General features: G+C 70.0%; 49 protein-coding genes and 1 tRNA gene (1 of these 50 only partly in view). 20 read left to right on the top strand and 30 right to left on the bottom strand.

What is annotated here, in order from left to right; genetic code table 11:
- Positions 1-108: 108 nt before the first annotated feature.
- The gene (locus tag WAT24_RS14240) at positions 109-513 is read left to right on the top strand and encodes a group III truncated hemoglobin (protein ID WP_336808563.1); all 405 of its coding nucleotides are present in this window, start codon (positions 109-111) and stop codon (positions 511-513) included.
- A 183-nt stretch (positions 514-696) separates the two neighbouring features.
- On the opposite strand, the gene tpx is transcribed toward WAT24_RS14240, so the two are convergent.
- On the bottom strand, positions 697-1197 hold the full coding sequence (tpx, locus tag WAT24_RS14235; protein ID WP_336808562.1) for a thiol peroxidase: 501 nt from the start codon (positions 1195-1197) through the stop codon (positions 697-699).
- A gap of 578 nt (positions 1198-1775) precedes the next feature.
- On the opposite strand from tpx, the gene WAT24_RS14230 reads away from it, so the two are divergent.
- Genes WAT24_RS14230 through WAT24_RS14215 form a run of 4 tightly spaced genes read left to right on the top strand, consistent with a single transcriptional unit; the run spans position 1776 to position 5241 of the window.
- On the top strand, positions 1776-4058 hold the full coding sequence (locus WAT24_RS14230; RefSeq protein ID WP_336808561.1) for a nitric-oxide reductase large subunit: 2283 nt from the start codon (positions 1776-1778) through the stop codon (positions 4056-4058).
- A 60-nt stretch (positions 4059-4118) separates the two neighbouring features.
- Positions 4119-4523, top strand: a complete 405-nt coding sequence (locus tag WAT24_RS14225; protein ID WP_336808560.1) for a SirB2 family protein — start codon at positions 4119-4121, stop codon at positions 4521-4523.
- On the top strand, positions 4520-4750 hold the full coding sequence (locus WAT24_RS14220) for a hypothetical protein (protein ID WP_336808559.1): 231 nt from the start codon (positions 4520-4522) through the stop codon (positions 4748-4750). The genes WAT24_RS14225 and WAT24_RS14220 overlap by 4 nt, the downstream gene beginning before the upstream one ends.
- Positions 4714-5241 (top strand): hypothetical protein, encoded by a 528-nt coding sequence (locus WAT24_RS14215; RefSeq protein WP_336808558.1) that lies wholly within the window; start codon positions 4714-4716, stop codon positions 5239-5241. Before WAT24_RS14220 ends, WAT24_RS14215 begins: the two co-directional genes overlap by 37 nt.
- Positions 5242-5365: 124 nt before the next feature.
- On the opposite strand, the gene WAT24_RS14210 is transcribed toward WAT24_RS14215, so the two are convergent.
- From WAT24_RS14210 to WAT24_RS14190, 5 genes are all read right to left on the bottom strand, one after another.
- The gene (locus WAT24_RS14210) at positions 5366-6571 is read right to left on the bottom strand and encodes an alginate export family protein (protein ID WP_336808557.1); all 1206 of its coding nucleotides are present in this window, start codon (positions 6569-6571) and stop codon (positions 5366-5368) included.
- A 574-nt stretch (positions 6572-7145) separates the two neighbouring features.
- A complete protein-coding gene (locus WAT24_RS14205) occupies positions 7146-7730 on the bottom strand; it encodes an SCO family protein (protein ID WP_336808556.1) in 585 nt (194 codons plus the stop codon).
- A gap of 10 nt (positions 7731-7740) precedes the next feature.
- Positions 7741-8490: a formylglycine-generating enzyme family protein gene (locus WAT24_RS14200; protein ID WP_336808555.1), complete on the bottom strand. Its 750-nt coding sequence runs from the start codon at positions 8488-8490 to the stop codon at positions 7741-7743.
- Between the two features lie 3 nt (positions 8491-8493).
- Positions 8494-10023, bottom strand: a complete 1530-nt coding sequence (gene nirK, locus WAT24_RS14195; protein WP_336808553.1) for a copper-containing nitrite reductase — start codon at positions 10021-10023, stop codon at positions 8494-8496.
- A 117-nt stretch (positions 10024-10140) separates the two neighbouring features.
- Complete coding sequence (locus WAT24_RS14190) at positions 10141-11373, bottom strand: NnrS family protein (protein ID WP_336808552.1); 1233 nt, start codon at positions 11371-11373, stop codon at positions 10141-10143.
- Between the two features lie 158 nt (positions 11374-11531).
- On the opposite strand from WAT24_RS14190, the gene WAT24_RS14185 reads away from it, so the two are divergent.
- Positions 11532-11969 carry a universal stress protein gene (locus tag WAT24_RS14185; RefSeq protein WP_336808551.1) on the top strand — a complete coding sequence of 146 codons (438 nt, stop codon included), beginning with the start codon at positions 11532-11534 and terminating at the stop codon, positions 11967-11969.
- 32 nt (positions 11970-12001) lie between these two features.
- On the opposite strand, the gene WAT24_RS14180 is transcribed toward WAT24_RS14185, so the two are convergent.
- On the bottom strand, positions 12002-12451 hold the full coding sequence (locus WAT24_RS14180) for a cytochrome b/b6 domain-containing protein (protein ID WP_336808550.1): 450 nt from the start codon (positions 12449-12451) through the stop codon (positions 12002-12004).
- Positions 12452-12575: 124 nt separating this feature from the next.
- On the opposite strand from WAT24_RS14180, the gene WAT24_RS14175 reads away from it, so the two are divergent.
- Complete coding sequence (locus tag WAT24_RS14175; protein ID WP_336808549.1) at positions 12576-13967, top strand: MBL fold metallo-hydrolase; 1392 nt, start codon at positions 12576-12578, stop codon at positions 13965-13967.
- A 554-nt stretch (positions 13968-14521) separates the two neighbouring features.
- Here the strand turns inward: WAT24_RS14175 and WAT24_RS14170 are convergent.
- From WAT24_RS14170 to hppD, 7 genes are all read right to left on the bottom strand, one after another.
- Positions 14522-15283, bottom strand: coding sequence for a helix-turn-helix domain-containing protein (locus WAT24_RS14170; RefSeq protein WP_336808569.1), 762 nt, complete (start codon positions 15281-15283; stop codon positions 14522-14524).
- A gap of 22 nt (positions 15284-15305) precedes the next feature.
- Positions 15306-16706, bottom strand: a complete 1401-nt coding sequence (hemN, locus tag WAT24_RS14165; protein WP_336808548.1) for an oxygen-independent coproporphyrinogen III oxidase — start codon at positions 16704-16706, stop codon at positions 15306-15308.
- Positions 16707-16794: 88 nt separating this feature from the next.
- Positions 16795-17016 carry a hypothetical protein gene (locus tag WAT24_RS14160; RefSeq protein ID WP_336808547.1) on the bottom strand — a complete coding sequence of 74 codons (222 nt, stop codon included), beginning with the start codon at positions 17014-17016 and terminating at the stop codon, positions 16795-16797.
- A 77-nt stretch (positions 17017-17093) separates the two neighbouring features.
- Complete coding sequence (locus WAT24_RS14155) at positions 17094-18080, bottom strand: fumarylacetoacetate hydrolase family protein (RefSeq protein WP_336808546.1); 987 nt, start codon at positions 18078-18080, stop codon at positions 17094-17096.
- Between the two features lie 21 nt (positions 18081-18101).
- The gene (gene hmgA, locus WAT24_RS14150; RefSeq protein ID WP_336808545.1) at positions 18102-19409 is read right to left on the bottom strand and encodes a homogentisate 1,2-dioxygenase; all 1308 of its coding nucleotides are present in this window, start codon (positions 19407-19409) and stop codon (positions 18102-18104) included.
- A 17-nt stretch (positions 19410-19426) separates the two neighbouring features.
- Positions 19427-19825, bottom strand: a complete 399-nt coding sequence (locus WAT24_RS14145) for an endonuclease domain-containing protein (RefSeq protein WP_336808544.1) — start codon at positions 19823-19825, stop codon at positions 19427-19429.
- Between the two features lie 51 nt (positions 19826-19876).
- Complete coding sequence (gene hppD, locus WAT24_RS14140; RefSeq protein WP_336808543.1) at positions 19877-20971, bottom strand: 4-hydroxyphenylpyruvate dioxygenase; 1095 nt, start codon at positions 20969-20971, stop codon at positions 19877-19879.
- Positions 20972-21154: 183 nt separating this feature from the next.
- On the opposite strand from hppD, the gene WAT24_RS14135 reads away from it, so the two are divergent.
- On the top strand, positions 21155-21619 hold the full coding sequence (locus tag WAT24_RS14135; protein WP_336808568.1) for a MarR family winged helix-turn-helix transcriptional regulator: 465 nt from the start codon (positions 21155-21157) through the stop codon (positions 21617-21619).
- 101 nt (positions 21620-21720) lie between these two features.
- Here WAT24_RS14135 and WAT24_RS14130 read toward each other — a convergent pair whose 3' ends face one another.
- A complete protein-coding gene (locus WAT24_RS14130; protein WP_336808542.1) occupies positions 21721-23229 on the bottom strand; it encodes a peptide MFS transporter in 1509 nt (502 codons plus the stop codon).
- A 156-nt stretch (positions 23230-23385) separates the two neighbouring features.
- The gene (locus tag WAT24_RS14125; RefSeq protein ID WP_336808541.1) at positions 23386-24234 is read right to left on the bottom strand and encodes a tryptophan 2,3-dioxygenase; all 849 of its coding nucleotides are present in this window, start codon (positions 24232-24234) and stop codon (positions 23386-23388) included.
- Between the two features lie 213 nt (positions 24235-24447).
- Here WAT24_RS14125 and pdhA point away from each other — a divergent pair, with 213 nt between their 5' ends.
- The 4 genes from pdhA to WAT24_RS14105 all read left to right on the top strand — a co-directional run bounded on the left by pdhA (position 24448) and on the right by WAT24_RS14105 (position 28616).
- Complete coding sequence (pdhA, locus tag WAT24_RS14120; protein WP_336808540.1) at positions 24448-25533, top strand: pyruvate dehydrogenase (acetyl-transferring) E1 component subunit alpha; 1086 nt, start codon at positions 24448-24450, stop codon at positions 25531-25533.
- Between the two features lie 4 nt (positions 25534-25537).
- Positions 25538-26518: an alpha-ketoacid dehydrogenase subunit beta gene (locus WAT24_RS14115; RefSeq protein WP_336808538.1), complete on the top strand. Its 981-nt coding sequence runs from the start codon at positions 25538-25540 to the stop codon at positions 26516-26518.
- A 186-nt stretch (positions 26519-26704) separates the two neighbouring features.
- On the top strand, positions 26705-28090 hold the full coding sequence (locus WAT24_RS14110) for a dihydrolipoamide acetyltransferase family protein (RefSeq protein ID WP_336808537.1): 1386 nt from the start codon (positions 26705-26707) through the stop codon (positions 28088-28090).
- A 142-nt stretch (positions 28091-28232) separates the two neighbouring features.
- Entirely contained in the window at positions 28233-28616 is a 384-nt protein-coding gene (locus tag WAT24_RS14105) for a VOC family protein (RefSeq protein WP_336808536.1), read from the top strand.
- An 8-nt stretch (positions 28617-28624) separates the two neighbouring features.
- Here WAT24_RS14105 and WAT24_RS14100 read toward each other — a convergent pair whose 3' ends face one another.
- Positions 28625-29167, bottom strand: coding sequence for a DUF2269 family protein (locus WAT24_RS14100; protein ID WP_336808535.1), 543 nt, complete (start codon positions 29165-29167; stop codon positions 28625-28627).
- Between the two features lie 161 nt (positions 29168-29328).
- Here WAT24_RS14100 and WAT24_RS14095 point away from each other — a divergent pair, with 161 nt between their 5' ends.
- Positions 29329-30411: a hypothetical protein gene (locus WAT24_RS14095; RefSeq protein ID WP_336808534.1), complete on the top strand. Its 1083-nt coding sequence runs from the start codon at positions 29329-29331 to the stop codon at positions 30409-30411.
- Here the strand turns inward: WAT24_RS14095 and WAT24_RS14090 are convergent.
- The 7 genes from WAT24_RS14090 to WAT24_RS14060 all read right to left on the bottom strand — a co-directional run bounded on the left by WAT24_RS14090 (position 30387) and on the right by WAT24_RS14060 (position 35771).
- Positions 30387-30734, bottom strand: coding sequence for a hypothetical protein (locus WAT24_RS14090; RefSeq protein ID WP_336808567.1), 348 nt, complete (start codon positions 30732-30734; stop codon positions 30387-30389). The two genes, WAT24_RS14095 and WAT24_RS14090, sit on opposite strands and share 25 nt — an antisense overlap.
- 13 nt (positions 30735-30747) lie before the next feature.
- Positions 30748-32109, bottom strand: a complete 1362-nt coding sequence (locus WAT24_RS14085) for a tryptophan--tRNA ligase (protein WP_336808533.1) — start codon at positions 32107-32109, stop codon at positions 30748-30750.
- Positions 32110-32225: 116 nt separating this feature from the next.
- On the bottom strand, positions 32226-33143 hold the full coding sequence (rocF, locus tag WAT24_RS14080) for an arginase (protein ID WP_336808532.1): 918 nt from the start codon (positions 33141-33143) through the stop codon (positions 32226-32228).
- A 55-nt stretch (positions 33144-33198) separates the two neighbouring features.
- Positions 33199-33274: transfer RNA gene (locus WAT24_RS14075), tRNA-Thr, on the bottom strand.
- 60 nt (positions 33275-33334) lie between these two features.
- Positions 33335-34018, bottom strand: coding sequence for an SPOR domain-containing protein (locus WAT24_RS14070; protein WP_336808531.1), 684 nt, complete (start codon positions 34016-34018; stop codon positions 33335-33337).
- A 26-nt stretch (positions 34019-34044) separates the two neighbouring features.
- Entirely contained in the window at positions 34045-34800 is a 756-nt protein-coding gene (locus WAT24_RS14065; protein ID WP_336808530.1) for a type III pantothenate kinase, read from the bottom strand.
- Positions 34797-35771, bottom strand: a complete 975-nt coding sequence (locus WAT24_RS14060; protein WP_336808529.1) for a biotin--[acetyl-CoA-carboxylase] ligase — start codon at positions 35769-35771, stop codon at positions 34797-34799. Before WAT24_RS14060 ends, WAT24_RS14065 begins: the two co-directional genes overlap by 4 nt.
- Positions 35772-35943: 172 nt before the next feature.
- On the opposite strand from WAT24_RS14060, the gene WAT24_RS14055 reads away from it, so the two are divergent.
- Positions 35944-36243 carry a hypothetical protein gene (locus WAT24_RS14055; RefSeq protein ID WP_336808528.1) on the top strand — a complete coding sequence of 100 codons (300 nt, stop codon included), beginning with the start codon at positions 35944-35946 and terminating at the stop codon, positions 36241-36243.
- Positions 36244-36279: 36 nt separating this feature from the next.
- Here the strand turns inward: WAT24_RS14055 and WAT24_RS14050 are convergent, their stop codons facing one another.
- The 4 genes from WAT24_RS14050 to dusA all read right to left on the bottom strand — a co-directional run bounded on the left by WAT24_RS14050 (position 36280) and on the right by dusA (position 39850).
- Positions 36280-37656, bottom strand: coding sequence for an ATP-binding protein (locus WAT24_RS14050; protein WP_336808527.1), 1377 nt, complete (start codon positions 37654-37656; stop codon positions 36280-36282).
- Positions 37657-37739: 83 nt separating this feature from the next.
- A complete protein-coding gene (locus WAT24_RS14045; protein ID WP_336808526.1) occupies positions 37740-38432 on the bottom strand; it encodes a response regulator transcription factor in 693 nt (230 codons plus the stop codon).
- Positions 38432-38758 carry a PepSY domain-containing protein gene (locus WAT24_RS14040; RefSeq protein WP_336808525.1) on the bottom strand — a complete coding sequence of 109 codons (327 nt, stop codon included), beginning with the start codon at positions 38756-38758 and terminating at the stop codon, positions 38432-38434. The genes WAT24_RS14045 and WAT24_RS14040 overlap by 1 nt, the downstream gene beginning before the upstream one ends.
- A 108-nt stretch (positions 38759-38866) precedes the next feature.
- Positions 38867-39850: a tRNA dihydrouridine(20/20a) synthase DusA gene (gene dusA, locus WAT24_RS14035; protein ID WP_336808524.1), complete on the bottom strand. Its 984-nt coding sequence runs from the start codon at positions 39848-39850 to the stop codon at positions 38867-38869.
- A 154-nt stretch (positions 39851-40004) separates the two neighbouring features.
- On the opposite strand from dusA, the gene WAT24_RS14030 reads away from it, so the two are divergent.
- The 4 genes from WAT24_RS14030 to WAT24_RS14015 all read left to right on the top strand — a co-directional run bounded on the left by WAT24_RS14030 (position 40005) and on the right by WAT24_RS14015 (position 43504).
- Positions 40005-40781: a ferredoxin--NADP reductase gene (locus tag WAT24_RS14030; RefSeq protein WP_336808523.1), complete on the top strand. Its 777-nt coding sequence runs from the start codon at positions 40005-40007 to the stop codon at positions 40779-40781.
- A 144-nt stretch (positions 40782-40925) separates the two neighbouring features.
- A complete protein-coding gene (locus WAT24_RS14025; RefSeq protein ID WP_336808522.1) occupies positions 40926-42032 on the top strand; it encodes a DUF3182 family protein in 1107 nt (368 codons plus the stop codon).
- Positions 42019-42816, top strand: a complete 798-nt coding sequence (locus WAT24_RS14020) for an alpha/beta hydrolase family protein (protein ID WP_336808521.1) — start codon at positions 42019-42021, stop codon at positions 42814-42816. Before WAT24_RS14025 ends, WAT24_RS14020 begins: the two co-directional genes overlap by 14 nt.
- Positions 42817-43006: 190 nt before the next feature.
- A complete protein-coding gene (locus WAT24_RS14015; RefSeq protein ID WP_336808520.1) occupies positions 43007-43504 on the top strand; it encodes a hypothetical protein in 498 nt (165 codons plus the stop codon).
- A gap of 41 nt (positions 43505-43545) precedes the next feature.
- Here WAT24_RS14015 and WAT24_RS14010 read toward each other — a convergent pair whose 3' ends face one another.
- Positions 43546-45132, bottom strand: coding sequence for an MASE1 domain-containing protein (locus tag WAT24_RS14010; protein ID WP_336808519.1), 1587 nt, complete (start codon positions 45130-45132; stop codon positions 43546-43548).
- A 287-nt stretch (positions 45133-45419) separates the two neighbouring features.
- Between WAT24_RS14010 and WAT24_RS14005 the strand changes: the two genes are divergently transcribed.
- Positions 45420-45899 (top strand): DUF456 domain-containing protein, encoded by a 480-nt coding sequence (locus WAT24_RS14005; protein WP_336808518.1) that lies wholly within the window; start codon positions 45420-45422, stop codon positions 45897-45899.
- Between the two features lie 74 nt (positions 45900-45973).
- The gene (locus tag WAT24_RS14000) at positions 45974-47746 is read left to right on the top strand and encodes a DUF885 domain-containing protein (protein WP_336808517.1); all 1773 of its coding nucleotides are present in this window, start codon (positions 45974-45976) and stop codon (positions 47744-47746) included.
- On the opposite strand, the gene WAT24_RS13995 is transcribed toward WAT24_RS14000, so the two are convergent.
- Positions 47721-48048, bottom strand: the 3' portion of a protein-coding gene (locus WAT24_RS13995) for a TfoX/Sxy family protein (RefSeq protein ID WP_336808566.1). 2 nt of this gene lie beyond the right edge of the window; the window shows 328 of its 330 coding nt (coding positions 3-330); only part of the start codon is in view: it crosses the right edge, with 1 base visible at position 48048; the stop codon is at positions 47721-47723. The genes WAT24_RS14000 and WAT24_RS13995 overlap by 26 nt on opposite strands.

The raw sequence follows: 48048 nt of genomic DNA, 5'->3' as shown, positions 1-48048 counted from the left end.
CCCCCCCCCCCCCCCCCCCCCCCCCCCCCCCCCCCCCCCCCCCCCCCCCCCCCCCCCCCCCCCCCCCCCCCCCCCCCCCCCCCCCCCCCCCCCCCCCCCGGTACCGACATGCGCGACACCACCCTCACCGAAACCGCGATCGCCCGCCTGGTCGATCGCTTCTACGACAAGGTCACCGCCGATCCCGTGCTGGGCCCGGTGTTCAACCCGGTCGTGCACGACTGGCCCGAGCACAAGCGCCTGCTCACCCGCTTCTGGTGCTCGGTGGCGCTCGGCGATGCCAGCTACCGCGGCAATCCGATGGCAGTCCATCGCCCGCTGCCGATTCGCGCGGAGCATTTCGACCATTGGCTGGGCCTGTGGCGCGCCACCTGCGTCGAGGTGCTGGACGAGACCGATGCGGCGCGGATGGTCGACTACGCCCAGCGCATCGGCCGCAGCCTGAAGTACGGACTCGGGCTCCATCCGGAAGCACGTGGCATCGGCGTACCGCTGATGTCCGTCAGCCGCTGACGTTTCCGGCATCGCCAGGGGAGTGGACTTGGGCGGTGGAGGCCTCGGGCCTCTTCCCAGCCGGCGGACCGGACCGCCGGACAAAGCCCAGGCCTTCACTTCGGCGCACCACCAACGGCCGAGAAGCAACGACCTCTCCCCCGACCAGTCGGGGGGAGAGGGAGCAGAGCGGCACGCCCGCTCTCAGGCCAGCGCCGCCAGCGCCGCGTCGTAGTCCGGCTCGTGGGTCAGTTCGTCCACCAGCTGCGCGTGCAGCACGCGGTTGTGCTCGTCCAGCACGACCACCGCGCGTGCGGCGAGCCCGGCCAGCGGGCCGGTCGCCAGCGCCACACCGTAGTCGGCGAGGAAGTCGCGGCCGCGCATGGTGGACAGCATCACCACCCGGTCCAGCCCCTCCGCGCCGCAGAAGCGCGCCTGCGCGAACGGCAGGTCGGCCGAGATGCACAGCACCACGGTGTTGGCGAGCTTCGCCGCCAGCTCGTTGAAGCGACGCACCGAGGTGGCGCACACGCCCGTATCGATGCTGGGAAAAATGTTGAGCACCTTGCGCTGCCCGGCGTAGCTGGACAGCGCCACGTCGGCCAGATCCTTGCCGACCAGCGTGAACGCCGGCGCCTGCGCGCCCCTGGTCGGGAAGTCCCCGCGGACCTCGACGGGCTCGCCCTTGAACGTAACCTGCGACATGTAGCTTCTCCTGGTGGGAAAGACCCGCAAGTAGAACACGCTCGCGGCCAGGAAGACGACGCCCGCCGCCCATGAGGCCGCAGTTGCGTCAGTGCCGGTTCAAGGCAAGACTGCGCCCATCCGAGCGCCGCAGGAATCGCTTCCGGCACCTGTCCCGTACGCTCCGGCACACCGTGGTTCAAGCACCCCGGCACGCAACAGTCGCGCTGCCGCAGCCACGCATCCCGCACCCGGTCGGGTGAGCCGACTCCAGGTGCTGCCCCCGCCCACCTCGACGATCAACCGCCGCTCGATGCACAGGAAGTCCACCATGGACGGCCAACCGGATGCCGCCGCCGAAACCGATAGCCGCCCAACTGCCCGCCGCAGGTCGACACCTCGACCATCGGCGATATCCGACTCGCGCACGCTGCCGGCCGGACGTTCGACGTCGACAATCCACTGGCCGACGCTCCCGGTAGGCCGGTCCCACCCCTGCGGCATTCCGGCCCACCCAGATGCTTCCGGCCTGACTTGCATCAAGAGCCGCCACCCGGCCGACCCCGAGCATGCGCACATCCCCAAGGGAGAGATGTGCGATGAGTACCACCCGAAAACTCTGGCTGGGGTTGGCAGCCTTGCTGCTGGCCTCGTTCTCCCTCCTGCTGTGGGTCGGCAAAGAGGTCCACCAGCAGGCGCCACCGCTGCCGACCGCCGTGCTCACCGCCGACGGGCAGACCCTGTACACCCGCGCCGACATCGAACAGGGGCGGCAGGTGTGGCAGAGCATCGGCGGCCAGCAGTTGGGCTCGATCTGGGGCCACGGCGCGCTGGTGGCGCCGGACTGGAGCGCCGACTGGCTGCATCGCGAAGCCACCACGATGCTCGAATTGCTCGCCCGCGACCAGGGCGTGGCCTCGTTCGCCGACCTCGACGCGGACCGGCAGGCCGCCGCAAAGGCGCGCGTGGCCCGCGAGGAGCGGACCAACACCTACGACCCTGCCCGCGGCACGATCACCATGTCGCCGCTGCGTGCGCAGGCGATGGAGCTGGTCGCCCGCCACTACGACAGCCTGTTCAGCAACGACCCGGCCACGCACACGCTGCGCGTGAGCTACGCGATGCGCGAGAACACCGTCGCCGAGCTCGACCACCGCCGCGCGGTCACCGCGTTCTTCTGGTGGACCAGTTGGGCCGCCGCGGCTGAGCGCCCGGGGCACAGCGTGAGCTACACGCAGAACTGGCCGTTCGATCCGCTGGTCGGCAACCGCCCCAGCGGCACCAGCTTCATCTGGTCGGTGTTCAGCGTGCTGTTCCTGATCTTGGGCATCGGCCTGCTCGGCTGGCACCACGCGGTGCAGAGCCACAAGGAAGGCCCCGCGCTGCCACCGGCACGCGACCCGTTGATCGATTTCAAGCCCACGCCTTCGATGAAGGCGACCGCCAAGTATTTCTGGACGGTGATGGGCCTTTTCCTGGTGCAGATCCTGCTCGGCGCCACCACCGCGCACTTCCAGGTGGAGGGCCAGCAGGCCTACGGCTTCGCGCTGGCCAACATCCTGCCCTACAGCCTCACCCGCACCTGGCATACCGAGCTGGCGGTGCTGTGGATCGCCACCGCGTGGCTGGCCACCGGCCTATACATGGCGCCGGTGATCGGCGGGCATGAGCCCAAGTTCCAGCGCCTGGGCGTGAACTTCCTGTGGGTCTGCCTGCTGATCATCGTGGTCGGCTCCTTCGCCGGCCAGTGGTTCGCGGTGATGGACAAGATGGGCCTGAAGTACAACTTCTGGTTCGGCCACCAGGGCTGGGAATACACCGACCTTGGCCGCTTCTGGCAGATCTTCCTGTTCGTCGGCCTGATGCTGTGGCTGTTCCTGGTCGGCCGCGCGCTGATGCCCGCGATCAGGCGCCGCGACGAGACCTCCAACATCGTGGGCCTTTTGTTCCTTTCCACCATCGCGATCGGCTTGCTCTACGGCGCCGGCCTGATGTGGGGCGAGCACACCCACATCGCGATGGTCGAGTACTGGCGCTGGTGGGTGGTGCACCTGTGGGTGGAAGGCTTCTTCGAGGTGTTCGCCACCGCGGTGATCAGCTACCTGTTCGTACGCCTTGGCCTGCTGCGCGTGCACAGCGCCACGGTGAACGTGCTGTTCGCCACCCTCGTGTTCATGGCCGGCGGCGTGCTGGGCACCCTGCACCACCTGTACTTCACCGGCACGACCACGGCCGTGATCGCGCTGGGCGCCAGCTTCTCGGCGCTCGAAGTGGTGCCGCTGGCGCTGATCGGCCTGGAGGCCTACGACAACTGGAAGAAGCAGCACGCCGCGCCGTGGATGGCCCGCTACCGCTGGCCGATCCTGTTCTTCGTGGCGGTGAGCTTCTGGAACCTGGTGGGTGCCGGCCTGTTCGGCTTCCTGGTCAACACCCCGATCGCGCTGTACTACATGCAGGGCCTCAACCTCACCCCGCTGCACGGCCACACCGCGCTGATGGGCGTGTACGGCATGCTCGGCCTGGGGTTGATGCTGTTCTGCCTGCGCGGCATCAGGCCGGCGGCGCAGTGGCGCGAGGGCTGGCTGAAGGGTGCGTTCTGGACGCTCAACATCGGCCTTTCGCTGATGGCGCTGCTGACCCTGCTGCCGCTGGGCATACTGCAGCTGTCCGCCGCGCTGGACAACGGCTACTGGTTCGCCCGCTCCGAGCACTTCATGGACCGTCCGCTGATCCACCTGCTGGTGTGGATGCGCGTGCCGGGCGACACGCTGTTCGCGGTCGGCGCGCTGTTGACCTCGGTGTTCGTCGCCTCGCTGTGGCTGGGCGGCAGACGCCAGCCCAAGGCCGTGCCGCTGCCGCAGGCGGCGCGCGAAACCGCCTGACCCCGAGGGGCGCGCCGCGAGGCGCGCCCCTTGTCCTTGGTCCCGCACGAAAGACCACCCATGATCGAGTTCTACCCCCAGATCAAGGCCGTACACATCTTCTGCGTCCTGCTCAGCGGCGCGCTGTTCGCGCTGCGCGGCACACTGGTGCTGGCCGGCCGCGGTGCCATCGCGCAGTGGCCGCCGGTGCGCTACGTCAGCTACGGCGCGGACACCGCGCTGCTCACCGCCGCGCTGATGCTGCTGACCATCCTGCCCGGCGCGGTCTTCGCCAACGGTTGGCTGGCGACCAAGCTCACGCTGCTGGTCGCCTACGTCGCGCTCGGCACGCTCGCGCTCAAGCGCGCACGCAGCGCGCGCGCCCGCACGATCTGTTTCGCCCTGGCGCTTTGCACCTACCTCTACATGCTCGGCGTGGCGCGCATGCACCACCCGCTGGGCTGGCTGCACGGACTCATCGCATGACCCCCCGCGGCCACACGCTGGACGCCTGCTTCCCGGGCCCCTACGGCGAGAACGACACGCTGCTGGAAAGGCTGCTGGTCGAATTCCTGCGCGACCACGTCTACTGGCGGCGCAACGTCCATCCCGAGGACCCGCCGGCAATCGCCACCGCCGCCGCGCAGCCCCGGACTACCTGGCGTTCGAAGCGCGCATGCGCCGCAAGCTGCACCAGCTCTCCGCCGCGCTGAAGAAGTCGGTCCCGTTCCACAGCCCGCGCTACATCGGCCACATGGCCTCGGACCCGCTGCTGCCGGGCCTGGCCGCGCAGATGCTCACGCTACCCTACAACCCCAACAACGTCAGCGAGGATGCCGCGCCGGTCACCGTCGACCTGGAAGTGCAGGTCGGCCTGCAACTGGCGCGCATGCTCGGCTACCCGCACGACCCGGCGCAGCCGGCCTGCGCCTGCACGCCAGCATCCACACGTGCACAGCGCCAGCGTGGCCGGGTGCGAGCGCGAATGCAGCGGCGCATCGGCCAGGACCAGCAGCATCAGGCCCCCGGCTGCGCCCCGGCACGGGGCGGTCAGCAGGAAGCGCAGCGGCAGGGCCGATTCCGGCGAGAGCTCAAGGTGCAGCTTCGCCGTCGTCATCCGGTCGGCGGATGTACACGCGCACGCTGCCGTCCGCCCGTGGCGGCTCCGGCTCGGCGTGGAAGCCACGCTGGGCCAGCTCCGTGAGCAACGGACGCGGCAATTTCGGCGCGACGATGTGGGTCGCTTCGCCGGCAAGCTCCCATGCAGGGGCGCGTGGTCCGCTTCGCTGAGCACACGCGCGGCTGGCGCCTTCCCTGGCGCCAGCGACTCAGCGCAGTGCCTGCGCCCCCTTCCATTCCAGTTGCAGCCACAGCTTGGTGTCGTGGCGGCCGAAACCATCGGCGTGGTAGTGCGCGGCCTTGAGCAATCCGGCCAGCGCCGGTGTGAAGGCGTAGCCGAGCGAACCATCCCATTCGCTGCCGTAGCGACCGCCATGGTCAGCGCGGAAGTCGTGGAAGACGACGGTCCAGCCCAGCCGCGCCGCCGTGCCATGCTGGCCGAAGACGCCGTTGAACGCGACGTAGCGATCCTCCAGCCCACCCGCGGGCGTGACGGTGAACTGGTCGTCCCAGCCGTCGAAGGCATGCAGAGTCGCCAACGGCGTCTGCAGCGCGTGGCGCCCGTTGCCGCCCAAGCGCTCCCAGCCGAGCTTGCCGGTGATGCCGGCCTGGGTCCACGCCGGCTCGACCAGCCAGTAGCCGTGCACGAAGTGGTCCGGGTTGTTGGCGTAGTCGAACTGGCGCGCCGTCTCCAGTGTCCAGCCGAAGCCGTCCGCCGCGGGCTTGCCAGTCCAGCGCACGCCATAGGTGGCGCTGGAGGCGGTGGCCAGGTCACGGTCCTCGTGCACATAGGCGTAGCCGCTCCACTGCTGCAGGCCGGCGTGGAAGGCGGCGTTGAGCAGATGCGTGTCCAGCTTGCGCTCGCGCGCCAGCGGCGCCAGCGCATCGCGACCGGCAACGCGATGCACGCGGTCGAGCCAGGCATAGCGCACGGTCCAGGCGGCGGCCGGCTGCCATTGCAACGCCACGGCATCGTGGGTCTGCTCGTGCTGGCGCCAACCGACGTTGCCGACCCAGCGCTGGTTATCGAACAGCAGCCGCTGGCGGCCGACCGTCGCGCCGAAGGCCTGACCCTGCCAGGCCACATAGGCCTGGTTGAGCTCCGTACCGTGCGGATCGGTGATCGCCGGGTACTCGGTGTTGCCGTTGGCGCCGCTGTTGTAGTGCTCGTTCGCGGCGGCAACGCCCGCGCCTTCGAGGTAGCCGCTCCAGCCGCCGCCGAACTGCGCGCGCAGGCCCAGCCGCAGGCACAGCGTGTCGGCGCGGGCATCCCGACTGAAGGCGTCGTTGTCGACCTGCTCGTGGCGCAGGCGAGCGTCCCATTCCACTTGCAGGGGCGCGGGCGTATCGGTGGACCACGCCGGAGCGCTGGCGAGCGCAAGCAGGCAGGCGAGGGTCAGGCGTCTGGCGTTCATCGGGTCGCTCCGTGGCAGATGCGCGCAGTGTCGGGAGCGCCGCAGGCGAGCAGCCTGATCCGCGTCAAGCGTCCCTGTGGTGTGACAACTCGCCGCGCGGACGTATGGACGCCCGTGGCGTCACCTCGGCTTCCGGGCCGTGCGTTGTGCGTTTGCACAAGCCAGCACGGGTAAGACGCAGGAGAGGCGGGCACGCAAGCGCATGATGCGCAGCCAATGCGCTCTTCGCCTCGGTTCCCGAGCGCCCGCGGGATGGCCGCAGTAGCTCCTCGCGACGCGAGCGCCTCACCCGGCAAGGCGCAACGGCACTGGGCTCTCCTGCATCGGGTTGCGCCCAGGCCGTTTCTCTTGGTTACTTTTCTTTGGGCCAGCAAAGAGAAGTGACCCGAGCGCCGGCAGGCGATCGGAAGCCCGCCGCAGGCGAGCCCGGTCGCGGCAATGCCTATACGAGCGAATAAGTCACGGCGCGCACGGTCAGTGCAATCGCGAGCACCCGCCCCTCACCCCACCCTCTCCCCGGCGGGGAGCGGGAGCAAGGCAAGAGCATCGTCCTGCCTCATAGGGGACAGGCGGCTTAAGGGCCGGTGGAGGACCCGCCGTTGGCGACCAGCTTGCGCACGGCCGTCACGAAGTCCGGGTCGGTGCGCCCGATGATGCGGGTGCGGGCGACGATCCGGCCCTGCGCATCGAGCAGCAACAGCGCGCTGGAGTGGTTGAAGTCGCCGTCGGGCAGCTGGCGGTACTGCACGCCGAGCACCGCGGCGAGCGTGCGTGTGTCCTGCGGCGCGGTGCGTGCCAGGGTCCACCAGCGTGTGTCCAGCTTGTGCGTGGCGGCGTAGCGGCGCAGCGCTTCGACGTCGTCGCGCGCGGGATCGAAGCTCACCGCCAGCAGCGCCAGGCGCTCGGCCGGCGGCTCGCCGGCGGCGCGGCGGGTGGCCTGCATGGTCTGGATGATCATCGGGCAGACCATGGTGCACGAGCCGTAGAACATGCTCACCAGCTGCGGCGTGCCCTGGCGCGTCGCGAACGGCGCGGTGTGGCCGTCCTGGTCGGTCAGCGGCACCGCGAGGCGGTACACCGAATCGCCCGGCAATGACGCGTCCGCGTGGGCGGCGCCGGCGAGCAGCAGAACAGAAAGGAACAACAACAGGCGTTTCATGGGGATGCCCTCAGTCGGACCTCGCGCAGCGGAAGCCGAGGTTGGTCGTGGTATCGGTAGCCTCGAGCGAAGAGAGCATCGCCACGCGCATCAGCGTGGCGTAGTTCTCCTTCTGCTCCATGCCGAGCGCGCCGGCGCCGCAGAACCCGAGCTTGTCCGCGCCGTCCTGCTCGCGGCTGTCGCTGCTCACCATCAGCGCGTTGAAGTCGTCCACCCACTCCCAGACCAGGCCGTTGAGGTCGCGCACGCCGTGCAGGTCGGGTGCGCCGCCGATCGTCGGCAAGGCCTCGTTGGAGGGGCGCGCGTACCAGGCGAGCACGCGCTCGCGCCAGGTCGGGTCGCTGCGCGCGTCGGCGCGCGTGGCATCGGCGGCGGCGGCGTATTCCCACTCGTACCAGGTCGGCAGGCGGGCGTGTTCGCTCTCGCAATAGGCCTGCGCAGCGAACCAGCTGACCCGGGTCACCGGCTGGCGCGGCAGGGCGTCGGGCCCGGCCCACTGGGAAAGGTAGCGGCCGTCGGCGAACACCGGCGGCACGCGGTCGCGGCGCCACTCGGGGTGGCGCCGCACGAAGGCGAGGAATTCGGCGTTGGTCACCGGTTCGGTACGCAGATGGAACGGCTTGAGGCTGGCCGGCGCCGCCTTGCCGTCCGCCGGCAGGACGCTGGCGAAGCGGCCGCCCGAAAGCGGCGCGTAGTCGGCCGCCAGGGTCGGTCCGGCCAGCAACAGGCCGAGCAGGACAAGGAGCAGGCGCCGGCACATCGGTCAGTGCTCCGCGCCCGGCGCCGGCGCCGGCTGCGCCCGCACCTTCGCGACTTCTTCCTTGGTCACCTGGCCGCCCGGGTTGCCCCAGCTGTTGAGCACGTAGGTCAGCAGGTTCGCCACCTCGTCGTCGGTGAGCTGGGTCATCGGCGGCATCACCGAGTCGTACGCCTTGCCGTTGACGTTGACCTTGCCGGTGAGGCCATGCAACGGGATCGAGATCAGGCGGGTCTTGTCTTCCTTGGCCAGCTGCGCGACCAGGCTGGAGTTGGCCAGCGGCGGGAACACCCCGGGCAGGCCTTCGCCGTTGGCCTGGTGGCAGACCGAGCAGGTGCCGGTGAACAGCTGCTTGCCGGCGGCGATCTGCTCGTCCTTGCTGAGCGTGCCGGCGGCGTTGGCCTTGGCGGCGGTGGCCACCGCGTGCAGGTTGGGCTCGGCGCGGTCGCCCAGGTAGACCGAGTCGACCTCCTTTCCCGAATAGACCATCTTGTTTTCCGGCCCGTCGACCTTGAGGATCGCCATCGCGCCCTTGTTGAACGCACGGAAGATCGAGTGGTCGACCAGCACGTAGCTGCCCGGCACCTGCGTGCGGAACTCGACCATCGCCGCGCCGCCGGCCGGGATCAGCGTGGTCTGCACGTTGTGCTGTTCGACGGTGCCGCCTTCCTGGCGCACGGTATCGAAGATCTCTCCGATCACGTGGAAGCTGGACACCAGGTTCGGACCACCGTTGCCGACGAACAGGCGCACGGTCTCGCCGACCTTGGCGGCCAGCGCCTTGTCGCCGGTGAGGGCGCCCTCGCGGCCGTTGAACAGCACGTAGGTGGGTCGCTCGTCGATCGCCTTGTCCATGTCGAACGGCTGGTGGCCTTTTTCGCGGTACTTGCCGGTGGTGTAGAAGTCCCCCTGCATCACGTAGTACTCGTGGTCGACCTTGGGCATGCCCTCCGGTGGCTCGACCAGGATCAGCCCGTACATGCCGTTGGCGATGTGCATGCCGACCGGCGCGGTGGCGCAGTGGTAGACGTAGATGCCCTGGTTGAGCGCCTTGAAGGTGAACTGCGACTCGTGCCCCGGCGCGGTGAAGCTCGAGGCCGCGCCGCCGCCCGGGCCGGTGACGCCGTGCAGGTCGATGTTGTGCGGCATCTTGCTGGTCGGCGAGTTCTTCAGGTGGAATTCCACCGTGTCGCCCTGGCGCACGCGGATGAAGCTGCCGGGCACGGTGCCGCCGAAGGTCCAGTAGGTGTAGCTGACGCCTTCGGAGATCGGCATCTCCTTCTCCACCACCTCCAGCTCGACGATCACCTTGGCCGGGTAGTTGCGGTGGATCGGCGGCGGCACGTTCGGCGGGCTGGTCAGCACCGCGTGGATCGGCGCGCCCTGCGGCGGCCCGAAGTCGGGCGTCGGCGGCAGCGGCGCCGGCGTGGCATGGGCGGCGGGAGGCAAGGCGGCGTCGGCCACCTGCTTGCCGGAGCAGGCGGCGAGGGCCAGCATGCTGGCGGCCGCGAGCACGGTGGACAGCGTTCGTGACATGGGGTGTCTCCTGTGGTTCCACCCCAGCCTAGGTCTCGCCCGATCACCCCGCTTGATCTGCGTCATTCGCGCCGCACGGAACCGACCGCTGCGTCACCCTGCCACAGCGGCTTGCCGTCAGCCGGGGCGGCCGTCGGCGCGCGGCGTCAGGCAGATCCACGCCGAACGCAGCACCCACGGCAGGAATGCGACCAGCCAGCCGCAGGCAGCAGCCACCAGCCACAGGTACGTGTCGCGGGCCAGTTCCGACCACACGCGCAGCAGCACCACGCCCTGCAGCAGGGCGAAGCACAGCCACGGGATGGCGCCCATCTGCAACGGCCGCCCGGAGTGCCCTTGCGTCACGCGCGTGACCATCGCCACCAGCATGGAGCCGAAGTAGCCGATGGTGAGCGCGTGCAGCGGCGCCAGCCCCAGCACCGGCGCGTGCCCCAGCGCCAGGTACAGGCTCTGCATGGCATACAGCGCGAACGCGACCGGCAGCCAGGCGAACGCCAGATGCAGCACCGCCAGCAGGCCCGGGCGCATCGCCTTCCACGGCTGCCAGGCCAGCGCATGCCCGCCGAACAGCAGCGCCAGCGGTGCATCCACCGCCCACAGCCAGGCCGGCCGGTGCGCCAGGTCCAGCCCCAGATGCGCCAGCAACAGCGGCCAGGCCAACGGCAGGCTCCATGCAGGGCGGCGTACCACGTAGCCGGCCACCACATTGCCGCTGAAGAAGGGGACCATGCGGTGCGCCACGGTGAAATACACCGGCACCAGCAGGCCGAACGTGCCGAGCTTCACGGCCAGGCGCGCACAGCCGGCGGGCGCCCCGAACAGGAACCCGAGAAACGCCGCCGGGCCGAGCGCGCCCAGGCCCAACGCGGCCAGGCAGGACCACGCGTGCGGGTTGCGCCGCGCCGCGGCCCGCAGCACGCCGGCGAGCGCGGACACGCCGGCCAGGTAGCCGGCCAGCATCGTCGCCACGCCGGCGCGCAGCAGCCACGGCATGCCCAGCAGCCCCAGGTGGGACAACAGGTAACCGCAGAACACCGTCCCGGCCACCGCCAGGTAGCGGCGCGGCGGGACCGGCGGACGGTCCAGCCAGCGTGGAAACGTGGTCAGCAGGAAGCCGAACACGAACATCGGCAGCATGCCGTACTGGATCAGCACCGCATGCGCCCAGCCCGGCGGCACCGGGGGTTGCGGCCAGGCCGGCCAGCGCAAGCGCAGCGAGGCCAGTTCCAGCGTCCACCAGGCCATGCTGGTCAGCACCGCCAGCGCGCCGGCCAGGAACAGCGGCCGATGCGGCGCGGCAGCCAGCAGGCCGGCGGTGGAAAGCGGGGCGGGTGAAGCGCAGGCGCGCATGGGGAGACTCCGGATGGCTGCCCTGCGATTGTGTCTGTGCGCCAGCGGATGGCCCCTGACCTGGATCAGTACGCGGCTTGATCGGCGTCATCGCCGGCCCCGGCGACCACGGCCATGCTGACCTGGCCGGTCCCTTCCGATCACCGGTGGAGTTCGCCATGTTCCAGCACATCCTGATTCCCATCGACGGTTCCGAGCTGTCGCTGCACGCAGCCGATGCGGGCATTGCGCTCGCGCGGCAGCTCGGCGCGCGCGTACACGCACTGCACGTGGTGGTGCCGCTGCCGGCCATCCCGTTCCTCAACGAGCTGGTCGCCGGCAGCGATGCCGATTACGCCGACAGTGCGGAGGTCGCGGGCAAGGGCTACCTCGACCAGGTAAGTACCCACGCCGCGGCAGCCGGCGTGCCCTGCCAGTGCAGCCTGGAGACCGATCCCAGCCCGCACCACGCGATCGTCGCGGCCGCCGCCCGGCTCGGCTGCGACCTGATCGTGATGGGCAGCCACGGGTGGCGCGGCCTGGACCGGCTGCTGCTGGGAAGCGAAACGCAGCGGGTGATCCTGGAAGCCCGGTGCCCCGTGCTGGTGAGCCGGTGAGCCGGCCGGTGAGCGCCGGCCCGCGGCGCGGTTCAGTTCAGCGATCGCTTGCGTCCGGTGATCATGGCGCACACCCGATTCCCCGCGATAGCGAATGCTTTCGCCGATGGCGCCAGCACGTGCAGCCCCACCAGGGCGAGCAGGCCCAGGGCGAGCGTCTCCTGCACCTCCTCCAGCCACCCGGCCTCGTGGAACGAGGCGGCCGGATTGTGCCCGAGGCGTCGCCGCGAACGGCCGGCCAGCCGCTCGCGCAGGTAGTCGCGCAGCTGCGACGGCGTCGGCACCCAATCGGCGAAGCGCGCATGGCGCGTGCCGGGGAAACCCCACACCAGGCGCACGCCGACCAGCGCGAGCGCGGCATAGCCCATCCAGCGGTGCACGGTGCCGCCCTCCGCGGTGAGGAAGTTGCCGAGGACCAGCGCCGCCAGCGACCAGTGGAACGCCCGTACCAGCGGGTCCCACACCTTGACCGTCTCGTTCATGCTCCTCGCCTGCGGCTCCGGGGCTGCTCCCAGGCTGCCGCCGGCACCGGTCCATCGTCTTGACGGCGGTCAAGCGCGACGACCGGCTTCATGCCACAGTCAGTGGAAGCAGAGGGAGGGCACGATGCTCGTCTACAGTTGCCACGGCGCGGCCAAGCAAGTCACCGGCTCCTGCCATCTGATCGAATACAACGGCCGGCGCGTGCTGGTCGACTGCGGCATGTTCCAGGGCGACCGCGACGCCGAGCGGGCGAATGCCGCGCCATTCGGCTTCGCGCCCGCGTCGATCGACGCGTTGCTGCTCACCCACGCCCACCTGGATCATTGCGGCCGCATCCCGCGACTGGTGCGCGAGGGCTTCCGCGGCCGCATCCTGGCCACCTCCGCCACGCGCGAGCTGGCCCGGCTGGTGCTGCTCGATGCGGCCGGCCTGCAGGAGGAGGATGCCCGTCGCGCACAGCGCACCAACCGCAACGGGAACGCGCCGGTCGAGCTGCTCTACTCGCTGGACGACGCGCTGCACGCGACCGACTTCTTCGAGCCGGGCATCGGCTACGACCAGGACATCGCGGTCGCGCCCGGCATCGCCGCCCGCTTTCTCGACGCCGGCCACATCCTCGGCTCCGCCTCGATCCTGCTCGCGCTCGAGGACGGACCGCGGACGCGCAACATCCTGTTCTCCGGCGACCTGGGCAATCCCGGTCGTCCGCTGCTGCGTGATCCGACACCGGCACCGGCCGCCGACTACGTGGTGATGGAATGCACCTACGGCGACCGCCCGCATCGCTCGCTGCCCGACTCCGTGGCCGAGCTCTACCAGGCGATCCGCGACACGGTGAACCGACGCGGCAACGTGGTGATCCCCACCTTCGCGCTGGAGCGCGCGCAGGAGGTCCTCTACTACCTGCACCTGGGCCTGCGCGACGGACAACTGCCGCAGCAGCTGCGGGTGTTCCTCGATTCGCCGATGGCGATCTCCGCGACCGAGATCTTCCGGCGCCATCCGGAGTGTTTCGACGCGCACTTCCTCGAGGTGCTTCGCCACGGCGACCCCTTCGCGATGCCCGGGCTGCATTTCACCCGCAGCACACAGGAGTCGATGGCGATCAACAGCATCGACGGCGGGGCCGTCATCCTGGCCGGCTCGGGCATGTGCACCGGCGGTCGCGTGCGCCACCACCTCAAGCACAACCTGTGGCGCGAACGCAGCAGCGTGGTGTTCGTCGGCTACGCGGCCGAGGGCACGCTGGCACGGCGGATCATCGACGGCGCCAGCCACGTGCGCGTGTTCAACGAGGACATCGCCGTGCGCGCCCGGGTCTGGACGATCAACGGCTTCTCCGCCCACGCCGACCGCCCCGCCCTGCTCGACTGGCTGGGCCCCGCGCCACGCCGCGGCGTGTTCCTGGTGCACGGCGAATACGAACGCGGCATGCGCGGCATGGGCGAAGCGCTCGACGCGCGCGGCACGAGCTGGCGGATGCCCGGGATGGGGGAGCCGATCAAGCTGGGCTGAGCTCGCCGGGAGCAGTCCGAGCCGCCGCGCACCTTCGCCCCGGTCACCGAGCGTTCGCGGTTTGGTCCCGCGTCAAGCGGCGTGTTCCTGGTGTACGGCGATACGAACGAGGCATGCGCAACATGGGCGCCGCGCCCGACGCGCGCGGCACGACCTGGCGGATGCCCGGGATGGGGAGCCGAAGCTGGGCTGAGCTCGCCGGCAGCAGTCCGAATCGCCGCACGCCTTCGCCCCGGTCACGGAGCGCTCGCGGTGTAGCCGCATAGCTCCTCTGAGAGCGACCACCTCACCCGGCAAGGCGCAAGGGTGCCTAGCTCTTCTCCTTTCATCGAGTTGCCCCCAGGCCGTTTCTCTTGGTTACTTCTCTTTGGGCCAGCAAAAAGAGAAGTGACCCGCAGGCCGGCAGGCCAGCGGAAGCCCGCCGCAGGCGAGCCCGCTCGCGGTAGGCCGCGGGAAAACGATGCGGCCCCACACGCTAGCGCCAAAAACAAAGCAAGAGCACCGCGAGCAAGCTCGCTCCCACCGAGCAGGATCGCGGGTGAAGCGACACCGCCTCAACCGGGCAACAGGCTGCGCCCGATGCGCCGCAACCCCACCGGATCCAGGATCACCAGCTGCCGCCCCTCCACCTGGATCAGCCCCTGCCCGCGGAAGCGGCTGAGCACGCGGCTGACCGTCTCGGCGGCCAGGCGCAGGTAGTTGGCGATGTCGCCGCGCGACATGCTGAGCTGGAAGCGCGTGCCCGAGAAACCGCGCGCCGCGCAGCGCTGGCCGAGGTCGGCGAGGAACGCGGCCATGCGCTCGTCCGCGCTGTGGTCGCCCGCAAGCAGGCTGGCGCTGCCCAGTTCCTTGCTGAGCAGGCGGAACAGGTGGTGCTGCACCGCGGGCATGCGCGCCGCGAGCGCGCTCATCGCGGGGAACGAGAAGCGGCAGAAGTAGGAGGTTTCCAGCGCGATGGCGTCGCAGGGGAAGTGTTCCGGGTAGATGCCGTTGAGGCCGATCACCTCGCCGGGCAGGTAGAAGCCCAGCACCTGCTCGCGCCCTTCCTTGTCGACCATGCTGGTCTTCACCGTGCCCGAGCGCACCGCGAAGATGGCGCGGAACGGGTTGCCGGTGCGGAACACGTATTCGCCCGTGCGGAACGGTCCCACGTGCTCGACCAGGCAGTGCAGCTGGCGCAGTTCAGGCTTGCCGTAGCCCACTGCCTGGCAGGCACCGGCGAAGGCGCAGGTGCGGCAGAAGTGGGCCTCGTCGCCATCGTCCGCGATCGGGCCGGGGGGCTCGGGCAGGCGCCCCGGCGGGTGATCCGAGCGCATCGGTCGGGTTTGCCAGCTCACGTCAGATCGTCCGCGAGTAGCGCGCCGGCTGCGCGTCCCGCTCCAGGTAGGCATCGAAGCACATGGCGATGATACGCAGGAGCAGGCGTCCCCGGGGCGTGACGCGGATCGTGCGGCCCTCGATCGTGACCAGGCCATCCGCGGCCAGGGGTCGCAGCCGGCGCAGCTCGGCCGCGAAGTACTCGGCGAAGATCAACCGGTACCGTGCGCCGAACAGAGCCATGTCCAGTTCGCCCTGGCACATCAGCTGGCCGATCGCGGCGCGGCGGATCACGTCGTCTTCCTCCAGGTACAGACCGCGTGCCACCGGCAGCCGGCCCGCGTCCAGCGCGGCGTAGTAACCGGCGAGGTCGCGCGCGTTCTGGCTGTAGCTCTGGCCGATGCGACCGATCGCGCTGACGCCGAGGCCGACGATGTCGCAGTCGCCGTGGGTGGAATAGCCCTGGAAGTTGCGTTGCAGGGTGCCGGCGCGTTGCGCGCGTACCAGCTCATCGTCGGCACGTGCGAAGTGGTCCATGCCCACGTAGGCATAGCCTGCCGCGGTGAGCCGTTCCAGCGCGCGGCCGAACAGCGCCAGGCGTGTGGCCGGGTCGGGCAGCGCAGTCGCATCGAGCTGCCGCTGCGCCTTGAACAATTGCGGCAGGTGGGCATAGCCGTAGACCGCCACACGGTCGGGCGCGAGCTCGATCACCGCCTCGAGGGTGCGCCCGAAGCCCTCCAGGGTCTGCCGCGGCAGGCCGTAGATCAGGTCCACGCTGGTCGAGGCGAAGCCGGCCTCGCGCGCCGCCGCCAGGACCTCGCGGGTCTGCGCCACGCTCTGGGTGCGATTGACCGCCTGCTGCACCGCGGGGTCGAAATCCTGGATGCCGACCGACACGCGGTTGAAGCCCAGCTCGCCCAGCACGTGCATGTAGGCGCCATCGGCGAAGCGCGGGTCGATCTCGATGCCGAACTCGCGCGAGGGCGCCTGCACGAAGGCAAAGTGGCGCGCCAGCGATTCCATCAGCTCCCGCATCCGCGGCGCGTCCAGGAAGTTCGGCGTGCCGCCCCCGAAGTGCAACTGCCGCACCGGGCGGTCACGGTCGAACAGCGGCGCGACCAGCTCGATCTCGCGGTAGAGCCGCTCGAGGTAGCGGTCGGCCTTGGCGGTCTCCCGTGTGATCACGCGGTTGCAGCCGCAGTAGAAGCACGGGCTCATGCAGAAGGGCACGTGCACGTAGAGCGACAGCGGACGCGGGATCGGCTCCTCGTTGGACGCGCGGACCGCCGCGCGCAGGTCCGTCTCGCCGAAGTCGGGGCGGAACTGCGGCGCGGTGGGATAGCTGGTGTAGCGCGGGCCGGAGGTGTCGTAGCGGGCGATCAGTCCGGGATCGAACTCGGGGACGGCGATGGCGGGGCTCATGCCGCCAGTGTGGGCAGCCGGCCAGGGCGGTTCTTGATCCGGATCAAGGCAGGCCCGCGCCTGCCTGGACAGAAGGTCGCAGCGGGCCTCAGTCCCGCCGCGGCGCCTCCAGGTAGCGGACAGCCGCCAGGTCGCTCGTGCGCAGCCGGGACGCGTCGGAGCTGGCGGCGACCTGCCCTCCCCCATGACAGGACTCGCACAGGTTCTTCGGCAACACCCGATGGGGAGCCGTGGACGCCGGTGAGCCGGCGTGGACGGCGAGGGCCAGCAGCGGAGCGGCGGCGGCGAGCACGGGCAAGGGATGCGGCATGATCGACAGACTCCTGCCAGGCGAACCCGGCGATGGGTGGAAACCGCCCGGGCGCCTGTGCGCCCGGGCGGCACCGATCATGCCCTGGGCGGCGTGATGGTTTGCTCGATGGCGCCGAAGATCGACGCGCCGCTCGCGTCGGTGACCTCGATGCGCAGGGTGTCACCGAACTTGAGGAACGGCGTGCTGGGCTTGCCGTCGCGCAGGGTCTCCACCGTCCTCTGCTCGGCCAGGCACGAGGCGCCCTTGCTGGTGTCCTCGTTGGCGATCGTGCCCGAGCCCACCAGGGTGCCGGCGGTGAGCGGGCGCGTCTTGGCCGCATGCGCCACCAGCTGGGCGAAGTCGAACTGCATGTCGACGCCGCACTCGGCCTCGCCGAACCACTTGCCGTTGAGCCAGGTGCGCATCGGCAGGTGCAGCTTGTCCCCGCGCCAGGCCGTGCCCAGTTCGTCCGGCGTCACGAACACCGGCGAGAGCGCCGAGCGCGGCTTGCTCTGCAGGAAGCCGAAGCCCTTGGCCAGCTCCGCCGGGATCAGCCCGCGCAGGCTCACGTCGTTGACCAGGCCGACCAGCTGGATGTGGCGGGCCGCCTGTGCGGGCGTCACCGCCATCGGCACGTCGTCGGTGACCACCACCACCTCGGCCTCCAGGTCGATGCCGTACTCCTCGCTCGGCACCACCACCGGGTCGCGCGGACCCAGGAAACCGGCGCTGGTCGCCTGGTACATCAGCGGATCGCTGTAGAAGCTCGCCGGCACCTCGGCGCCACGCGCGCGGCGCACGCGTTCGACGTGCGGCAGGTACGCCGAGCCGTCGACGAACTCGTAGGCACGCGGCAGCGGCGCGGCCAGCGCGCCCACGTCCAGGTCGAACGCGCCCGCAGCCTTGCCCGCGTTGAGTTCGTCAGACAGCGCGTTGAGCCGCGGCGCCGCATGGGCCCAGTCGTCCAGCGCGGCCTGCAGGGTGGGCGCGATGCCGGTCGCCTTGACCGCGCGCTGGAGGTCACGGCTGACCACGACCAGCGTGCCGTCGCGGCCGCCTTCCTTCAGACTTCCAAGCTTCATCGATGGCTCCTGTGGAAACGATCAGGCCTTCGGCGGCGAGAAATGCCGCGCGATGCCCTGCCAGCACTGGTAGTAGTTCTTCTGCAACTGCGGCGACTCCAGCGCCTGGCGCGTGGGACGGATCACCTTGCGCGTCTCGAACATGAAGGCCATGGTGCCGCCGATCACGTCGGGCCTGGACAGGTCCGCGTTCGAGGCCTTCTCGAAGGTGGCCGCATCCGGCCCGTGCCCGCTCATGCAGTTGTGCAGGCTGGCGCCGCCGGGCACGAAGCCTTCGGCCTTGGCGTCGTAGACGCCGGTGATCAGGCCCATGAATTCGCTGGCCACGTTGCGGTGGAACCACGGCGGCCGGAAGGTGTGCTGCGCCACCAGCCAGCGCGGCGGGAAGATCGCCAGGTCGACGTTGGCCGTACCGGGCGTGTCGCTGGGCGAGGTGAGCACGGTGAAGATCGACGGGTCCGGGTGGTCGTAGCTGATCGAGCCGATCGTGTTGAAGCGGCGCAGGTCGTACTTGTACGGCGCGCAGTTGCCGTGCCAGGCGACCACGTCCAGCGGCGAGTGGTCGATCTTCGCTTCCCACAGGCCGCCCTGGAACTTCGCGACGAGGCGGAAATCGCCCTCCACGTCCTCGTAGGCGGCGCAGGGCGTGAGGAAGTCGCGCGCATTGGCCAGGCCGTTGGAGCCGATCGGGCCGAGTTCGGGCAGGCGCAGCAGCGCGCCGAAGTTCTCGCAGGCGTAGCCGCGCGCCTCGCCGTCGGGCAGCTCCACGCGGAAGCGCACGCCGCGCGGGATCACGGCGATCTCCTGCGGCTCGACGTCCAACACGCCCAGCTCCGTGGCGATGCGCAGGCGGCCCTGCTGCGGCACGAGCAGCAACTCGCCGTCGGCATCGTAGAAGAAGCGGCCCTGCATCGAGCGGTTCGCCGCGTAGAGGTGGATGCCGATGCCCGCCTGCTCGGCCGGGCCGCCGTTGCCGGCGATCGTCACCAGGCCATCGAGGAAGTCGGCCGGCTGCTGCGGCATCGGCAGCGGATCCCAGCGCAATTGGTTGGGCGTGGCCGGCGCCTCGTCGAAACGGTTGTGGAAACGCGCGTGCGGCAGGGGCTCGAACGGCTGGTGCATCGCCGCCGGGCGGATGCGGTAGAGCCAGCTGCGGCGGTTGGCGTGCCGCGGCGCGGTGAAGGCGGTGCCGGAGAGCTGCTCCGCGTAGAGGCCGTGCGCCACGCGCTGGGGTGAGTTCTGGCCCTCGGGGAGGGTGCCGGGGATCGCCTCGGTGGCGAATTCGTTGCCGAAGCCGGATTGGTAACCGCTGCCAACAATCTCAGACATGCGCGTGCCTTTCGCATTCAAAGCCCCTCTCCCTCCGGGAGAGGGGTTGGGGTGAGGGTCCGGTCGTGCGCGGTGCGGAGGATTACCTCCAGCACTGCGTCCGTCTGTTGCAGTATCTCGTTGTTCCAGAAGCGCAGCACCCTGAGGCCTTTCGCCTCGAGGAAACGCGTGCGCTCCCTGTCCGTCTGATCGTCATGCCGCGAGCCGTCCAGTTCAACGACCAGCTTGCAGGCCTCACAGTAGAAATCAGCCACATAGGGCGGGACCGGGTGCTGCCGGCGGAACTTCAAGCCGCCCAGGCGCCCGCCGCGCAAGCGATACCACAAGGCCTGTTCGGCTTCGGTGCAGGATCGGCGCAACGCCCTGGCGTGATTGCGCGTTCCTGTCGGCAGCGGCGGGTTGATGCGTCCTGGCATGCCCGTACCCTCTCCCCAACCCCTCTCCCGGGGGGAGAGGGGCTCAAAAGCTCAAAGCACCCCGCGCTTCATCTGGTCCCGCTCGATGCTCTCGAACAGCGCCTGGAAGTTGCCCTCGCCGAAGCCCTCGTTGCCCTTGCGCTGGATGATCTCGAAGAAGATCGGCCCGATGCAGTTCTGGGTGAATATCTGCAGCAGCTTGCGCTGCTTGGTCTCCGGGTCGGCGTCGATCAGGATCTTGTTCTTCTGCAGCCGCGGCACGTCCTCCCCGTGGTCGGGGATGCGCATGTCGATGACCTCGTAGTAGGTGTCGGGCGTGTCCAGGAACTCCACGCCCTGCGCACGCATCGCCTCGACCGTGGCGTAGATGTCGTCGGTGAAGCAGGCGATATGCTGGATGCCTTCGCCGTGGTAGGCGTCCAGGTATTCGTTGATCTGGCTCTTCGGATCGCTCGATTCGTTGAGCGGGATGCGCACGATGCCGTCCGGCGCGGTCATCGCCTTGGACACCAGGCCGGTCTTGGCACCCTTGATGTCGAAGTAGCGGATCTCGCGGAAGTTGAACAACCGCTCGTAGTAGTCCGACCACTTCTGCATGTTGCCGAAGTAGAGGTTGTGCGTGAGGTGGTCGATGAAGGTGAGGCCGAACCCCTTGGGGTTCGGCTCGGCGCCCGGCACGGCCTCGTAGTCGCCGTCGTAGACGTCGCCCTTGGCGCCGTAGCGGTCGACCAGGTAGAGCATGCAGTCGCCGATGCCCTTGACCACCGGCGCGTTCACCGCCTTGCTCGCCGCCTTGTGCTCGACCGCCTCGCCACCGTTGGCCAGCACCTTCTGGCACACCTCGTCGGCGGGCATCTTGAAGCGGATGGCGAAACCACAGGCGCAGGGGCCGTGCTTGGCGGCGAAGTCGGCGGCGAAGGAGTCCGGGTCCTCGTTGACCAGGAAGTTCACGCCGTTCTGGCGATAGACGGTGATCGGGCGGCGCTTGTGTTTGAGCACCGCGGTGAAGCCCATCTTGCGGAACAGCTCGTGCAGTTCGCTGCCACGACCCGCCGGCGCGGCGAACTCGACGAACTCGAAGCCGTCGATGCCCATCGGGTTCTCGAAGGTGGTGACCTGCATGCCGAGGTTCGGTTGGGCGTTCATGGCGCTCTCCTCAAAGACTGGAAGACGTAGAGTGGGCGGCGGCCACGTCCGCGAGGATGCGCGGGGGCCACGAAGATTCCGGCTAGATCTCCGTTATAGTTACATATGAAACCATTTGCAAGGAGCCGCGCTGCCGTGCCAGCCAAGCCCCAACCTGCCGGCCAGCCGGCCGATCAAGCCCCGCTGAAGCAGTCCTCCCCGGAGCACGCGCCGCTCGAACTGGAGCGCTTCCTGCCCTACCGGCTGTCGATCGTGTCCAACACGGTCAGCCAGGCGATCGCCGACGACTACCAGCGCCGCTTCGACCTGGGCGTCACCGAATGGCGGGTGCTGGCGGTGCTGGCGCGCTTCGACGGGTTGTCCGCGCGCGAGGTGGCCGACCGCACCGCGATGGACAAGGTCGCGGTGAGCCGCGCGCTGGCCCGGCTGGTGCATGCCGGGCGGGTAAGCCGCGCGGTGCACGGTGGCGACCGGCGCCGTTCGGTACTCAACCTCACCGAGGCCGGCTGGGCGATCCACGACGAGGTGGCGCCGATGGCGCGCCGGCGCGAGCGCGAGCTGCTGGCCCGGCTGGATGCCGAGGAGCAGGCCTGGCTCGGGCGCATCCTGGACAAGCTGATGCCGGCCGGACAGGACACATCCCTGTAGGGGCGCCCTCGGCGCAACCCGCCGGTATCCCGGTCGCGCCCAAGGGCGCTCCTACGGGATTCACGGCGGAATGGCGTGCATTCCCGGGGTGGGCGCGGTGATTACTTCACGCCGTGCATCAGCTTGTTGATCAGCGGCGAGATCAGCAGCAACAGCACGCCCGAGCCCACCAGCACCCAGAAGCAGAAGCTGAAGCCCGACAGCGCAGAAGCCACGGTCATGCCGGTTTCGCCGCTGATCGAACGCGCCACCAGGCCGGAGAAATCACCGCCGGCGGCCAGCGACAGGAACCAGCCGCCCATCGCCAGGCCGACCAGCCGCGGCGGCGCCAGCTTGGTCACCATCGACAGGCCGATCGGCGAGAGGCACAGCTCGCCCAGCGTCTGCATCACGTAGCACAGCACCAGCGGCCAGAACGGGATCAGCCCGCCGGGCCCGAGCAGTTCCTTGAGCGCGTACACCAGCACGATGAAGCCCAGGCCGTTGAAGATCAGGCCGAAGCTGAACTTGCGCGGGATCGACGGCTCGGCGTTGCGGCGCGAAAGCAGCGCCCACACCAGCGTCAGCAGCGGCGCGAAGGTGAGGATCGCCAGCGGCGTCACCGACTGGAACCAGCCGACCGGGAACACCCAGCCGCCGAACATCTCGCGGTCCACCCAGTTCTCGGCCAGGAAGTTGAGCGAGGTGCCGAACTGGAAGTAGAAGGTCCAGAACACCACGCTGAAGACGAACACGATCAGCATGGCGATCACGCGGTGCAGCTGCACGCGGTCATGGCGCAGCGCCTCGACGATCAGCGCCACCGCCACGCCGACGAACAGCACGCCGAGCAGCCACTGCAGTCCCTCGGCGCCGACATAGGCCAGCAACGCATAGATCACCGGCACGGCGACGGCGGCGCCGATCAGCACCCATAGCACGCGCAGGCGGTTTTCCATGCCCGGCAGCGGACGCCCCACGCCCTTGAGGCCGCGGCGGCCGAACCAGAACCACAGGAAGCTCAGCAGCATGCCCACGCCCGCGGCACCGAACACGATGCGGTAGTTCTGCTGCATCGGCGTGTCGGTGAAGTAGGCGGCCATCCAGCCGGTCAGCAGCGGCGCCACGAAGGCGCCGGCGTTGATGCCCATGTAGAACAGGGTGAAACCGCGGTCGCGGCGGGGATCGTCGCGGCCATAGAGCTGCCCCACCATGGTGGAAATGTTCGGCTTGAACAGGCCGTCGCCGGCGATCACCAGCGCCAGGCCGAGCATCATCAGCGGCTTGCTCGGCACCAGCAGGGTGAACAGGCCGGCGGCCATCACCGCGGCGCCGAGCAGGATCGAGCGCTGGTAGCCGATGATCCGGTCGGCCACGTAGCCGCCGAAGATCGAGGCCGCGTAGATCAGCGCCGTGTACGCCCCGTAGATGCCGGCGGCCCAGCCCTGCCCCGACGGATCGCCGTTGAAGAACTGCGCGACGATGTAGAGCACCAGCGCCCAGCTCACGCTGTAGTAGGCGAAGCGCTCCCAGAACTCGGTCATGAACAGCATCCACAGCGGGCGCGGGTGGCCCAGCAGCTGCGGGTAGTCGGGTGCGGCGGCCGGCGTGGATTCGACGGTCTGGCTCATGGATTCCCCTTGGGAGTGGAGGAGGCGCTCGGCGCGCCAATCGTTGACGTGTAACCGGCACAAGGGCGCCGCGTCAATGGCGGCCCGCCTGTGGGAACGCCCTTGGCGCGACCGCCATCTGCCGCGGTCGCGCCCAGGGGCGCTCCTGCCGCTGCGTCAGGTCCCCAGCACCGTGCGCACGTCCAGCAGCTCGGGAAAGAACTCCAGGTCCAGCGCCTTCTTCAGGAACGACACGCCGGAGGAGCCACCCGTGCCGCGGCGATGCCCGATGATCCGCTCCACCGTCTTCATATGGCGGAAACGCCACAGCTGGAAGCTTTCCTCGACATCCACCAACTGCTCGCACATGTGGTACTCGGGCCAGAACTCGTTCGGCTGCTCGTAGATGCGACGGAACACCGGCAGCAATCCATCGTGGCGCCGGTGCGGCTCGGACCAGTCGCGCTCGAGCAGGTCGGCCGGCACCGCGTGGCCACGGCGGGCCAGGTAGCGCAGGAACTCGTCGTAAAGGCTCGGCGCCTCCAGTGCCACGCGCAGTTGCGCCTGTGCCGCCGGGTCGTGCTCGAACACCTTGAGCATCTGCGCGTTCTTGTTGCCGAGCAGGAATTCGATCGTGCGGTACTGCAGCGACTGGAAGCCCGAGGACGGCCCGAGCTGGTCGCGGAACTCCAGGTACTCGGCCGGCGTGAGCGTCTCCAGGACCGCCCACTGCTCGAACAGCTGGCGCTGCACCTGCTTCACGCGGGCCAGAATCTTCAGGCAGGTGTCCAGATCGTCGCGCTTCAGGTGCGCGATCGCCGCGCTCAACTCGTGGATGATCAGCTTCATCCACAGCTCGGCCACCTGGTGCTGCACGATGAACAGCATCTGGTCGTGCGTGGGCGGATCGCCGACCGGCTGCTGCGCGGAGAGCAGCACGTCCAGCCGCAGGTAGCCGCCGTAGGTCAGCCGGCCCTGCAGGTCGGTTTCGATGCCAGCTTCCAGGTCGCGGCGGTTGTCCGTCATGGTCTCGTCTGTGGGCGCGAAAACCGCATGGTAACGCCACTTGACGCCCGACCCGTACCGGTGCGCATGTTGCACCGTACCTTGCAGCGCAACACACGCGCCTGCTATCAAAGGCGGTCTTTTCGGGCCGTTTGCGCGTGCCTGGCCCCACTGGATGGGCCGCCGCCTCCCCAACGCCGCCTTATCTCCACTCCACCTTCACGGGAGCGAGTCGTGTCCATCGCCGCCAAGTTTGAAATCGAGTACCTGCAATACCTCGACGCCGAGGGCAAGCAGGTGCGTGACGACCTGCCTGCCTTCGCGCAGGACCTGAACCAGATGGTCGAGCTGTACAAGCTGATGCTTTCCACCCGCGTGTTCGACGCCAAGTCGATCGCGCTGCAGCGCACCGGCAAGCTCGGCACCTACGCCTCCTGCCTGGGGCACGAAGCCGCGCACGTGGGCATCGGCAGCGCCATGAGACCTGAGGACGTGCTGGCGCCGAGCTACCGCGAATACGGCGCGCAGCTCTACCGCGGCGTGCAGCCGCGCGAGGTCTACATGTACTGGGGCGGCGACGAGCGCGGCAACGACTACCAGAACGAACCGGCCCGCCACGACTTCGCCTGGTCGGTGCCGATCGCCACCCAGTGCCTGCATGCGGCCGGGTCGGCGCTGGCGTTCAAGATCCGCGGCGAGAAGCGCGTGGCGGTATGCACCATCGGCGACGGCGGCTCGTCCAAGGGCGACTTCTACGGCGCCATCAACATCGCCGGCGCGCAGAACCTGCCGATGGTCGCGGTGATCGTGAACAACCAGTGGGCGATCTCGGTGCCGCGCAAGATCCAGTCCGGCGCGCCGACGCTCGCGCAGAAGGGCATCGCCGCAGGCCTGTACTGCATCCAGGTGGACGGCAACGACATCATCGCCGTGCGCAAGGCGATGGAGGACGCGCTCGAGCGCGCCCGCAACGGCGAGGGCGGCAGCGTCATCGAGGCGGTCACCTATCGTCTGGGCGACCACACCACCGCCGATGATGCGCGCCGCTACCGCGGCGAGCAGGAGGTCAAGGACGCCTGGGCGAAGGATCCGGTCAAGCGCCTGAAGAACTGGCTGGTGGCCAAGAAGGTGTGGGACGACAAGAAGGAAGAGGCCTGGAAGGCCGAGTGCGACGACTGGATGGACAACGAGGTCAACGCCTACCTCGAGACCAAGACCCAGCCGGTCACCGCGATGTTCGACTACACCTTCGCCGAAGTTCCCGCCGACCTCGAAAAGCAGCGCGACCTCGCGCTCTCGCTGGAAAACAAGGGCCACTAATTCCATGGCACAGATCACCCTTATCGAAGCAGTCACCCAGGCGCTGGCCTACGAAATGGCGCGCGACCCCTCCGTGGTCGTGCTGGGCGAGGACGTGGGCGTCAACGGCGGCGTGTTCCGCGCCACGCAGGGCCTGCAGGAGAAGTTCGGCGAGCTGCGCGTGCTCGACACGCCGCTGGACGAGACCACCATCGCCGGCGTCACCGTCGGCCTCGCCGTGCAGGGCATGAAGCCGGTCGCCGAGGCGCAGTTCGAGGGCTTCATCTACCCGATGATGGAGCAGATCGCCTGCCACGCCGCGCGCCTGCGCAACCGCACCCGCGGCCGCATCACGGTGCCGGCCGTGTGGCGCGCCCCGTGGGGCGGCGGCATCCGCGCGCCGGAGCATCATTCGGAAGCGAACGAGCACCTGTTCACCAACATCCCCGGCCTGCGGGTGGTCATGCCCTCCTCGCCGGCGCGTGCCTACGGCCTGCTGCTGGCGGCGATCCGCGACCCGGACCCGGTGATGTTCTTCGAGCCCAAGCGCATCTACCGCCAGTACAAGGAAGAGGTGCCCGACGACGGCGAGGCGCTGCCACTGGACGTGTGCTTCGTGCTGCGCGACGGCACCGACGTGACCCTGGTGACCTGGGGCGCGCAGGTGAAGGAGACGCTGGAGGCGGCCGACGCGCTGGCCGCCGAAGGCATCAGCGCCGAGGTGATCGACGTCGCCACGCTGACCCCGCTGGACTTCGACACGATCGCCGAGTCGGTGGCCAAGACCGGCCGCTGCGTGATCGTGCACGAGGCGCCCAAGACCGCCGGCTTCGGTGCCGAGATCGCCGCGCGCCTGGCCGAGGAATGCATGTACGACCTGCTGGCGCCGGTCGAGCGCGTCACCGGCTGGGATACGCACATCCCGCTGTTCCGCCTGGAGATGAAGTACCTGCCCAGCACCGAGCGCGTGGTCGAGGCGGCCAAGCGCACGCTGGCCGCTTCTTGATCCTTCTCCCCCCTCCCTTATCAAGGATGGGGGAGAAGGTGCCCGGCGGGCGGATGAGGGGCCAAGGCTTGCGCCAGGGCGCATCGCAGCAGCGCTCGATGTGACTCCAAGGCAAGCCCCCGCCCCTCACCCCAGCCCTCTCCCCAGAAGGGAAGAGGGAGCACATTCCAACCTGGAAGCTTACCCATGGCTGACATCAAGACGTTCCACCTCCCGGACCTCGGCGAAGGCCTGCCTGACGCGACCATCGTCGAGTGGCACGTGAAGGTCGGCGACACGATCAAGCTCGACGCCCCACTGGCTTCGATGGAAACCGCCAAGGCGGTGGTCGAGGTACCCTCGCCCTACACCGGCAAGGTGACCAAGCTGTACGGGGCCGCCGGCGACGTGATCGAGACCGGCGCCCCGCTGGTCGACTTCGAGCCCGACCCGAACGCCAAGCAGCGCGCCGAGGCCGAATCCACCGGCCACCATCACGGCCCGAAGAAGAGCGTAGGCAGCCCGGCGCCGGACGACGGCGGCAAGGTGGTCGCTTCCGACGAGGGCGGCGAAGTGCAGACCGGCGAGGACCGCGAGGACGAGGGCACCGTGGTCGGCGCGATGGTCAGCGGCAACCACGTCCACGTCGAGCAGGTCGCCAGCGTCGGCGGCGTCAAGGCGGTGCCCGCGGTACGCGCGCTGGCCAGGAAGCTCAAGGTGGACTTGACCAAGGTGCGCCCGACCGGCGCCGACGGCGTGGTCACCATGAAGGACGTCAAGGACGCCGCCGCCAACGGCAGCGCCCCGCTCGGCGGCGCGCCGGCGCGCGCGGTGCCGGCCTCGGCCGGCCGCCACCTGGCACCGGAACTGCCGGAGCCCGGCCCGGCCCCGCAGCGCGGCCCGGTCTCGCTGGCCGGCAAGCCGGTGCGTACCGCCCCGCCGTCCCAGCCGGCCACCGGCCAGCCCGAGCAGTTGAAGGGCGTGCGCCGCAACATGGCGCGCGTGATGGCCGAGGCGCACGCCAACGTGGTGCCGACCACGCTGGTGGACGATGCCGACCTGCACGCCTGGATCGGCAAGCAGGACATCACCGCGCGCCTGATCCGCGCCATCGTCGCCGCCTGCAAGGCGGTGCCGGCGCTCAACGCCTGGTTCGACGGCAAGAACCTCACCCGCACGCTGCACCGCCACGTCGACATCGGCATCGCGGTGGACACCGAGGACGGCCTGTTCGTGCCGGCCCTGCGCAACGCCGACGTGCTGGATGGTGCCGGCATCCGCGCCGGCATCCAGCGCCTGCGTGCGCAGGTCGAGGACCGCTCGATCCCGCCGTCGGAGCTCGCCGGCTACACCATCAGCCTGTCGAACTTCGGCATGTTCGCCGGCCGCTATGCCACCCCGGTGGTGGTGCCGCCGTGCGTCGCGATCGTCGGCGCCGGCAAGCTCAGCCACGACGTGGTGGCGGTGATGGGCGGCATCGAAGTGCACCGGCGCATGCCGATCAGCCTCACCTTCGACCACCGCGCCGCCACCGGCGGCGAGGCGGCGCGCTTCCTCAAGGCGCTGCTCGACGACCTGGCGCTGCCGCAGTAACGCGGGGAACGGGGGACGGCAAGCTGGCCGCCACCGTTCCCGGCCGGGCCGGGAACATCCGGAAAACGGAGCGCAGCGCGCTCCGTTTTCTTTTCACGCCGCCGGCGGCACGCTTGGACGCCCTGCACACGGAGCCTTCCCCATGCACCACAGCCGTCTCTGCGCGCTCGTCCTCGACTGCCGGGTCGACGACCTGGAACCGGCCGCCCGCTTCTGGAGCGCCGCGCTGGGCAAGCCCATCGACACGCTCGACGAGGACGGCGACGGCCGCTACGCGGCGCTCGCCACCGCCGAGGATGAACCGATCATCCTGCTGCAGAAGGTCGAGCACGACAGTCGCGTCCACCTGGATATCGAAACCGACGACCTGGACGCCGAAGTGACCCGGCTGGAGGCGCTCGGCGCCCGCCGCATCGCCTTCGTGCGCGAGCGCTGGTGGGTGCTGGAGGCACCCACCGGCCACCGATTCTGCGTGGTGCGCAAGCAGCGCGAGCGCTTCGGCCCGCACCTCAACCGCTGGGACTGAGCTGCCGGTCAGGCGGTCGCCGCCTCCGGCTTGCGCAACGGCCGCGCCACGGCGACGCCGAGCAGCCAGCCGGCGGCCAGCACTGCGACGGACACGGCCAGCGGCGGCCGCGCCACCATCAGGAAGGCGATGCCCAGCGCCAGGCCGGTGTTGCCCCACGCCGCACAACGCATCACCGGGTCGCCGCCGAGCCGTAAGGCCTCGGCGCGGTCCCCGGCGGCCAGGGCCTGCCCGAGGCGCCGCATGCGTGCGCCGATCACCAGCGGCCCGCTGAGCGCCAGCACGCCGACGCCGGCCAGGCTGGCCACCAGCCAGCCACTCTCCCAGGAAATGGAAGCGGCACTCACCATGTAGCTGCCACTGGCGACGAGCACGAGGATGGCGAGCGGAAAGGTGACCGCCACGCCGCGCACGAAGCGCAGCCATTCGGCCACCTCGGCGCCGTCGCGCGCGCGCGCCATCCGCGCCTCGCCGAAGTGCGTCAGCGCCGAAGCGGCGAATGCCGCGAACAGCGCACACAGGTGTACGTAAAGAGCAAGCGTGTAGACCATGACGATGTCCCCCCCAGGACTGCGGCGATGGTGCCGCCCGTGCGGCGGCTGGCGGAAGTTTTCCGCACCCTGGCAGCCCGTGCAACCGGCGGCGCACGGCCCGGTTGCCCCGCCTGCGCACCGGGGCTAGGCTGCCGGCGTGTGACGCACGGGGGAGCGCCATGGATCGCTGGCTGCGCAAGCTCGCCGGATTGCCGCTTGCCGCGGCAACCCTGCCCGCCTTCGCCCAGGCGCCCGCGCCTGCGGGCGCCGCCGGGCCGCACCTGGAATTCGACCAGCTGAGCCTGAGCCTGCCGGTCACCCAAGCGGTGCCGCCCCCGGACGCCTTCGAGCAGCAGTACCTCGTCGCGGTCCGCACGCTGCACGACACGCGTTCGCCCACGTCGCTGCAGCAGTTGCAGGCGCTTGCCCGGGGCCTGCCCGCGCCGGGCACGTCCGTCTCGCTGGCGCGCGAGCGTGCCGGCATCGTCGCGGCGGGTGTAGGCGAGATGGCGCAGGGCCTGGCCCTGCGCAACGTGCCCTTGCTCGGCGCCGCGGCGGACATGGTCGAACAGGACGTCCGTCGCCACGCCGAGCAGCGGCAGCTGGCGGCGATGCAGGCACGGGTGGCCCGGCAGAACGCCTGGGCGCAGGCTCTGCTGGCCCGGCCACGGCTGCTGCACGTCGCCCTCTGGGACGACCGCGTGCGGGTGGACGACCTGGATGGCGGCCAGGTGCTGCTGATCCTGCCGGCCCAGGGGCGGCGGCTGCTGCTCGATCCGGCCAGCCGCACCTACCGCCGGCTGCCGGCCGTGCCGGCGCCGGCCGTCACGGCGTGCGACTCGCCGGCGCGGGACGTGGCGGCGCTCGACAACCGCAGCATCGACGGCGTGGTGGCCCACGGCTACCGCTTCCGGCTCGCCGAAAGCCAACCGTTCGGCGACCGGGTTGCCGATGACGGCCACGTGCGCTACGTGAGCGACCTGGCCCTGCCCGCGCAGGTCCTGCAACTGCTACCGGATGGAGCGCCCTGCCCGCCCGATTCCGCGGCGGCCGCCAGCATGCCCGGCCACGGCCGGCTGGTGCTCTACGAGGCGATCGTGCCTTCGAGGGGCGACGCCAGCCTGTCGCCGGAGCCGGCGGCACTCGCGCCGATGCTGGAGCGCACCCGCGTCCTCTGGCGCGGGCACCTGCATGCGTTGACCGAGGCGGACCGCGACCGCTTCGCGGTCCCGCCGGACTACCGCCCGGCCGATCCGCCCTGACGCGCCCGGCGGCCCCAGACCACCTGCCGCAGCAGCAGGGCCAGCAGCAGCACCAGGACGCAGGCGCCGTAGCCGAGCAGGGCCGGCAGCACCTGCTGCCAGATCGCGCCGCTGGCGCGACCGAAGGCGCCGACCTGCGGCGGCGGCGCGGCGTCGAAGCCGAGCTTCGCCAGCGCCACCGAGCTGGCCGCCGCGATCAGCAGGGCGGTCCAGTCGAACGCCCGGCGCGCCGCGGTGCGCGGCAGGCTCTTGGGATAGGCGAAATAGGCCCAGCCCAGGATCAGCAGCCAGGGGGCGAGCAGCAGCAGCGCCAGGTAGCTCAGCACGGACGCCTCCTCAGGCCGCGCCGGCGAGCTGGTCGAGCGCCTCGCGCAGGCGGCCCAGCGCCTGGTCGCGCGTGCCGGCGTCGGGGTACTCGGGCGTGCTGCCGATGGCCGCGCCGTCGAGTTCCAGCTGCGCCGCGGTCGATGTGAGCTGCAGCCGGACCGCGGCACCACCGAGCTCCTTCAGCCGTTTCTGCGCCATGCCTGCGGCCTTCGGATCGTCGAAGGCGCGCGAGAGCAGCAGCTCCTCGCCATCGCCCGCGAACAGGCGGAAGCGGAAGCGGCCCTGCTCGTCGCGGAAGCTGGCCAGGCGCGGCGGCTTGTCCCCGCGCGGGCGGGCGGTACGGAAGGCATCGACCGAGGGCGCGTGGCTGCCCAGGCCCACCGCCTCGCGCAGCAGCGCCAGCTTGGGCGTGGCAAGGGCGCGCGCCTTGCGCGCCCCCTCGTGCAGGATGTCCTCGATGTGCGCCGGCTGCGCGATCAGCGCCTCGTAACGTTCGCGCATGGGCGCGATCTGGCCTTCCAGCAGCTCGAACAGCGCCTGCTTGGCCTCGCCCCAGGACAAACCCGCCTCCAGCGCACCGCGGAAGGCGGCGGCATCCGCCGGCGCGGCGAAGGCGCGGTAGAGCGTGTACAGCGAGGAGCTGTCCGGATCCTTCGGCTCGCCGGGCAGGCGCGAGTCGGTGACGATGCGCATCACCGCCTCGCGCAGCGCCTTGGCGCCGCCGGCGAACAGCGGGATGGTGTTGTCGTAGCTCTTGGACATCTTGCGGCCGTCCAGGCCGGGTAGCGTCGCCACCTGCTCCTCGATCTGCACCTCCGGCAGCACGAAGAAGTCGCGACCGTACAGATGATTGAAGCGCTGCGCGATGTCGCGCGCCATCTCCAGATGCTGGATCTGGTCGCGGCCGACTGGCACCTTGTGCGCGTCGAAGGCGAGGATGTCGGCGGCCATCAGCACCGGGTACATGTACAGGCCCGCGGTGACGCCGGCATCCGGGTCCTCGCCCGCCTCGACGTTCTTGTCCACCGCCGCCTTGTAGGCGTGCGCGCGGTTGAGCAGGCCCTTGGCGGTGACGCAGGTGAGCAACCAGCACAGTTCCGGTATCTCCGGGATGTCCGACTGGCGGTAGAAGGTCACGCGCTGCGGATCCAGCCCGCAGGCCAGCCAGCTGGCCGCGATCTCCAGCCGCGAGCGGGCCACGCGCGCCGGGTCGTCCGCCTTGATCAGCGCGTGGTAGTCGGCCATGAAGAAGAACGCGTCCACGTCCTCGCGCCGGCTGGCGGCGATCGCCGGGCGGATCGCGCCGGCGTAGTTGCCGAGGTGGGGAGTACCGGTCGTGGTGATGCCGGTGAGGACACGGGTTCGGTTCATGGCTCGGGGGTTCGACGATGGAAGACGCGGCGGGCGGAGCGGCCGCCGCCGGTGCTCATGATAGGTGCTGGGCCGCCCGCGCCGGCATGCGCCTTTGCCGCAGCCGGCGCGCGCGCTCAACGGATCAGCGTGGACTTGCCAAACAGCGACTCGACCAGGTCCACCGCCAGCTTGGCGGTCTGGTTGCGCTTGTCGTAGGCCGGATTGAGTTCGACGATGTCGAGCGAGGCCAGCCGGCCGGTGTCCGCGATCATCTCCATGCACAGCTGCGCCTCGCGGTAGGTCGGGCCGCCGCGCACGGTGGTGCCCACGCCGGGCGCGATGCTCGGGTCGAGGAAGTCGACGTCGAAGCTGATGTGCAGGTGGGTGTTCTCGTCGACGTCGGCCAGCGCCTCCTCCATCGTGCGCTTCATGCCCACCTCGTCGATGTGGCGCATGTCGTAGACCTCCATGCCGGCCTCGCGCACCAGCCGCTTCTCGCCCTCGTCCACCGAGCGGATGCCGACCTGGCGGAACACGTGCGGCGAAGTGGAGGGCGCGTGGTTGCCGATGCCGGTGAGCTCGGCCGGGCCGTTGCCGCACAGGCAGGCCACCGGCATGCCGTGGATGTTGCCCGACGGGGTTGCCTCGGCGGTGTTGAAATCGGCGTGCGCGTCCAGCCAGAGCACGCGCAACTTCCGGTTCTGGTCGCGGCAATGATCGGCCACGGCAGAGATCGAACCGATCGCCAGCGAGTGGTCGCCGCCGAGCAGGATCGGGACACGCCCCGCCTGCAGCTCCTGGCGCACCGCAGTGTGCACGGCCATGTTCCACACCGCCACCTCGGACAGGTGGCGGTAGCCGTTCTCCGGCGGCAGCCAGGGATTGAGCGGCCCCTGCAGGTTGCCGCGGTCGATCACCTGCAGGCCGCGCGCGCCGAGCCTCTCGCCCAGGCGCGCGACGCGCAGCGCCTCAGGCCCCATCGAGGCGCCGCGATGGCCCGCTCCGATGTCGGTGGGGGCGCCGATCAAGCTCACTGTCCGCGTAGTGTTCATGCCCTGCCTCGTCCGTCCGGTGGGATGCGCGCGCCGATGGCGCGCAGCGCTTGGCTGGTGCCGGCAGCAGGAGTCGAACCCGCGACCTACTGATTACAAATCAGTTGCTCTACCAACTGAGCTATGCCGGCGTGGAGAGGCCAGGGAGTCTAGCAGGCGGGACGCCGATGCGCCGCGTCGCGCGACGGCACCTAGAAGCACAACGTGCTGTGCGAGCCGACCCGGGTCCCGATGCGGCTGCGCCAGTCGAAACGGGCGCCATCGGCCACCACCAGGTCCAGCCAGTACTCGGGCACCTGTTCGGTGCGCTCCTGGATCTGCGCGGCGAAGCCGGCGGCGGCGACCTCGTCGCGGCGCTTGCGCGCGTTGGCCGGGTCCTTGAACAGGCCGAGCGAGATGGCGTTGGGCTGGTCGCCCGAGCTCATCACGAAGTAGTCGCCCACGTGCGCGGCCTCGAGCCGGCGCGCCAGTGCCAGCGCCTGGACGCGACCGCCCGGCGCGGGCAGATAGACCCACCAGCCCCGCGTCTCGTTGGTCTGCTCCTGCCGCGAACGCATGCGCACGCCCGGCCCGGTCAGGGCGGTGCGCGCGTTGCGCAGGTCCTGCGGGGTGTCGAACGGGCCGATCGCCAGGCAACGCATTTCCGGCGCCGCCGGGGGCGTGGACGCGGCAGGGGCCGGCGCACTGGCCACGGCTACCGGGGCGCGGCTGGCCGGCGCGGCGGGTGCGACCGGCTGCTCGGAAAGCAGGTGCAGCTTCGCTACCCCGGGATCGGTGGCGGCGCGGCGCGGGGTGTCGTTCTGGCCCAGTGCCAGCCACGCGCCCACCGCGATGTTGAGCGCGATCAGCAGGACGAACAGCAGGCGCAGGAACATCGGAATCCCCCTTGATCGGGCCCATTCTAGTGAGCAGCCGTGGCGTCCGATTGTGTCTGCGCCCACACCGCCAGGCCGTGCAGCACGCCGTGCTCGACCACCTGCACGGGTACGCCCAGCAAAGGCGCCAGGGCGGCGGCGTCGCCGCCGTCCAGCCGCACCTGCGGCCGATCGCCCAGGCGCGGCGCCATCCGCGCGACGAAGCGCTCGACCAGCGCCGCGGCGGCCTGCCAGCAACCCGAGACCACGGCGTCGGAGGTGTTGTCGGCGGCATCCACCAGCACGCCGTCGTTGCGCGGACGCACCTGCGCGGTGGCGCCGAGCAGTGCCTGCTGCATCAGCCGCGGGCCGGGCGCGATCAGGCCGCCCAGATGCTGTCCGCTGGCGGTCAGCGCATCCAGCGTGAGCGCGGTGCCGACGCCGACCAGCACACAGTCGCCCGCGCCGGCCGCGTGTGCGGCGACCATCGCCAGGAAGCGGTCCACGCCCAGCCGCCCCGGCTCCGGATAGGCGCTGCGTATGCCGCAGGCCGCGGCGGGCGTGCGCAGCCAGCCGACCTCGCGGCCGAACCGCGCACGCACCTGCGCAGCGACCGCCTGTTCGCGGGCCGCGTCCACCACCGACGCCCCCAGCACGACGGCCGGCTGGGCCAGTGCCTGCCAGGCCGGGCCGAGCAGAGCCAGGTCCTCGCTCCACGCCACGGCGCCCTGGGCGAGCCAGCGCCCGCCCTCCTCCAGTGCCCACTTCAGGCGCGTGTTGCCCAGGTCCAGCAGCAGCCTCATGCGCGACGCACCGTGACCTCGGCGCTGTCCACCGTGCGCAGCTCGCCGTCGGCGAGGCGCACCCTGAGGGCGCCGCGGGCGTCCACGCCGGCGCCGATGCCCTCGAAGTGACCTTGCGCGCCGCTGAGCTTGAGCGCGCGTCCGGCGAGCAGGTCGTAGCGGGCGTAATCCTCGGCGAAACAGGCGAACCCGTGCCGCTCGAACGCGCGCAGGCCTTCCACCAGCGCGCCGATCAGCCGGCCCGCCACCAGGTTGCGGTCGGGCAACCGCTCGCCGGCCAGGGTCGCCAGGTCGCAGGCCGGCTGGCCCGCCTGGGCGCGCAGCGTGTCGGTGAGGCGCAGGTTGAGGCCGATGCCGATCACCGCCGCGCAGGGGCCCTGGTACTCCCCGCTCAGCTCGACCAGCACGCCGGCGAGCTTGCCCTGGGCGGCGAGCACGTCGTTCGGCCACTTCAGGCCGGCGCCCTCGATGCCCAGCGATTCCACCGCGCGCAGCACCATCGTGCCTACCGCCAGGGACAGGCCGGACAGCGCGGCGAAACCGCGGTCGAAGCGCTTCAGGCAGGACAGGTAGAGGTTGAGCCCGGGCGGTGACAGCCAGCTGCGCCCGCGCCGGCCGCGGCCGGCGGTCTGCGTCTCGGCCAGCACCACGCTGAAGTCGGCGGCCTCGTCCAGGCGGCGTTGCAGCTCGCTGGAGGTGGAGTCCAGCTCCCAGTGCACCTCCAGCGCGCCCAGCCGGGAGGCGCATCCGCGCGGCAGACCGGCGCGGATGCGCGCCGCGTCCAGCAGTTGCACCGGCCAGGGCAGGCGGTAACCGGCCGCGCCACGGGCCTCGACCGGCACGCCGCGCGCGCGCAGCAGCTCGACCTGCTTCCAGATCGCCGCCCGGGTGACCCCCGCGCGCTCGGCGAGCTGGGCGCCGGAGACCGCCTCGCCCGAAGCCAGCGCCGCCAGCAGCTGCCGTGCCTGCATCAGGGCCCGGCCCCGGGGCCGGGCCCCGCGCAAGGAAGGAAAGAGGTAGTGCGCATCCGGGCGATTCTAGCGGCTCGCGCCCGCCATCCGGCCCCCGCGCGGACACTGGCAAGCGCCCCGGGTTTCTGCCACGATCCGGCACTTGGGCGGTGGATCAAGGGGTTTGGTCGCCATGGGACTGAAGCGTTGCCTGTTCGGATGCCTGCTCGCGCTGGCCTGCGCGGGTACGGCTGCGGCCATGGACGCGACCACGCAGGACCCGACCAGCCGGCACGCCACCATCGACAGCGGCAGCCACGACGGCGGCGGCAGCGACACCGGCAGCACCGGCCGCGACTGCGTCCTTCCCGCCACGGGCGGCGATGCATCCGATACCGACGCCGGCGGCGACGGTGGTTCCGCCCCGCACCCGCACGCCAGCCACCGCAGCAGCCTGGGCTGGCAGTCGCTGCTGCCCGGCTCGATCCAGTAACGGCACCCGCCTCGCGCGGCGCGAAGCCGGACGGACTCAGCTCGCCGGCAGGTTCACGCTGAAACGCGCGCCGCCGAGTTCGGGCGAACGATCGACCGTCAGCTCGCCACGGTAGGCCTTGACGATGTCCTGCACGATCGACAGGCCGATGCCGTGGCCTTGCACGCGCTCGTCGCCGCGCACGCCGCGCTGCAGCACCTTCTCGATCTGGTCGTCGGCGATGCCGGGGCCGTCGTCCTCCACGCTCAGCCACAGGCCGGGGCGCTGGCGGCCCGGCTGGGGTTCCACCTTCACCACCAGCAGCACGCGGTGGGACGCCCACTTGAAGGCGTTCTCCAGCAGGTTGCCCATCAGCTCCAGCAGGTCGCCCTGTTCGCCATAGAACGCCGCACCCTCCTCCATCTCGAACTCGCACAACACGTTCTTGGCGGCGTAGACCTTCTCCAGGCTGCGCACCAGATCTTCCGCGTGGCCGGCCACCGGCACCGCGCTGGCAAAGGTCTGCCGCCCGGAGGTGGCGGCGCGGGCGAGCTGGTAGGCAACCAGCTCGTCCATGCGACGTACCTGGTCCAGCACGTCCGCGCGCAGGGCGGGGGCTTCGCTGGCCGACTCCAGCCGCGAGCGGATCACCGCGAGCGGCGTCTTCAGGCTGTGCGCGAGGTCGGCCAGGGTGTTGCGCGTGCGCGTGCGCTGTTCGCGCTCCGAATCGATGAAGGCGTTGATACGGTCGGTCAGCGGGATCAGCTCCAGCGGGTACTGGCTGTCCAGGTGATCGCTCTTGCCGCGCTCCACCCGCGCCATGTCGGTGGCCACCTTGCGCAGCGGCGTCAGGCTCCAGCGCAAGAGCAGCAACTGCAGCGCGATCAGCATCACGCCCAGGATCGACAGCATGCCGACCAGAGTGCGCCGGTACACCGCGTTCTCGCCTTCGAACTGGTTCTCCGACTGGGCGACCATGAAGGTGAGCCGCAGCGGCTTCTTGTCCGGCACGTCCCAGGCGACGCCGAAGGCGTAGTAGTAGAGCCGGCCCATGCGCGTCTCGACCGGTCCGACGAAGCGGTTCTCGCCCGGCGCGAGCGGCTTCAGGAAGCTGAAGTCGCGCCCGATCGCCGAGGAGGACTCCCAGCGGAAGCCCTTGTCGCCCAGCACCACGGCATACAGCCCGGAGCCGGGCTGGGAGAAGCTGGGATCCGGCGGCGCGTCGGGCGGCAGCAGCTTGCCGTAGCGCGAGACCTCGGTGCCGGCGAGGTAGGCGATGACGTAGTTCTGCAGCCGATCATGCAGGTTGTTGAGCGCGCTCTCGTGGTTGGCGCGCGAAAGCGTCAGGCCGACCAGCCCGAGGAAGCCGGCCAGCACCAGGCCGGTGGCGATCGCCGCGCGCGCCGCCAGCGAGTAGGGGCGGGGGGCGAACACGGATCAGCGCCCGCCCACGGCCCGCGACCGGTGCGGCGCACGCGTACCCGGAGCCCGCCGACTCGACACCATGACGCGCGGTCTCAGTCGTCGTCGCCGTCGCTGCGGGGAATGGCGAACCGGTAGCCGCGGCCGCGCACCGTCTCGATCGGCTTGAGCGTGCTCTCGGGGTCGAGCTTGCGGCGCAGGCGCCCGATGAAAACCTCCAGCACGTTCGAGTCGCGATCGAAGTCCTGCTGGTAGATGTGCTCGGTGAGGTCGGCCTTGGAGACCAGCTCGCCGGCGTGCAGCATCAGGTACTCCAGCACCTTGTACTCGTAGCTGGTGAGATCGACCGGCTTGCCTTCCACCGACACCGTCTGCGCGGTGGTATCCAGCTTGATCGGTCCGCAGGCCAGCACCGGCTTGGACCAGCCGCTGGCACGACGGACCAGCGCGTTGATGCGCGCCAGCAGTTCCTCCACGTGGAAGGGCTTGACCAGGTAGTCGTCGGCGCCGTGCTTGAGGCCCTCGACCTTGTCCTGCCACGAACCGCGCGCGGTGAGGATCAGGATCGGATAGCGCTGGCCGGCCTCGCGCAGCGCCTTGACCAGGTCCATGCCCGACATCTTGGGCAGGCCCAGGTCGATGATCGCCAGGTCGAAAGGCACCTCGCGGCCGAGGTAGATGCCCTCCTCGCCGTCCTGCGCGGCATCGACGGCGAAGCCGTCGCGCTTCAGGCGTGCGGCGAGGGTCTCGCGCAAGGGCGCTTCGTCCTCCACCAGTAGGATGCGCATCAGTGTTTCTCCTTGTTGCCTGCGCCGTTGCCGGCCGGGTTCTTGCCCGGGCCCGTCGCGGGGGCCTCGGACGAAATCGAGACGGTCCGCACGTGCCCGTCCGGCGTGAGCACCTTGATCCGGTACTCCATGCGGCGGCCGAACCGGCGCGGATCGGCCGACAATATCTTACCGCCGGTGTCCTGCTGCACCTTGGCTACCGCCTCCTCCAGCGTCATCGGCGCCCTGGCCTGCGGGGAGGCATGCGCAAGGAGCGGCAACAGCAGGGCCGGCAGGCAGGCGAGCAGGCGTCGGGAAAACGTCGTGGGCAAGGCGGCGACTCGCATCCAAATGGTTACCAGCCTAGGCAAACGGGCCTGAACGATGGCCGGATGGACACCGCTGCCCTGCCTGTCCCCGCTTCGAGCCGTGGGGCCTGGCCGAGCGGGCGGCGCTCATGCCGCGTCCCGGCGACCGCTGGCGGCCCGCTCGAGCAGGCTCCACCCCGCACCCGGCAGGTGCGCACCCTCGCTCAGCATGCGCCGGAAGCTGCGCGCGCCGGGTTCGCCCTGGTACAGCCCCAGCAGGTGCCGGCTGATGTGCTTGAGCGCCGTGCCGCGCTTGAGTTCCGCCTCCACGTAGGGACGCAGGTGCCCGAGCACCGTCTCGCGCGAGGGCATCGGCGTGCCGTACAGCGCCGCCTCCAGCTGCGCCAGCAGGTAGGGATCGTGGTAGGCCGCGCGGCCCAGCATCACCCCGTCGACCTGCGTCAGGTGCGCCTGTACCGCCGCCACCGAGGTGATGCCGCCGTTGATGACCACAATCAGCCCCGGGAATTCGCGCTTGAGGCGGTAGACCCGCTCGTAGTCCAGCGGCGGGATCTCGCGGTTCTCCTTCGGGCTCAGGCCCTGCAGCCAGGCCTTGCGCGCGTGCACCACCAGCACCTCGACGCCCGCCTCCAGCACGGTCTCGGTGAAGCGCTGCAGGTCGGCGTACGCGTCCTGGTCGTCCACGCCGATGCGGCACTTGACCGTCACCGGCACGTCCACCACCGCGCGCATCGCCCGCACGCAGTCGCCGACGAGCGCCGGCTCGCGCATCAGGCAGGCGCCGAACCGGCCGGACTGCACGCGGTCGGACGGACACCCCACGTTGAGGTTGACCTCGTCGTAGCCGGCCTGCGCGCCCAGCCGCGCCGCGTGCGCCAGCTCGGCCGGATCGCTGCCGCCCAGCTGCAGCGCCACCGGATGCTCCTGCTGGCTGTGCTCGAGCAGGCGCAGCTGCCCGCCGCGCACCAGCGCCGCGCTGGTCACCATCTCGGTATACAGGCGCGCGTGCGGCGACAGCAGGCGGTGGAAGTAGCGGCAGTGCCGGTCCGTCCAGTCCATCATCGGGGCGACGCACAGGCGGAAATCGGCGGGGGCGAGGGTCGCGCTCATGGGCGCATTGTACGTGGCGTGACCGCGCCGGCGGGCATCGCCGGCCCGGATGGCTTACCCTATGCGACCCGCGCCCGCCCGGCGTCCACCCTTGCGCGGACCCGCTGCCGGCCCCGTCACGGCGCACTCCCCGAACATCCGAGACAGAAACACCATGGTGGCCCTTGCGACCGAGCACGTGATCGACGTGCGGCACTGGAACGACACGCTCTTCAGCTTCCGCGCCACGCGCGATCCCGGCTTCCGCTTCGAGAGCGGACAGTTCGTGATGATCGGCCTGGAGGTGGACGGCCGCCCGCTGATGCGCGCCTACTCCATCGCCAGCGCCAACTGGGAGGAGCACCTGGAGTTCTTCTCGATCAAGGTGCCCAACGGCCCGCTCACCTCGCGCCTGCAGCACCTCAAGCCCGGCGACCCGCTGGTGGTCAGCCGCAAGCCTACCGGCACGCTGGTGCTGGACGACCTCAAGCCCGGCAGGCACCTGTACCTGCTCGGCACCGGCACCGGCCTGGCGCCGTTCATGAGCATCATCCGCGACCCGGCCACCTACGAACGCTACGAGAAGATCGTGCTGGCCCACGGCGTGCGCCACGTCAGCGACCTGGCCTACGCCGACTACCTGGAGAACGAGCTGCCGCAGCACGAGTATCTCGGCGAGCTGGTACGCGAGAAGCTGATCTACTACCCCACCGTCACCCGCGAGCCGTTCCGCAACCGCGGGCGCATCACCGACGCCATCGTCGACGGCGTGATGAGCGAGGTGACCGGCCTGCCGCCGCTCAGCCCCGCCACCGACCGCGTCATGCTGTGCGGCAGCCCGGCGATGCTGGACGACCTGTGCGCACTGCTGGACGGCCGCGGCTTCCAGGCTTCGCCGCGCACGCGCGAGCCGGGCGACTACGTGATCGAGCGGGCGTTCGTCGAGAAGTAGCCGCACCACCGGCGCGGCCGCCCTTCGACAGCCCGTCCACACCACCGCCGCTAGCCTTCGTACGGTCCGGCGGCGGCGGCACCGCGGCGCCGCCCTCGCGCCCCGGAGACCCGTGTGGAGCCCCGTGTCCCACCCCAGACAGCCATGCATCGTGGCAGCGTGGTCCTTGGCGTCGGCCGCGACGCCGCGCACTCGACCCACGAAGCGGCCGCGCACGCGGCCATCGCGCGCCAGCTGGCGGAGCTGCTCGGCTACGACTTCGCGGGTGCCTTCGTGCCCGGCCAGGCGTACCCTGGCCACCTGTACTTCGTGCCCGGCGACGTGCTGATCGGCCTGGATGCGGCGGCCGCCTGCGGCATCCGCAGCGCGGACGACCTGTTCGGCGGTGTCGTGCCCGAGCGCGTCGTCGCGTCCAAAGCGATCACTCACCCGCTGGTCGATGGCGCCTCGCGCGTACCGGACGGCTGGTCGGACACGTTCGCCGAACGGGTGCGCCCGGTGGTACTGCCCGGCTTCAGCGCCTTCGCCGCCGACGACGCGCGCCGCGCCGGCCGCGCCCTGCTCGCGCTCGGCCACGTGCGCATCAAGCCTGCGCACGGCAACGCCGGGCGCGGCCAGCGCGTGGTCGCCAGCGCCGCGGACCTCGACGACGTGATCGCCGAGTGCGACCCGCCAACGCTGGCCCGCGACGGCCTGGTGCTGGAAACGGACCTGGTCGACCTGACCACCTGGAGCGTAGGGCAGGTGCGCGTGGACAACCACACCATCGCCTACTACGGCACCCAGTGGCTGACCCGCGACAACACCGGCGAGGTGGCCTACGGAGGTTCCGGCCTGCGCGTGCACCGCGGCGGCTTCGATGCGCTGCTGCGCGAGCCGCTGCCCGAGCGTGTGCGCGAGGCGGTGGCGCAGGCGCAGCTATACGACACGGCGGCGCGGCAGTGCTTTCCGCGGATGTTCGCCTCGCGCCGCAACTACGACGTGGTGCAGGGCCTGGACCATCGCGGCCAGCCGCACGCCGGCGTGCTCGAGTCATCCTGGCGCGTCGGCGGCGCCAGCGGGGCGGAGGCGGTTGCGCTGCTGCGCTTCCGCGACGAACCCGGGCGTCGTTGGCTGGGCGTGCGCACGGAGGAGCTTTACGGTGCCGGGGTCCAAGCACCGGCCGGCGCTCACGTGCTGTTCCACGGCATGGACCCGGTCGCGGGGCCGCTCCTCAAGTACACCGTGGTGGAGGACGATGACGACACGTAGCGAACCAACCGACATCGCCGTGGACGGCACACGCCTGGCCGGCACCGTGCTCGCTCCCGGCTCGACCATCCCCGGCGTGCTGTTCGTGCACGGCTGGGGCGGCTCGCAGGAACGCGACCTGAATCGCGCCCAGCAGTTGGCCGCCCTCGGCTGCATCTGCCTGACCTTCGACATGCGCGGCCACGTGCGTACCGAGGCATTGCGCCAGACGGTGACCCGCGAACAAAACCTCGCCGACGTGGTGGCCGCCTACGACCACCTGCTCACCCAGCCGCACGTCGACCCGAACGCGATCCTGGTGGTCGGTGCCAGCTACGGCGGCTACCTCGCGGCCATCCTCACCTCGCTGCGCCCGGTGAAGTGGCTCGCGCTGCGCGTGCCGGCGCTGTACAAGGACGAGGCGTGGAACCATCCCAAGCGCTCCCTGTCCCGCAAGGAGCTGGACGCGTACCGCAGCCGCGTGCTGGCGCCGGACGACAACCGTGCCCTGCGCGCCTGCCGCGATTTCACCGGCGACGTGCTGATCGTGGAGTCGGGCCACGATCACCTGGTCCCGCCCCCGGCGATCGTGAGCTACCGCAATGCCTTCCAGCGCACCCACTCGCTGACCTACCGGGTCATCGACGAGGCCGACCACGCGCTTTCCAGCCCGGACTGCCAACGCGCCTACACCTCCGTGCTGCTGGCATGGACCACCGAAATGGTGTTCGGCGCCCGTGCCGGTGGCGTATCGCGCCTGGCGGGCGCCTACCGCCCCGTTCCACGCAGCGACGCCGTCACCTAGGGCCGGCGACATCCCCCGCGCGGTGCCCTTGCGGCGTCGGAACCCCGCCGCCGTCACCGACGAGCCGGGCGCACCGTCGAAACAGGCAACCGTATACGATTTGATGACGCGGCTTCTCAAAAAAATCACTTTTGCTGCTGATAGAGTGACCGAGCTCACTCAGCGAGCAATCCGACAAGGGGATACGGCTATGATCAAATTCATGCCTCGCCGCGCCATCTGGGCCGGTCTGGTCGTCATGGGCATATCGACCGCTGCCGTGGCCGCCCAGCCGCCGGGCACCGGCCTGGGTCAGGCATGGCCGAACGCACAGGATGTGAGCTCGAGCCCGCACTGGCACGTGTACGTATTCACCCAGGGCGGCATCCGGTACGTCCAGGTCAACGACCTCAACGGCCACGTGCGTGGCGCCTTCGCCACCGCCAACGGCCAGTTCCTGGTCCTCCCGATGGGTCGCGACGCCCAGCGCATGGCCACGCCACAACAGTCGCCCAGGCTGTCCCGTACCGTGGTGCCGCTCGCTTCCTACGGCGAGACCATCTACAGGGACAGCTCGATCCAGCTCAGTGCGGTGCCGCTCAGCGACGGTACGATGATGTTCACGGCTACCCAGACGGCGACCACGACCCAATCGGCGACGGGTGACTGTGGAACCAATCCGATGGAATGTGGCGCCCATTCGAACTAGTAAAAAAAACCGCCTCACCGGCGGTTTTTTTTGCCCAAGGGTTAGCTGATCTCAGGATCGGTCAAGACGATGCTGATGCGCCGTCCATCACCCAACGATCGGATTCGAACCCTGCCGCCAAAGACCATTGCACGGTCTTTGATGGCGCCCAGACCCAGACCGCTTGCACCAAGCGCCGATTGCAGGCCGTCCCAACGGATGCGACTCAGACGCTCATAGTCGACCCGGCTGTCCACGCACAGCAGGGCCCAGCGACGTCCGGCAAACGACATGCCGCGCAGACGCACAGAGATGTGACTGATGTTCCGCTCCGAGCACGCCATCGCAATGGCCTCACAGGCCAGCCTGTAGAGCGTCAGCTGGATGCTGGTGGCAAGTTCGTCCACTTTAGGGCCGATGTGGCACCAGTAGGTGATCCCCGCTTCGTCGAGCGCACGCGGCATCGAGCCTTCGCGCAACGCCGCCGGCAAACCGCGCTCACGCCATGCCAGGGGATATAGCGAATCTGCCAACCGGTACATCTGATGCTGGGTCAGGGCAGCCTGGCGGTAGTAGATACGTTCATCGGCTCCTGGCAGGAATCCCCGCAGTCGCCCAAGCAGTTGCGTGTAGGAGGTCTGGAAGGCATCGCTAATCTGCTCTACCAGATACGACGTCTGCCGCAGCTGCATTTCGCCCAGATAGACGTTTCGCTGAGCGACGGCCAGAGCCAGGCGGGCATCCGCCCTTTCCCGCTCCTCCCGTTCGCGAAGCGACGCGATCCTGCCCCCGAGCATGAGCGTCGTAGTGATGGCAAAGGCAACGAAGACCTGGGCCTGCAGGGTCGTGCTATCAAGAAGGGCAGGCATTGCCAACACAACGGCGATACTGGCGGCTGTGCCGCCAACTGCAGCCCCGCGCCATCCATGCCGGAGTGCAAGCCAAGCGACCGGTAAAAACATGGCGATGTGTGCTTCTTGGCCCCCAGGTCCAGGCAGACCGGAAGCCAGCCACACCAGCAGTGATAGCGACGGCACCAGGAGACATACGGTCTCCAGAGCGAGACTGCTCTCGGAGAACCGTCTCCAAAGGTGACGCACCCCGTAGGTAAGAAGCTCCTCGCGCACCAGCAGCACCAACGGGACCACCGCCAAGGTTCCGATGTAGTTGCCTATGAAGTAGGCGCCCGCGATCACCCGGTAAGGTGGCAGGGGACTGATGTTGGGGCCGCGCGCCAAAGAGAGATTCACGACGTTAACCGCCGCCCAAATCACCGAAGCCGCAAAGATGCACAGCAGGAGCACGTTGATATTGGGCGTGGCCTTGCCCGAAAAGAGCTGATGCCTTTCTCGACACCATCGGAAGAGCGGCATCGAGAAAAGCATCGGCGGCACCATGAGGAAGGCGCTCCACATCCAGCCGAACTGGTTCCAACAGTCGATCGCGGAGAACACCAGCGGCACGGCTTCGCCCACCAGGAGCGCACCCCAGTACCGATAGGGCACCAGCAGCAGCGCACAGAACCGGAGCCCCGCCAGCGGGAACCAGTGGGAGAACGTCATGTGACGCATCAGGGCGTACAAGAGCGCGTAGGCGAGAGCGACAGCCAGTTGCCGCACCCACATGTTTGCCTCAATCCTTTTCAGCATCACTACCCCCCTTGGCCCAAACCGAGTCGCCCCGACTCGGCGATGCTCGCGCGCACCTAATTCCTGTAACGACACAACGACACGAGTGAAATGGAAGTGAAACGACTTGGCCTGCAGGCCCCCCGCCTGCTGGGCGCATCCTAGCGCACCTCGGTCACGCGGAACGGTGCAGATCGCACGATTGCGATGTACAGCACGTTGACAGCGCGACCGCCGGCAATCCGACGCCACACCTTGCCCATGCAAGAGCGGTGCCCCAGATTGGGGGGCCCGGCGGAGACTGCACCATGGATATCGCGCTCTACCTACTTGCCGCCTTGCTTATCCTCGGCGGCCTCGCTGGCACGGTGCTGCCGATCCTGCCCGGCATCCCGATGATCTTCGGCGGCATCTGGCTGGTCGCCGCCGTGGACGGCTACCGGCACCTGGGGACCGGCTGGCTGCTCGCGATCGGCGCGCTGGGCCTGCTCGGAGTGGCGGTGGACTTCGTCGCCGGGACGCTGGGCGCCAAGCGCGTCGGCGCCAGTCCACGCGCGCTGTGGGGCGCGACCATCGGCACCGTGATCGGCATGTTCCTGGGCGTGCCCGGCCTGATCCTGGGCCCCTTCGTCGGGGCGTTGCTGGGCGAGCTTTCGGCCGGCACCAGCGTGCTGCGCTCGGCCCACGTCGGCGCCGGCACCTGGATCGGTCTGCTCGCCGGCACGCTGGTGAAGCTGGTGATCTCGTTCCTGATGGTCGGCCTGTTCGGACTGGCCATGCTGCTCTAGCAGAGGACCTCCGGCACAGGCGGCCGCGGCCGTGCCAGCCTACGCTGCCCGGACCACCAAGGAGGATGCCCGCCATGCCCAAGCCCCTCGCCCTCGCCCTGGCCGCCGCGCTGGTCGCCGCCGCCCCGGCCCATGCCCAGACCACGCAGGCAGGCTGGGTCGAACGCAGCAATGCCGACGCCAAGGTGCTGCTGGACGCGATCGCCCGCTTCAGCCCGGAGTTCGCCACCCAGGTCGGCCTGCCCGAGTACGACACCAAGGTGGCCGATCTCAAGCCGGACGTGGACAAGCGCTCCCGCGCCGCGCTGGTGGAGGCGCGCGGCAAGCTCGTACGCATGCTCTCGACCGAGCGTGACCCGAACGTGCGCGAGGACCTGCAGATCATGGTCCACACGGCGGACGAGCAGATCGAGGGCATCGACCTCAACGACAAGTACCTGCTGCCCTACACCGACGTGGGCTCGCTGATCTTCAGCGGCGAATTCGCCCTGCTCAAGGACGACGTCGACGCGAAGCGCCGCCCCAATGCGCTCGCGCGCCTGCAGTGCTACGTCGGCATGGCCCCCGGCTGCACCCCGATCGTCGCGGACGCCAAGGCGCAGACGACGGCCAAGTTGGGCGACAAGGCCCTGCTCGGCCCGTACCGGGGCGAGGTGGAGCAGAAGCTCGCCAACACGCAGCGCTACGCCGCGGGGATCCGCCAGCTGTTCGCCAAGTACAAGCTCGATACGCCCGAGGCGAAGGCCGCGTTGGACGCGCTCGACGCGCAGCTGAAGGACTACGACGCCTGGGTGCGCCGCACCGTGCTGCCGCGGGCACGCGCGGATTTCCGCCTGCCCGAGCCGCTGTACGCCTACAACCTCAAGCAGGTGGGCATCGACATCCCGCCCGAGCAGCTGATGAAGCAGGCCGAGCTCGAGTTCATGGAGCTGCGCGGCATGATGCAGGCGATGGCGCCTGCGGTGGCCAGGGCCGAAGGCATCAAGGCCACCGATTACCGCCAGGTGTGGCAGGCGCTGAAGCAGCAGCAGCTGTCCCGGGGCGAGGTCGAGCCCTGGTACCACCAGGTGCTGGGCCACATCGAGGACACCATCCGCCGCGAGGGCATCGTCACCCTGCCCAAGCGCCAGATGCAGATGCGCCTGGCCTCCGAGGCCGAGGCGGCGCAGGTGCCCGCACCGCACATGGACCCGCCACCGTTCCTCAACAACCACGGCGAGCGCGGCACCTTCGTGCTGACCATGGGCAACCCGGGCAACGGCCAGGACAAGAGCCAGTCCTACGACGACTTCACCTTCAAGGCGGCCGCCTGGACGCTGACCGCGCACGAGGGCCGGCCCGGGCACGAACTGCAGTTCGCGGCGATGGTCGAACGCGGCGTGTCGCTGGCACGCAGCCTGTTCGCGTTCAACAGTGTCAACGTGGAGGGCTGGGCGCTGTACGCCGAGTCGGAAATGCTGCCGTACGAACCGCCGGCCGGGCAGTTCGCCGCGCTGCAGGCACGCCTGATGCGCGCCGCACGCGCCTACCTCGACCCGATGCTCAACCTGGGCCTGATCAGCCGCGAGCGCGCGCACGACGTGCTGACGCACGAGGTGGGCCTGTCCGAGGCCATGGCGCGGCAGGAGCTGGACCGCTACACCTTCGACAGCCCCGGCCAGGCCACCGCCTACTTCTACGGCTACCTGCGCCTGCAGCAGCTGCGGCTGGAGACCGAGCTGGCCCTGGGCGACCGGTTCGACCGCAAGGCCTTCAACGACTTCGTGATCGGCCAGGGCTTGCTGCCGCCGGCGCAGCTGGCCGAGGCGGTGCGCACGCAGTTCATCCCGCAACAGCGCAGGCGTTGACCCTCCGGCGCCGCACCCGAGCGGCGCGGCGCCGAGCGGTTTTCGTCGCCGCGGCGGCGCGCGCCAGCCACGACACAAGCTGCGCCACTTCGGTGTGGATCGACCGAGGCACCCGCACGTAGCTCCGGCTCGGCGCCGCGCCGGGTTTGGCCACCATGCGGTGGGGGCCTGCCTGCGCCAGCAGTTCGGGCTGATCGGCCGGGGCCAGTTCCAGCACCAGCCCATCGACCGATAGCCAGGCGCAAGGCTTCTCCCCGAAATAGGCCATCAACCCGCCGAACATCGGCCGGAAACGGAGCTCC

The sequence above is a fragment of the Fulvimonas yonginensis genome, from assembly GCF_037137055.1.
Classification (GTDB): Bacteria; Pseudomonadota; Gammaproteobacteria; order Xanthomonadales; family Rhodanobacteraceae; genus Frateuria_A; species Frateuria_A yonginensis.
Note: the sequence above shows the minus strand (reverse complement) of the source record. Positions and strands in the feature narration are given on the sequence as shown.

Coding starts and splice junctions, on each gene's coding strand:
- WAT24_RS14175 (WP_336808549.1), top strand. CDS start 12,576: ATGCTCGTCTACAGTTGCCACGGCGCGGCCAAGCAAGTCACCGGCTCC.
- WAT24_RS14020 (WP_336808521.1), top strand. CDS start 42,019: ATGACGACACGTAGCGAACCAACCGACATCGCCGTGGACGGCACACGC.
- WAT24_RS14240 (WP_336808563.1), top strand. CDS start 109: ATGCGCGACACCACCCTCACCGAAACCGCGATCGCCCGCCTGGTCGAT.
- WAT24_RS14130 (WP_336808542.1), bottom strand. CDS start 23,229: ATGAGCCAGACCGTCGAATCCACGCCGGCCGCCGCACCCGACTACCCG.
- dusA (WP_336808524.1), bottom strand. CDS start 39,850: ATGAGCGCGACCCTCGCCCCCGCCGATTTCCGCCTGTGCGTCGCCCCG.
- WAT24_RS14030 (WP_336808523.1), top strand. CDS start 40,005: ATGGTGGCCCTTGCGACCGAGCACGTGATCGACGTGCGGCACTGGAAC.
- WAT24_RS14170 (WP_336808569.1), bottom strand. CDS start 15,283: ATGCGCTCGGATCACCCGCCGGGGCGCCTGCCCGAGCCCCCCGGCCCG.
- WAT24_RS14160 (WP_336808547.1), bottom strand. CDS start 17,016: ATGCCGCATCCCTTGCCCGTGCTCGCCGCCGCCGCTCCGCTGCTGGCC.
- WAT24_RS14065 (WP_336808530.1), bottom strand. CDS start 34,800: ATGAGGCTGCTGCTGGACCTGGGCAACACGCGCCTGAAGTGGGCACTG.
- hppD (WP_336808543.1), bottom strand. CDS start 20,971: ATGAACGCCCAACCGAACCTCGGCATGCAGGTCACCACCTTCGAGAAC.
- WAT24_RS14095 (WP_336808534.1), top strand. CDS start 29,329: ATGGATCGCTGGCTGCGCAAGCTCGCCGGATTGCCGCTTGCCGCGGCA.
- WAT24_RS14190 (WP_336808552.1), bottom strand. CDS start 11,373: ATGCGCGCCTGCGCTTCACCCGCCCCGCTTTCCACCGCCGGCCTGCTG.
- WAT24_RS14125 (WP_336808541.1), bottom strand. CDS start 24,234: ATGACGGACAACCGCCGCGACCTGGAAGCTGGCATCGAAACCGACCTG.
- WAT24_RS14205 (WP_336808556.1), bottom strand. CDS start 7,730: ATGAAACGCCTGTTGTTGTTCCTTTCTGTTCTGCTGCTCGCCGGCGCC.
- WAT24_RS14225 (WP_336808560.1), top strand. CDS start 4,119: ATGATCGAGTTCTACCCCCAGATCAAGGCCGTACACATCTTCTGCGTC.
- WAT24_RS14070 (WP_336808531.1), bottom strand. CDS start 34,018: ATGTTCCTGCGCCTGCTGTTCGTCCTGCTGATCGCGCTCAACATCGCG.
- WAT24_RS14025 (WP_336808522.1), top strand. CDS start 40,926: ATGCATCGTGGCAGCGTGGTCCTTGGCGTCGGCCGCGACGCCGCGCAC.
- WAT24_RS14100 (WP_336808535.1), bottom strand. CDS start 29,167: ATGGTCTACACGCTTGCTCTTTACGTACACCTGTGTGCGCTGTTCGCG.
- WAT24_RS14015 (WP_336808520.1), top strand. CDS start 43,007: ATGATCAAATTCATGCCTCGCCGCGCCATCTGGGCCGGTCTGGTCGTC.
- WAT24_RS14085 (WP_336808533.1), bottom strand. CDS start 32,109: ATGAACCGAACCCGTGTCCTCACCGGCATCACCACGACCGGTACTCCC.
- WAT24_RS14105 (WP_336808536.1), top strand. CDS start 28,233: ATGCACCACAGCCGTCTCTGCGCGCTCGTCCTCGACTGCCGGGTCGAC.
- WAT24_RS14180 (WP_336808550.1), bottom strand. CDS start 12,451: ATGAACGAGACGGTCAAGGTGTGGGACCCGCTGGTACGGGCGTTCCAC.
- tpx (WP_336808562.1), bottom strand. CDS start 1,197: ATGTCGCAGGTTACGTTCAAGGGCGAGCCCGTCGAGGTCCGCGGGGAC.
- WAT24_RS14185 (WP_336808551.1), top strand. CDS start 11,532: ATGTTCCAGCACATCCTGATTCCCATCGACGGTTCCGAGCTGTCGCTG.
- WAT24_RS14040 (WP_336808525.1), bottom strand. CDS start 38,758: ATGCGAGTCGCCGCCTTGCCCACGACGTTTTCCCGACGCCTGCTCGCC.
- WAT24_RS14200 (WP_336808555.1), bottom strand. CDS start 8,490: ATGTGCCGGCGCCTGCTCCTTGTCCTGCTCGGCCTGTTGCTGGCCGGA.
- WAT24_RS14155 (WP_336808546.1), bottom strand. CDS start 18,080: ATGAAGCTTGGAAGTCTGAAGGAAGGCGGCCGCGACGGCACGCTGGTC.
- WAT24_RS14055 (WP_336808528.1), top strand. CDS start 35,944: ATGGGACTGAAGCGTTGCCTGTTCGGATGCCTGCTCGCGCTGGCCTGC.
- hemN (WP_336808548.1), bottom strand. CDS start 16,706: ATGAGCCCCGCCATCGCCGTCCCCGAGTTCGATCCCGGACTGATCGCC.
- rocF (WP_336808532.1), bottom strand. CDS start 33,143: ATGAACACTACGCGGACAGTGAGCTTGATCGGCGCCCCCACCGACATC.
- WAT24_RS14045 (WP_336808526.1), bottom strand. CDS start 38,432: ATGCGCATCCTACTGGTGGAGGACGAAGCGCCCTTGCGCGAGACCCTC.
- WAT24_RS14230 (WP_336808561.1), top strand. CDS start 1,776: ATGAGTACCACCCGAAAACTCTGGCTGGGGTTGGCAGCCTTGCTGCTG.
- WAT24_RS14060 (WP_336808529.1), bottom strand. CDS start 35,771: ATGCAGGCACGGCAGCTGCTGGCGGCGCTGGCTTCGGGCGAGGCGGTC.
- WAT24_RS14115 (WP_336808538.1), top strand. CDS start 25,538: ATGGCACAGATCACCCTTATCGAAGCAGTCACCCAGGCGCTGGCCTAC.
- WAT24_RS14010 (WP_336808519.1), bottom strand. CDS start 45,132: ATGCTGAAAAGGATTGAGGCAAACATGTGGGTGCGGCAACTGGCTGTC.
- WAT24_RS14110 (WP_336808537.1), top strand. CDS start 26,705: ATGGCTGACATCAAGACGTTCCACCTCCCGGACCTCGGCGAAGGCCTG.
- WAT24_RS14000 (WP_336808517.1), top strand. CDS start 45,974: ATGCCCAAGCCCCTCGCCCTCGCCCTGGCCGCCGCGCTGGTCGCCGCC.
- nirK (WP_336808553.1), bottom strand. CDS start 10,023: ATGTCACGAACGCTGTCCACCGTGCTCGCGGCCGCCAGCATGCTGGCC.
- WAT24_RS14005 (WP_336808518.1), top strand. CDS start 45,420: ATGGATATCGCGCTCTACCTACTTGCCGCCTTGCTTATCCTCGGCGGC.
- WAT24_RS14145 (WP_336808544.1), bottom strand. CDS start 19,825: ATGCCAGGACGCATCAACCCGCCGCTGCCGACAGGAACGCGCAATCAC.
- WAT24_RS14215 (WP_336808558.1), top strand. CDS start 4,714: ATGCGCCGCAAGCTGCACCAGCTCTCCGCCGCGCTGAAGAAGTCGGTC.
- hmgA (WP_336808545.1), bottom strand. CDS start 19,409: ATGTCTGAGATTGTTGGCAGCGGTTACCAATCCGGCTTCGGCAACGAA.
- WAT24_RS14210 (WP_336808557.1), bottom strand. CDS start 6,571: ATGAACGCCAGACGCCTGACCCTCGCCTGCCTGCTTGCGCTCGCCAGC.
- WAT24_RS14220 (WP_336808559.1), top strand. CDS start 4,520: ATGACCCCCCGCGGCCACACGCTGGACGCCTGCTTCCCGGGCCCCTAC.